This is a genomic window from Acidovorax radicis N35 (genome assembly GCF_000204195.1).
GTDB lineage: Bacteria > Pseudomonadota > Gammaproteobacteria > Burkholderiales > Burkholderiaceae_C > Acidovorax > Acidovorax radicis.
In genome coordinates this window covers 56,796-111,260 of sequence record NZ_AFBG01000025.1, presented here as the reverse complement: position 1 = coordinate 111,260, position 54,465 = coordinate 56,796, and the positions used below count along the sequence as shown (strand labels likewise).

Sequence of the window (54,465 nt, the reverse complement as noted above, 5' to 3'; positions counted from 1 at the left end):
CAGAAATCGAACGAGGCCGACAGGCGCACGGCGCGTGGCGCACCCACGTTCACCCGGCCCGCGCCCCAGATACTTTCAAAGTAAGCGCGGTTGGTGAGGTTGGTCACCGTGGCGCGCAGCACCACGGGTTGTGCGCCAAAACGCGTCGCATAGCGGGCGCCCACATCCAGCGTGGTCCAGGACGGCAGCTTCACGCTGTTGTCGCCCGTGAGCCACTGTGCACCCGTGTGGTTCACCCGGCCGTTCACCGACAGGCCCTGCACACCAGGGATGGCCCAGTCCGCGCCCAGGTTCAGCGTGAGCTTGGGCACGCCAAACTGCGCGCGGCCCTGGTTCACGCCCTTGGCGGTCTGGGTCTGCTCGGCCTCGGTGTAGGCCGCGCCACCCAGCAGCGTGAGGGCCGGGGTCAGCTGGCCGAACACGTTCCACTCCACGCCCCGGTTGCGCTGCTCGCCGTCCAGCACCTGGCGGTTGTTGGCTTCGATCAGGGCAGGCTTGCTGATCTGGAACAGGCTCACTGTCTGCGTCAGGCTGCCCGCAACCCACTTCACGCCCACCTCGGCCTGCTTGCTCTTGTAGGGCTTGAAGCTCTCTCCCTCGTTGGCATAGGGCGCCTTCACGGTGGTGCCGGCGCTCAGACCTTCCACGTAGTTGCCGTACAGCGAAACGTTCTCGCCCCAGGGCTTGGCGACCACGCCCACCAGTGGGGTCACGGCGCTCTCCTTGTACTTGTTGAGCTTCTGGTTGACCTGCTGCGCGCGCACGCCCAGGGTGAGCTGCACCCTGTCGTCGGCGAACGCCAGTGTGTCCACCACGCTCATTGCAGTCATCACGTCGTCGTTGAGGGGGTTGTAGGTGGAAGCCGCCCCGCCCGGCGGCATCGCAATGGGCCGGGGGTTGTAGATGTTGCTGTTGATGGCGGCCGTGCCATTGGCCCGGCTGCCACCCTGGTAGCTCATCACGTTGGCGGCCAGGGTCAGCTTGTGGGCCACGGCGCCGGTGCTGAACTGGCCGCGCACGCCCAACTCGGCCGTGGTGGTGTCGTACTCGCCCCAGGAGTTGTAGGCCGTGCCCGTGGCGTTGCCCGAAGCCGCGTTCGCCGCCGTCCACACCGGGCGCGTGCCGAAAATGAAGCCGTCGTATGCATGCTCGGCCTTGCCCGCCGATGCAAACGCCGTCCAGCCGGTATTGATCCGCGCCTGGCCGCGCACGATGAGGCCCTGCGTCAGCGTATTGCTGTAGACGCCTTCGCCGTAGAAGAAGTTGGTAGAACCATCGGGTGCCTTGGGCACCGTGGTCCAGCCCGTGATGATGGGCTGCATGGGCGAGCCCTTGCGCACCTTGTTCTTCAGCGAATAGGCATCGGCCTCCACGTTCCAGCCTTCGCCCTGGTAGTCCAGCGCCAGGTGGCCGATCTCGCGCGCCTTGGTCTGGTGGTCCAGCCAGGTCTCGCCGCCCGACAGCACGCCGTTGACACGCACGCCCAGGCGCTGGCCTTCGCCGAAGCGGCGCGACACGTCGGCGTGCACGCCCACGTTCGATTTGGACGAATAGGTGGTGGTCACGCGTGTGAGCGGCTCCTTGCCCGCGCGCTTGGGCACGAGGTTGATGGCGCCACCCACATCACCTGACGGCGGCAGCCCCATCATCATGGCGCCGGGGCCCTTGAGCACTTCCACGCGCTCGAAGATCTCGGTGGGCGTGTTCTGCTCGGGCGCGAGGCCGTAGGCACCATTGATGGCCATGGAACTGGCGCCCACGCCGAAGCCCCGGATGATGAAGTTCTCGACGATGTGGCCTTCGTTGGTGGTGGTGCGCACCGAAGGGTCGTTCTTGAGCACGGCGCCCACGGTCTGCGCCTGCTGGTCGGCAATGCCTTCGGCGGTGTAGCCCGTCATGTTGAAGGGCGTGTCCATCACGCCCACATTGCCCAGCACCCCCAGGCGCGTGCCCCGGGCCACCTGGCCACCGGGCGCGGCAGCGGGCAGGCTTTCGGGCGTCTCGGCCGCCGCGTTCACGGTCACTTCCTTGAGCACCACCGGGGCGGCCGGGCTTTGCGCCCAGGCTGCGCCGGCACTGGCGAACAAGGTCCACGCACAGGCCCGGGCGACCTGGCGCAAAGCAAAAGGGTGTGCCGGGGTGGCACCCCGGGATGGGCGGCGAGTCTGCATAGAGAAAGTCCTGAATCAAAAACGGTAGAAAAAGGGAACGCCACCCCGCCAACGGACTGCAAACAAGAATGAGTGCGATTTCATCCAGGACACAGACCCGCTCCAGGACGGAGCGGTAACAACGAAGTGCCCGGGACGTGTTGCAAGGCGTGCCGACTTGTTACATCCGGCATGCAGCGATGGTTCCACGCGGCCCGTGGACCTGTGTTTGCACGGTCAACAAAGATGTTTGCGGCACCCGCGCTGCCCGCAAAGAGCACATGGCCAAGCTACGTTGGAAGCGCCTTCCTGGGGAAGCGCACTGCCATGGAATCCGGGGCTTCGAATCTCCCCACGCGCCTGCAGCGGGCGCGGCCCCGCCAGGGCCGCCGCGCAAGGGCCGCCCCGCCGCGCTGGCGGCGTCCCCCTCTGGGGGAAGGCGCCGCAGGCGACTCAGGGGGGTTTCAGATTCGTGCCCGGGCCAGCTTGGGCGGCATGCCAAAGCGCTTGCGGTATGCCGTGGCGAAGTTGGCGGCGCTGTTGTAGCCCGCGACCAAGGCCGCCTGCCCTACCGTCAGGCCGTCGCATTCCAGCGCGTGGCGCGCCCGCTGCAGACGGTGTTCGCGCACAAAGTCGAACACCGTGGTGCCATACACCGCGCGGAAGTGCCGCTGCAGCGTGTTGGCATTGGTGCCTGCCTGGCGCGCCAGCGCATCGAGCGACATGTCCATCGCACCGTCGGTCTGCAAGAAGGCGTGCAGCGCGCGCATGCGCTTGTGCTCATGGGGCAGCAGGCGCAGTGCCGCCGCGGCCGGTGCCGGGGCGGGCGCGGGCGCTGGGGCTGGCCCCGGGGCGTGCTGCGCCAGGCTGCCCAGGGCTTCGCCCACCAGTTCCAGCGCGCGGCTTTCCAGGTACAGGTGCAGCAGCAGGGGGCTCAGGTCCGGCGCATGGGTGATCTGCTCTGCCAGCGCGGCAATGCGGGGCGACGGCTGCCAGTGGTGCATGGCCAGGTGCTGGCGGCGAAAGGCCTCGATGGCATCGGACGCTGCGGGCCCAGCCACCTGCTCCAGCCACTCGCCCCCCAGGCCCACGCTCACCCGGCGCGCGTAGGCCCCCCGGCGGGCGCGGCGCTCAAAGCGCTCGGGCTGGGCCACTGACACCAGCAGCGCGCGCGGCAGCCCTGGCTCCCGAGGGCGTTGGGCAGTAGCGCTCGACAGCGCCACGCGTCGCGGGCCATAGCTCACGTCCACCGAGCCCTCCAGCAGCACCACGATGCGCAGCCCCGCATCCATGTCACCACTGGCGGTGAAGTCCTGCGCGTCGGCCGCATCGTCGGCGTGCAGGTGCAGCCCGGGGCGCAAGACCCGCACCCGCTGCAGATGGCGCTGCAGCGACGCCTGCATGCCCTCCGACGGCGGCGCCGCTGGCTGGACATTCAAGGGGCTGACAACGGACATGGGCGCAGGTGCGAGGAGATGCAAAAAAGTGTGGATGAAAGCGCGGTGAAAAGGTGCGGGCCCGGGGTGGGCAAGGGATGTACCCGAACCACACCGGCCACGCCTGACGTTTGCGCAAAGGTTTTTCTCCACGGGGCAAACACGGCAGGCACCGCGCCATGGGATGCTAGCAACTTGCGATAATAAATGCAAATGATTCTCAATATTGCTTGTTGCCTGGGAGCTTCTTCAGCGGGCCCCCAGCCCCTCGCAGCCGTCCATGACCTTCACACTCCCCCGTTTTTTCGGCTCCCTGGGCGTTGCGCTCTGCGCCGTGCTCATCACCACAGCCCCGGTACAGGCCCAGGGCACACCCCAGACCGTCACCGACCTGGCAGGCCGCACCGTCACCCTGCCCGCCAAGGTGGACCGCATCCTGCTGGCTGAAGGCCGGCTGTTGCCTGCGCTGGGCGTGTTCGAGCGCGACGACGTGGCACGCCGCCTGGTGGGCATGATGGGCGACTACGAAACGCTGGACCCCGCCGGCTATGCGCAGTGGCGCAGCCGCTTCCCGCAGCTCGACAAGGTGCCCCGCGTGGGCCGCAACAACGCCGGCAGCTTCAGCGACGAGCAGGCGATAGCGCTGCGCCCGCAGGTCGCCATCCTGGGCCTGGCGGGTGGCCATGGGCCGAGCATGAACGACCGCGAGACCCTGGCCCGGCTGGAGGCGGCCGGCATCGCCGTAGTGTTCCTCGACTTCCGCCATGACCCGCTCAGGAACACGCCGCGCAGCATGGAACTGCTGGGCGCCGTGCTGGGCAAGCGCAAGGAGGCCGACGCTTTCAACACCCTGTGGCGGGCCCAGCTCGAACGGGTCGAGTCTCGCCTGCGCACCCTGCCGGCCGGCACCCGCCACCCCAGTGTGTTCCTCGAAAACCGGGTAGGGCTGGCCGACGACTGCTGCGCCACCATGGTGGGCCTGGTGGGCGTGCTGCTCGATGCCGCTGGCGCCGAGAACGTGGCGCGTGGCCGCATTCCGGGCGAGCACGGCACGCTCAACCCCGAGTTCCTGATCGCCACGCAGCCCCGGCTGTACATCGGCACCGGCATCGGCAGCATGGCCACTACCGAGAAGTCGCCTCTGCGCATCGTGCTGGGCGCTGACGCCACGCCCGAGGCGGCCCGCGCATCGCTGGCGCGTGCCACCCAGCGCAGAGGCATCGCCCAGCTGGAGGCCGTGCAGCAGAACGGGCGCGCCCACGCCATCTGGCACCACTACTACAACTCCCCCTTCAACGTGGTGGCGGTGCAGGTGTTTGCCAAATGGCTGCACCCCGCGCTGTTTGCCGACCTGGACCCGCGTGCCACGCTGCAGACCCTGTTCACCCAGTTCCAGCCCATACCGCTGACCGGCGTGTACTGGACCAGCCTCTGATGCCCGTGCCCCTGTCACCACAGGGTACGCGCCGCGCACTGCTTGCCGCAGGCGCCGGTGCGAGCCTGGGCTTGCTGGGTGGGTGCGCCCACGGCAAGGCTACGGCGCCACCGCTGCTGCAGGCAGCACCCGCCCAGCTGCCGGGCACGCACCAGCAGGATCTGCGCGACCCGGCCAGCGGCCGCACCTGGCGCATCTGGGTGCAGCAGCCTGCGGGCCCCGCGCCCGCCACGGGGTACCCGGTGCTGTATCTGCTCGACGGCAACGCCGCCTTTGCACTGGCGGCCCAGCTGGCCCGCAACAGCGCGGGGAGGCCCGGAGACATGGGCACCGACAGCACCATCGTGGTCGGCATCGGCCACCCTGGTGACGCCGTGATCCACCCGGCAGAACGCCAGCGCGACTACACACCTCCCGTGCCCGGCAGCACGGCCACACCCGAAGCAGGCGGCGCTGACATCCTGCTCGACTTCATTGCGCGCGAGTTGCAGCCGCGCGTGGCGCATGCCTTTGCCACTGACCCGCAGCGCCAGACCCTGAGCGGGCATTCGTTCGGCGGCTTGCTGGTGCTGCACGCACTGTTCACGCGCCCCGCGCAATTCACGCGGTACGCAGCCACCAGCCCCTCGGTGTGGTGGAACGGCGCACAGCTTCTGCGCACGGCCGGGCAGTTCGCACAGGTCCACGCGATGGCGCCGCGCCCCTTCCGGGCGCAGTTGCTGCTGCGCGTGGGCAGCCTGGAACAGGCGCAGACGGCACCCACCGCAGCCCGCGCTGCCATACAGGTCGAGCGCCGCATGGTCGAGCGCACCCTGGCGCTGGCCGACCAGCTGGGCGCTCTGCAGTGGCCCGAGCTGCGCGTGGACATGGCCATGCTGCCCGGCCTGGACCATGGCAGCGCCATGGCCCCGGGGCTCATCGACGCCCTGGCATTGGCCCAGCAGCCCCGCTGAAAAACACGGACGCTCTGAAACCCTTTCGCGCACCACACGCCCTATACCGGAATTGCCTCCGTTGAACCCAGCCACTGCCTCTCCCTTGCCCGTAGCCATGGCCTCCACCGATTCGCTCGCGCAGCGCTACGGGCATTTCGTGCGCCGGCGTCTGCTGCTGCTGGCCACCTTGCTGGCCGTGCTGTGCGCCAGCGTCGTGGCCGACATTGCACTCGGGCCCTCCACCTTCGCGTTTGCCGACGTGCTGCGCGGCCTCTTCGCGCCCGACGCCCTGCCGCAGGCGCAGCAGGTCATCCTGTGGGAAGTGCGCCTGCCCTATGCAGTGATGGCCGTGCTGGTGGGCGCCAGCCTGGGCCTGGCCGGGGCCGAGATGCAGACCGCGCTCAACAACCCGCTGGCCAGCCCGTTCACGCTGGGCGTGTCGGCCGCTGCGGCGGTGGGCGCGTCAGCCGCCGTGGTCAGCGGTTTCACGCTGCTGGCCTGGGGCGAGAACCTCGCGGTGCCGCTGTGCGCCTTTGCTGGAGCAGCGTGTGCCACGGCGTTGATCCAGCTGCTGGCCTGGCGCCAGGGCGCCAGCGTGGACACGGTGGTGTTGTTCGGCATCGCGCTGCTGTTCAGCTTCGAGGCGCTGCTGTGGCTGCTGCAGTTCATTGCCGACAGCAACGCGCTGCAGCAGATCGTGTTCTGGACCATGGGCAGCCTGGGCCGCGCCACCTGGACCAAGATCGGCATCGTGGGCACCGTGCTGGCGCTGTGCATGCTTTGGTCGGCGCACCAGGCCTGGGCCCTCACGGCGCTGCGCGCGGGCGAGGACCAGGCGCGCAGCTTCGGCATCGCGGTGGAGCGGCTGCGCCTGGTGACACTGCTGCGCGTAAGCCTGCTGGCGGCCACCGCCCTGTCGTTCGTGGGCACCATCGGCTTCGTGGGCCTGGTGGGACCACACATCGCGCGCATGCTGCTGGGCGAAGACCACCGCTACTACCTGCCGGGCAGCGCGCTGGCCGGGGCGCTGATGCTGTCGCTCGCGTCCATCCTGAGCAAGGCGCTGGTGCCCGGCGTGGTGCTGCCCATCGGCGTCATCACCGCGCTGGTGGGCGTGCCGCTGTTCATGGTGCTGGTGCTGCGCCAAAGAAGGGCTGCATGAAGCACCACCTGAGCCGCTGCGCGTCTTCCCCCTCTCTCACATTGCCGCGCAATGCGGGAGGGGGACGCCCCCAGCGCGGCGGGGCGGCCCTTGCGCGGGGGCGCTGGCCTGGGCCGCGTCAGTTTCATTGGCTGCTGAGGGTGCGTAGCGCCATGGAGGCTTGATATGACAACAGGCCTGACCCTCGAACAACTCACCGCTGGCTACCCCGGCCGGGCCGTGCTGCAGGGCGTGGACCTGCCTTGCGTGCCCGCCGGCACCTTGGTGGCCGTGGTGGGCCCCAATGCCGTGGGCAAGTCCACGCTGCTCAAGGCCGTGGCCGGGCTGCGGCCCGCACAGGGGCGCGTGCTGCTGGAAGGGACCGACCTGGCCATGCTGGCCCCGCGCGAACGCCTGCGCCTCGTGGGCTACCTGCCCCAGGCACTGCCGCAGAGCACCTCGCTCGTGGCCTACGAGACCTGGCAGAGCGCCCTGCGCGCCAGCCGCAGCGAATGGAGCACCGCGCAGCGCGAGGCGGCCATCGAGTCGGTGGTGGCGGCGCTGGGGCTGCAGGCGCTGGCGCTGCGCCGGCTCGACGAACTGTCGGGCGGCCAGCGCCAGATGGTGGGTCTGGCCCAGGTCATCGTGCGCGCGCCGCGCCTGCTGCTGCTGGACGAACCCACCAGCGCCCTCGACCTGCGCTGGCAGCTGCAGGTGCTGCAGGCCGTGCGCGCCATGGTGCAGCAGCAGGGCGCGATCGGCCTGGTGGCCGTGCACGACCTGAACCTGGCCCTGCGCTTTTGCCAGCACGTGCTGGTGCTGGGCGGCGGCACGGTGCTGGCTGCCGGCGAGCCCGCGCAGGTGCTCACCCCTGCCCTGCTGCAGCGTGCCTATGGCGTCGAGGCCCGCGTGGAGCGCTGCTCGAAAGGCAATTTGCTGGTGTTGGCCGATGCAGCGCTGCCACTGTCCGAACCCTTTTCCCCCACAACAACATCCCCGCACCCATGATGCAACGCCAGGGCCACCTGCCCACCACCGAGGCCAGCCGCTACCTGCAGCGCCTGTGTTACCACTTCACCCGCAAGATCCGCGTGACCTACGACGCACACCATGGCGAGGCCCACTTTCCCTGGGGCCTGTGCGTGTTGCGCGCGGATACCGAGGCCTTGCGTTTCGACTGCAGCGCCGAGGACGATGCCAGCCTGGCGCGCGTGCAGTTCGCCATCGACTCGCATGTGGAGCTGTTCTCGCGCAAGAGCCCCATGGCCGTGTGCTGGCAGCCGGCGCAGACCGGCCCAGGCGCTGGCGTCGCGCCAGAAATTTGAACAAAATCAGGCCCTAGCGCCTATTCAGCAAGCGCTGGCAGCTATCAAATTTGATAGATCCAGGCACACAGGGGCGCCCGACAGGTCAGCCGCGTTGGGCGGCTTGGTAGAGGCCCTGCACCTTCGGCACGTTCATTTCCAATTCCTTGATGCGCGCCGGACCCGAGGGGTGGGTGGAGAGGAAGGCCAGCCCGCCCTGCTTGTTGCCGCTGGCGTTGCCCATCTTTTGCCACAGGCTCACGGCCGCCGAAGGCTGGTAGCCCGCGCGGGCGGCCAGCTCCAGCCCCACCAGGTCGGCATCGGTCTCGTCCGACCGGCTGAACTGCAACGTGAGCAGTTGCCCGCCCAGGCTGGCAGCCGCATTGCCCAGGTCTCCCAGGCCGAGCAGCTGCGAGCCCAGGCGCAGCGCCAGGTTGGTGCCCTGCGTCTTGGCGATGCGCTCACGCGCATGCTCGCGCAGCGCGTGGGCCATTTCGTGGCCCATGATCATCGCGGCTTCGTCGTCGGTGAGTTTGAGCTGGTCGAGGATGCCGGTATAGAACGCAATCTTGCCGCCGGGCATGCAGAACGCGTTGATCTGCTGGCTGCCAATGAGGTTGACCTCCCAGCGCCACTGCCTGGCGCGCTCGTTCCAGGGCGTGGCGTGCGGGATCAGCCGCTTGGCAATGGCGTGCAGGCGCTGCAGCTGCGGGTGGTTGTCGGGCGCCAGCGCACGTTTGGCCTTGGCCTGCTGCAGCATCTGCTGGTACTGCTGGGCCGCAGAGTTTTCCAGCGTCTCGGCGGGCACCAGCTTGCGCAGGCTGGACGCGGTACCCACATCCACCTGCGCCAGCACCGGCGCCGCAGCGCTGACACCTGCTGCCAGCAGGAAGGCGCGGCGCGCCGACCATGGGGACGACGGCGCAACAGAGGGAGCGGGGCAGAAAAGACACATACAAGGCAATCCCAAAAGGAATAATGAGCAGCGCTGGCACACAACACACCAGAGTCTGCTGCGCAGATGGAGGCCGACAGACTGGCTACAAGGGTGCGTCGGCGATGATAGACAAAACCCACGCTCGCCCATGTCAGACACCTCCACATCTTCCCGCCCCAGCCTCGCACCCAGCACCGCCCCGGACAAGCCCCCGCGCACGCCCTGGCTGCAGACGCTGCGCGTGTACCTGGAGCCCGCCAGCCTGCGCATGCTCACGCTCGGGTTCTCCGCCGGGCTGCCATTGCTGCTGGTGCTGGGCACGCTGAGCTTTCGCCTGCGCGAAGCGGGCATTGACCGCAGCACCATTGGGTATCTGAGCTGGGTGGGCCTGGCCTACGGCTTCAAGTGGGTGTGGGCGCCGCTGGTGGACCGCATGCCGATCCCGCTGCTCACCCAGGCGCTGGGGCGCCGCCGCAGCTGGCTGCTGCTGTCGCAGGCACTCATCGTAGGCGGGCTCATCGGCATGGCGCTGGCCGACCCGCGCCAGACGCTGGGACCCATCGTGTGGTGCGCGCTCGCGGTGGCGTTTGGCTCAGCCACGCAGGACATTGCGTTGGATGCGTTTCGCATCGAATCTGCCGACGCCAATCACCAGGCCGCGCTGGCAGCCTCGTACCAGACAGGCTACCGCCTGGCCATGATCTGGGCCGGTGCGGGCGTGTTGTGGATTGCGGCGCGCGCCGAGGTCGCGCCCGCCGTGGGCCAGGCCATGTTGCAGGGCGCGGCGGCGTACCAGAACAGCGCATGGCTGAAGGCCTACCTCGTGATGGCCGCCTCCATGGCCGTGGGCGTGGTTACGGTCCTGTTCTCGCGCGAGCCAGCGCCGCGGGCCGCCTCCGAAGAACGACTGGAGCTGAGTCAGGCCATCACGCGGCTGGCGCTCAAGGGCGTGCCGCTTTGGGCCCTATTGGTGGTGCCCATGGTGGCGGTGGCGATCAGGTTTGGAAAGTTGCCAATGCTGCTGGTGTATTCATTGGCGCCGCCCCGGTGGCTTGGGCTAGTCGCGGACGTTGCCAGCACCGGTTTGACCCTGCTTGTGCTCGGATATCTGCTGCGCTCTCTGGCACGCAAGAACGTTCGGGTGCCCGCACCAGCGGCGCTGCGCCCTTCGTTGGCCTGGCTGGAAATCGCGGTGTTTTACCCCTTCAAGGACTTCGTTCAGCGCTATGGCAAACAAGCCATCCTCATCCTCGCGCTCATCGCCGTCTACCGCATCAGCGATGTGGTCATGGGCATCATGGCCAACCCGTTCTATGTGGACATGGGCTTCACCAAGGACGAGGTGGCCGCCGTCACCAAGGTGTACGGCGTGATCATGACGCTGGCCGGTGCTTTCGTGGGCGGCGTGCTGTCGATGCGTTTTGGCGTGATGCGCATCCTGATGCTGGGCGCCATCCTGAGCGCCGCCAGCAACCTGCTGTTCGCCTGGCTGGCGGGCCACGGGCACGATGTGACCGCGCTGATCGCCGTGGTCTCGGCCGACAACCTGGCCAGCGGGATTGCCTCGGCCGCGTTCATCGCCTACCTGTCGAGCCTGACCAACGTCAGCTACTCGGCCACGCAGTACGCACTGTTCAGCTCGATGATGCTGCTGCTGCCCAAATTTGTAGCGGGCTTCTCGGGCGACTATGTGAATGCCTTCGGCTACGCGCACTTCTTCACGGCCACCGCGATGCTGGGGCTGCCGGTGCTGGTGCTGGTATGGCTGGCTGCACGGGTTCGGGCGCCATCGGCAACGCCACCCGCACACAGGTCCCCTGACCCGGCGCAGCCGTGATCTCCAGCTGCGCGCCAATGGCCTGCGCCCTGGCCCGCATGTTGGCCAGCCCCTGCCCTCCAAGCTGGGCCGAACTCTCCATGCCGACTCCGTTGTCGGCAATCTCCAGCACCAGATGCGGCGGCTGGCCCGGCCCATCCTGATGGCGGGCACTCACCCGCACGGTGCTGGCCTGCGCGTGCCGCAGCACGTTGGTGAATGCCTCCAGCAGGAGGCGTTGGATCTGCAGCACCATGTGCGGCGTGAGACTTTCTAGGGCGGGGAGCTCCTCCACCTGCCAATCCACCTGGATGCCTGTGGCCGCCAGGCGCGGTTGCATCCGGTAGCGCAGCGTGGCCAGTACCGTAGCCAGATCACCACCCACCGGCTGGATGGCATCCACGGCCATGCGCAGTTCATCCAGCGCAGCATTCGCGTGCTCGCGCAGCTGGGCGTTGGTGCGGCCTTTGCCAATGAGGCTGAGCAACCCCACCAGTTGCGAACCCACGCCGTCGTGAATGTCGCGCATGATGCGCTGGCGCTCCAGGAGCGCGGCATGCTGGGCGTGCTCCTGCTGCAACAGGGCGTAGCTGACCTGCAGCTCCTGCTCGCGCTGGCGAACCTTCTCGTCCAGCGAATTGCTCAAGCCCTGGTAGGCACGCACCTGCCGGGCGTAGCGGTTCAGGATGAGCCATCCCATGAGCAGCACGAACAGCATGGTGGCCAGTGGCAGATAAGAAGAACGGCCCACACTTTCTGTGGACACCCGAATTTCCAGGAAATCGTAAAGTCCTGCGCCGATGGGAATAAAGCTGGCAAGACACAACGCGATGGCTTCTGGCTGCCGGGCCACCAGCGCCTCTCGTGCCGCAACGGCATACGCCCAGAATGCAGGCACAAACAGCAGTGCCAGGGCGGCAGTCCAGCACCAGGGCTGCCCAAACCCAAAGCCCCCCACGACCAGTGACGCCTCGGCGGCCAGCAGCATCCAAAAGCCCCGCCTGGCCCCCACACCGTCCCGGCCCACCAGCGCCAAGGCGAAGCGCACCAACAACAGCATGTGAACCGTCAACGAGAAAGCCACGATGCCGCCCCATAGCGGCCACCCCAGGGGGGATGTCTCCCACAGCCGATCGCCATACCGCAGCATCCCGAACGGCGCGCAAAGCGCAAAATAGCCATACACAGGCTCGCGATTCAGGTGCCACAGCCCCCCGGCAACCACGCCCGTGAGTGCCAGCGCAAACACCACGGCCACCGCGCCCCACTGCCGCCAGATATAGCGCTCGCGGTATTGCGGCAGCAACGTGGCCTCTGGCCCGAAACGTGGCGCGGCCAACCCTCCCCAACGTACGGGTTGCACCGCCACACGCACCTCCAGCGCCGTGGAAGCGGTGCTGGAAAGGAGGCTTGTAGGTACAGGCACCCACAGCGGCGCCTTGGTTGCATCGTTGCGGCTGTCTCCGAGAACGCCGCGATGCGCTATCAGATCACCCCCCACATATATTTCCACCTGGTTTCCCACACGAGGGAAATAAAGACCCCGCAGCACGCCGTCCGGGGCGACCGGGGGCAGGACGAGCTGGTAGCGGGCGCGCCCTGCCAGCCCTGGATAGGCCTTGTCCCAAAGATGAGGAAGTTTCACCTGTCCTGACCAGGCCGGAGCCCCCTCCGGCTCCAGGTACGCCTGCGCAATGTCAATCGTGTCCGCACCCACCTGCGCCTGCACCGCGCTGCACAGAAGCATCGACAAAGCCACCACCACACGCCATGCCCACGCACGCCCCAAGCACGGGAGCTTGCTACAACAGCCCCAGCTGTCGTGCCTCAAAAATCGCTTCCGTCTTTGAGTGAACGGCCAATTTGTTGTAGATATTCTTGACATGGGATTGGACGGTGGACGGCGCGATGCCAAGGATCTCTGCGGCTTCGGCATAGGTAAATCCGCGTGCGAGTTTGGCCAGAATTTCCCTCTCGCGCACCGTCAAGGTTTCGGCGACTGGCAATGGCCCCTGTGGCAAGGGCACAGGGGACAGCCGGGCCAGCAGCTGACGCGCAATGATGGGCGTCATCGGGGAACCCCCTGCGTTGAGGCTCAGCACATGTTCCGCCAGATCGTCTTCGGTGCCATCCTTGAGCAGGTAGCCGCGTGCGCCCGCCTCGAAAGCGCGCATCATGTTCGCCTCGTCGCCAAACATGGTGATGACCATGATCTCGGTACCTGGAGACAATTTCTGGCACTGGCGGATCACTTCCAGACCCGATCCATCCGGCAGACCGAGATCCACCAGGAGCACATCCACACTGTTCTCGCGCAACCAGGCGACCATCTCGCTCACTGTGGCCGCGGCATAGGCCAGACACAGGCGCTTTGCACGCGCGAGCGCCCGTGCAAAGCGCTCACGGGTGCGCGGGTCGTCTTCCACGATAGCGACGGAGATGCCCAGGTCTTGCACGGCGGAGCGGTGCTCGGAGGATTTCATGCGGGGGCCCGAGCCTTGGTCTCTGGCTGCAAAGCCCCATTCGCCGCCATTTCAGCGCCCTCTTGCCGCACATCCCTGGCCTGCGGCCCACGCATTGAATCCAGGGGGTTCGCCGCGTCCATGTAGGAGGTGAAGACGATTTTCATGCGCTTAAGCGTAGAGGCAAAGCAGGGGACGCACAAGAAGCCGCAGCTCCCATGTTCATGGCATGCGCACATTTCGTGGTTTGGAGAAAGTCAGATCAACGGGTGACCAAGGGCACGCCTGGCGGAGCCTTGTCGCCAACGGCCGTGACCCGCAGTGGTGCTTCATCCATCAAAGGCCGTCCCGGCACATCTGCTCCAGATGCAAAGGCGGCGCGGAGCGGCACGATGGTCATCGGCAAAACCACATGCACAACAACTTCTGCGAGGCACTTGGACGCCAAAGCCTGGAGGCTCATGTGCATCCAGCGGGGCTTGTCACCGGACTGCATCCAACCCGTGCTGCCAAGGGCACGTTTTCACGCTCCCCCAGGGGAGCTTTTTTTATTGCGCTCCACTGACCGTTGGCTCCCGTCCAGGCACGGCACGCCGGGATTTGCTTTACGGAAGCTTTACCTGGCCGATAAAACCGCGTGACGGCCCGTCGCCACCATGAGAGGCACCCCCCACTACACTGCCCCCATGAGCTCCCAACTGCTGATGATCGAAGACGATGCCCGCCTTGCACAGATGGTGGGCGAGTACCTGGGCCAGTCGGGCCTGCAGGTCACGCACCGTGCGGACGGCAAAAGTGGCCTGGCGCAGCTGCAGGGGCCCGATGCCGGGCCACTGCCCGACCTGGTGATCCTCGATCTCATGCTGCCCGACATGGACGGCCTGGAAGTGTGCCGTCGCATCCGCTCGCTGCAAGGCAACGCGGCCCAGGTGCCGGTGCTCATGCTCACCGCCAAGGGCGACCCCATGGACCGCATCATTGGCCTGGAGCTGGGCGCCGACGACTATCTGCCTAAGCCTTTTGAACCCCGCGAGCTGCTGGCCCGCATCCGCGCCATCCTGCGCCGCCGCACCGATGGCGGCAACGCGGCGGCGGCCACGCAGGTGCTGCGCTTCGGCACACTGGAGATCGACCGCGACGCTCGCACCGTGACCGTGGCCGGCGAGCTGGCCGACCTCACCTCCTACCAATTCGATTTGCTCGTGGCGCTCGCCGAGCGCGCGGGCCGCGTGCTCACGCGCGACCAGATCATGGAGGCCGTGCGCGGCCGCGAGCTGGAAGCGTTCGACCGCTCCATCGACGTGCACATGGGCCGCATCCGTGCCGCCATCGAGGCCGACGCCAAGAACCCGCGCCGCATCCTCACCGTGCGCGGCGTGGGCTATGTATTCGCGAAACAACAAGACTGACCGGTGGAGCGCGGCCTTGCCACGGCGCGCACCCCCGCTTTGCTGAATGTCCCTCTCCACCCCCTTTTCCCGCCGCCTGTACCTGCGCATCTGGCTCGCCGTGGTCGGCGGCATCGCGGTGCTCACGCTGACCGTAGGCTGGGCCTGGCGCATGGCCGAGGAGCAGAAGGCACAGACCACGCAGCCGTTTGTGCCGCCCTCGCGCGAGATGGTGCTGCGCGACCCCACGGGCAACCTGGTGCTGAAGGGCCTGGCCACACGCCAGCCCACGGAACCCGGCGAAGGGGCCGAGTTCCATATTGAGTCCGACACGGGCCAGTCCTTCACGCTCCAGATGGCGCCCCGCCAGCCCCGGGGTGACCGAGGCGGCGGCCGGCCGGGAGGCGGGGGCCCCAACCAGGGCGACGCCGCGTTCTGGACCCGCCCGCCGTTTGGCTTCCTGTGGCTCCTAGGCATCGTGGGCCTGGCCGTGGCCGTGGGCGTGTACCCCATCATCCGGCGCCTCACGCTGCGGCTGGAAGCGCTGCAGCGCAGCGTGCAGAAGTTTGGCGAGGGCGACTTGTCGGTGCGTGTGCCCGAGCAGGGGCAGGACGAGGTGGCCGACCTCGCGCGCCAGTTCAACGCCGCCGCGGCGCGCGTGGAAACGCTGGTCAAGTCGCACAAATCCCTGCTGGCCAACGCCTCGCACGAACTGCGCTCGCCGCTCACCCGCATCCGCATGGGCATGGAGCTGATGGGCGGGCAGCAGCCCTCGCCCGCCTTCCGTGAGGAGATCCTGCGCAACATCGCCGAGCTGGACCAGCTGGTGGACGAAATCCTGCTGGCCAGCCGCCTGGATGCGCGCGAGGCCGATGTGGGCACCGTGGAGCTGGTCGACCTGATTGGCCTGGCCGCCGAGGAATGCGCGCGCGTGGATGCCGACCTGGATGTGAGTTCGGATTCAGTGGATGTGCGCGGCGTCTCCAAGCTGCTGCGCCGCGCCATCCGTAACCTGCTGGAGAATGCACGCCGCTACAGCACGGGTGACATCACCGTGGCGGTGCTCCGCCGCCAGGGCCATGCCGAAGTGCGCGTGAGCGACCGGGGGCCGGGCGTGCCTGTGACCCACCGCGAACGCATCTTCGAGCCCTTCTATCGGCTGCCCGGCGCCAGCGAACGTGCCGGTGGCGTGGGCTTGGGGCTGGCACTGGTGCGGTCCATTGCGGGGCGCCACAACGGCACCGTGCACTGCGAAGACCGCGAGGGCGGCGGCGCCTGCTTCGTGCTGCGGTTGCCGGTCAGCACGGCTGGCGCCAGCGCCACGCCATGACGCCGTAAATCACCGCCCCCATCACCAGCATCGAGCCCGCCACGGCGAGCGCCCAATCGAACCCCTGCGCCTGAGAGCCCGCGCGCGCCAGCAGCGCAGCCGCCATGGGCGGCCCCACGATCTGGCCGATGCCATACAGCGCGGTCATCAAGCCCGTGAAACCCGCGCCCGCTTGCGGCCACTGGTAGCGGGCCTCCTGCAGCGCAAAGAACGTGATGGCTGTGAAGGGCAGGCCCAGGAGCAGACTGCCGAGCGCAAAGCCCGCAGGCCCGGGCCACAACACGCCCAGTGCCACACCGCCGGCCTGCAGCACATAGGCCACGGCCAGCAGCAGGCGCCGGTCCCGCGCGGGGCTGATGCGCGTGGAGAGCAGCGCGCCCAGCGCCACGCCCGCACCAAAGATCGGCCAGAACAGATCAGGCCACACCGACCCCGCTGGCAAGGCGGCGCGCGCGATGACCGGCAGGAACGTGGCGGTGACGATGTATCCCAGGCCGGCAAGGCCATACGCGGCGGCCAGCAGCGACCGCTCGGCTGCAGGGCGCGGTGGGGGCATGGACAACCCGGTGGCGGCGGCGCCGGATGTACCGGTGGCTGACGCATCGCCATCGTGAAAGACGCGCCATGCACCCGTGCACAGCACCGCTGCCAGCACCGCAAAGGCCGCCCAGCCCGCGGCAGCGCTCCAGCCCGCCGCCACCATGGCGCTGGTCAGCAAACCGGTGATGACAATACCCAGCCCCGGCCCGCAGAAGATCAACCCACCCCAGGCCGGGCGCCCCAGGTGCGCCAACCGCCCCATGCACCAGTTGGCCGTTCCCAGAAACACCAGCGCGCTGGCCACGCCCGCCAGCAGGCGCAGCAGCGGCCAAGACACCGGCCACGGCAGGGCCAACAGCCCTGTGAGCAGCACCGTGGCAACCAGCCCGCCACGCACCAGGGCCGCATTGCCGGGCACCGCGCCCACGCGCCGGCCCAGCCAGGGCAAGGCCATGTACAGCAGCGCCCCCGCCAGGTAGCCGGCGTAGTTGGCCGTGGCCAGCCAGCTGCCGGCGGCGATGTCCACCACGCCGTCGTGCAGCATCATGGGCAAGAGCGGGGTGAAGGCGAAGCGGCCGATGCCCATGGCCGCGGCCAGTGCGGCCATGCCGGCCAGGGCCACGCGCAGCGCTGCGGCGCCGTCGGTGTGCGGATGATCGGCGGAGGGAGAAAAAGACGCCTGGGTCACGGTGCAGGGTGGTGGAGGGTTGCCACGGCGGTGGAGGGTGTTTATCATCTTAACAAGAGATTGAATTTTTGTGATTCATACTTTTTGAAGATGGACAAAGCCCCGCCCCTTCTGGACCTCGCCACCCTCGACATCTTCCGCACTGTGGCGGCAGAGGGCAGCGTCACGCGCGCGGCCGAGCGGCTGTCGCGTGTGCAGTCCAACGTGACGACGCGGGTGCGCCAGCTGGAGGCCGACCTGGGCACGCCGCTCTTCCTGCGCGAGGGCAAGCGCATGGCGCTCACGCCCGAGGGCCAGGTGCTGCTGGGCTATGCCGACCGGCTGCTCGCGCTGGCCGAGGAGGCGCGGCAGGCGCTGCAACCCGGCCCGCCCGCCGGGCGCCTGCGCCTGGGGTCGATGGAAAGCACGGCCGCCAGCCGCCTGCCCGCGCCGCTGGCGCGGCTGCACAGCCGATGGCCCGGCGTGGCGCTGGAGCTGACGACCGCCGCGACCCGCGTGCTGGTGGAGCGCCTGCGCGCGCACGCGCTCGACGCGGTGCTGGTGGCCTGGCCGCCAGGCCAGCCCGCAGACCCGGCCCTGGAAACCCGGCCGGTGTTCACTGAAGAGCTGCTGCTGGTCCTGCCCGCCGGCCACCCGCATGCCGCCGGCCCCGACCAGGTGCAGCCCGGCACGCTGGCGGTTTTCGAGCCCGGCTGCACCTACCGCCGCATCGCGCAAGAGTGGTTTGTGCCCCGGCGGCAGCCGATGCAGTTGCTGGAGCTGGGCTCGTACCACGCCATCCTGGCCAGTGTGGCGGGCGGCGGCTGCGCGGGCATCGTGCCGCGCTCGGTGCTCAGCATCTCGCCGCATGCGGCCCTGCTGAGCCAGCAGCAGATCACCACCATCACCACCTTGCTGGCCTGGCGCCAGGGCTACCGCTCGGCCGCGCTCGATGCGCTGCAGCAGGTGCTGGTCGACTGACCGCCTTCAGCTCGTTCCCCCCTTTATTTCCCACTTTATTTCCTTCTTTCTTTCACGGAACGTCACCATGCCCGACCGCAGCCTGCGCACCGCCCTCTCCCTTCGCCTGCCCATCGTGCAGGGGCCCATGACTGGCGCCGACACGCCCGCCCTGGCGGCCGCAGTGTCCGCAGCGGGCGGGCTGGGCACGCTGGGTTGCGGCATGCGCTCGCCGTCGGCCATAGCCGAGGCTGCCGCCGAGGTGCGCCGCCGCACGGACCGGCCCTTCGGGCTCAACCTCTTCGTGCAGGACACCCCCACGCCCGATGCCACCACCGTTGACCAGGCACTGGCGCGCGTGGCCCCGCTGTACGCTGAGTTCGGCCTGCAGGCCACCGTGCCCGCGCGCTGGTGCGAAGACTTCCATGCGCAGTTCGATGCCCTGGTCGAGGCCCGGCCCGCGGTGGCCAGCTTCACCTTCGGCATCCTCACGGCCGCGCAGGTCGAGCGCCTGCACAGCGCGGGCTGCTACGTGATCGGCACCGCCACGACGGTGGCCGAGGCCGTGGCCTGGGCCGACGTGGGGGCCGACGCGGTCTGCGCATCGGGCATGGAGGCCGGGGGCCACCGCGGCACCTTTTTGCCCACGGGCCGGCCGCAGGCCGAGGGCCTTGCGCCTGCTGGCTCCACCATGCGCACGGGGGTGCCATCGCAGGCCGACTTCGCGGCCGCGATGGTGGGCGCGCTGGCGCTGGTGCCGCAGTGCGTTGATGCGCTGCGCCCCCGCGGCGTGGCCGTGATCGCGGCCGGCGGCATCATGGACGGCCGCGGCATCGCTGCGGCGCAGGCCCTGGGGGCCGAGGCGGTACAGATGGGCACCGCCTTCCTCGCCTGCGACGAATCGGGCATCGGCCGCGCCTACCGCGACGCCATGGCCCAGGCCATCGCCACCGACACGCGCACCACCCGCGTGTTCTCGGGCCGCCCGGCGCGCGGCATCGTCAACCCCATGCTGCAGAAGCTGCACGCCCACGAGACCGATGTGCCGGCCTACCCCGTGCAGAACGCCCTCACCGGTGCCCTGCGCCGCGCCAGCGCCGAGGCAGGCCGCGCCGACCACCTCTCGCTGTGGGCCGGCCAGGGTGTGGCCGCTGTGCGCCCCATGCCCGCCGCTGCCCTGGTGGCGGTGCTGGAAACGGAGTGGCGGGCGGCGCTGGCCGCGCAGGCGGCGTTGCTGCAGGGGTAATAGCGCTATTTATTCGATAGCTTAAAGCGCTTTCTGGACAAGCGCTAGCAGCCTATTTTTATCAAAAAATCACCGGCACATGGCTGCAGGTGGTCCCGTGAGTGCACTGGCTTAGACAAGCTCAAACCGAACGGGTGGAGGATGACGCGGGCAGCGGCGCGCAGGTCCAGAGCCCGGTCTCTGCAAAGCGCGCGGCCCCGCCTGTGCACCCGTGGAACCGGCTCTGCCGGGCCACCGGGTGCGTCCCCCTCCGGGGGAAGGCGCCGCAGGCGACACAGGGGGAGCCTCAGCCAGTCCAGGGCAGTTCGCGCGCAGGCCCCAGGATGACAGGGGGCTGGGCGTTGATCTTTTCACCCGCCAGCACGCGCTCGTACATCCGCAGGTAATTGCGCGCCATGCGCTCGGCGCCAAAGTGGTCGACCACATGCTGGTGGCAGGCCCGGGCATCGAAGCGGTTGTTGCGCACCGCCTCGGCCAGCACGTTCGCCTCGGCCGACAGTACGCCGCAGTGCAGCGGCACCAGCTCGGGCAGCGCGCCGTACGGCGTGGAGAACACCGGGCACCCGAAGTACAGGCTCTCGATCACCGCCAGGCCGAAGGGCTCGTGCCAGCGCACCGGAAAGATGAGCCCGCGCGATGCATTGAGCAGCCCGGTCTTCTGCGTGCCGCCCACCATGCCGTGGAAATGAATCTTGCGCGACAGCGTCCAGCGAAAGCCCCGCTTGAAGTTGATGCGCGTGCCGCCCAGCACATCGAGCTCCACACCCGCGCGCAGTGCCACCTTGATCGCGCCGCGCACGTTCTTCACACCCCAGGCCGCCTTGCCCAGGAAGTGGTAGCGCGGGCGTGGCACGTTGAAGTCCACCGGGCCGTAGCCGCTCCAGTCGAGGCCGTTGTAGACGAACTCGGTGGAGCCGTACCGCGCCGCGTGGTCGCGCGACAGGAACACGGTGTTCAGCGGCAGCGGCTTGGGCTTGCGCGCGTTGCCGTGCTCGGTCACCAGGTAGGGCTTGGCCAGCTCGGTGCGCGGGTTGAACTGGAAGTGCGTGATATCCACACCCTTCGGAATCTGCCCTTCCCACGGCTCGTCGGGGCGGATGGGCAGCACGTCGCCGAAGTCGCAGGTCGAGCCCTCGGGCACCAGGTAGCTCACCCGGTGGCCTTGCTGGACCAGGGTCTTGCCCAGGTCCCAGATCACGCGCTCGGTACCGCCATAGCCGTAGACCGGGATGGGAGAGTTGTTGACCAGCAGGATGTGCATGAAGAATGCCTCTCGTCTCAGGAATCCATGGCGCTGGGCACCGGCCGCAACGGTTGAAACTGGCGCGGCGCAAGCCAGTGCCACCGTGGCACTGGCTTTGCCAGGCGACCGGTGGCGTCCTCCTCCCGCGCAGCGAGAGAGGGGGAAGGCGCGAAGCAACTCATGGGGTGCTTCATTTCACAGTGGGCGGGGACAGCCCATGCGCGTGCGCCGCTCATGCAGGGCTGCCAGCACCAGGGGGCACATGAAGAGGTAGAACATGTTGCCGCTGTTGTGGGCCAGGAAGACCTGCGTGAGACCGAAGCCGATGTACGACAGGGGAACCATTACACCCACCAGGCACAATGAAAGCGACTCCTTGTCCATCTTTCCAGACCCATCGCGGATGCGCCAGGCCGTGGGCCAGAACATCGCCAGCGGTATGCCGTAGAAAGCCATCAGCAGCAGCACACCGGGCAGCCCCCGCTTGGCAAACAGGTCCAGGATTTCGTTGTGCGCATGGCCAAATTCAAGCACCACCGGGTGCGCCAGCCCGGCCGCCACGCGCCGTGCCTTTTCCTCGGTATACCCTGCCCGGCCCCAGCCAGTGAAGGGCCGGTCCCAGCCCATCTGCCATGCCAGGCGCCAGTGCGCCAGCCGCTGGCCCACCGAGCTGCGGCCATCGCCGTGGTTCTGGTAGGTCTGCACTTCCTGGCGCGCCTCGTCCACCCGCTGCTCCACTGCGGGCACCTGCGACAGCGCAGCCGCGGCCAGCGCCAGCGCACACAGGCCCCAGTACACGCGGCGTTGTCCCGTGGTACGCACCAGCAGCCACGCGCTGACCGGCAGCAGCAACACCAGGGCCAGCCAGCCCCCACGCGACTGGGACAGCACCGACCCTGTGGCGCCCAGCAGGATGGCACTGGCCAGCAGCAGGCGCTGCCACAGCAGCCAGCGCTTCCACTGCACCACCAGCAGCAGGCCACTCATGACGGCCAGCAGCATGCTCAGGTTGCCGTACTGGATCGCATTGGTAAAACCACTCGCGCGGGGCAATGCCATCACGTAGGTCTGGTACAGCGCGACCAACCCACTGCCCACCGCGCCCACCGCCACGCCCATCCACAGCCAGGCGGCGCGGGGCTCGAAGGTCATCAAAAAGAAGATGCAGGGCAAGGCGAGCAGGTATTTGATCGGGCGGTCCATGCTGCCCCAGCCCCAGGTGGCGCCCACATCCAGCATCCACAGCGCGGCCATGCATGAAAAAGCCGCCGTCAGCCACCAGGCGGCACGCGGTGCCGGGCGGCGCAACCACAGCGGCGCACTGGCCAGGGTGGCCAGCAGCAGCAGGACGGCACCGTAGGAATAGCCCGAGGGCAACCACAGCGCCAGCCCCGGAACCATGAACGCACCCACACTGGCGCTGCGAGAAAACCAGCGCCGGGTGTCCTGCTGAGACGTCATCACCGAATCACCCGCCCCGTCAGGCTGTCGCGGTCGTAGTGCAGGGCGGCATAACGAAAGAAACCCTCCAGCGCCACAAACAGGCAGTACAGGAATCCCGCACCACCACACAGAAAGCCCAGGCGAAACACATACAGCCGCAGGAACATCGACAACCCCGACGCCAGGCCGCGCAGCACCCCGCCGCGCTGGCCCTTCTCGGCACGCTTGGCGGCACCCAGCATCACGTACTGGGTGAGCTTTTCCAGGCTGCCGCGCACCGTGGTGCGGGAGTAGTGCAGCAGCCGCGCCTTGATGAGGCGACGCGGCACTTCTGCGCCGCCGGGCAAGGCATGCAGCTGGGCCTGCTCGTGCACCACGCCGGTAAATTCCCGGACGAGCGCGCGCACAAACAGGCGTTCGATCTGAGATTGGGAGCGGAAATACGTGAGCTCGTGCCCATAAGCCACCATGCGCCAGCGAATGGTCCACACCGCCTGCTCGCCCGAGCGGACGATGGCTTGCAGCTCCTGGGCAAACGCAGGCGTCATCACTTCGTCGGCATCCAGGAAGAACACATAGTCGCCACGTGCATGCGCCAGCAACCGGTTGCGCTGCACAGCAAAACCCTGCCAGTCGGGGTGGCTATGGACTTCGGCGCCCAGGCGCGTGGCGATGGCCACCGTGTCGTCCGTGCTGCCACTGTCCACCACCAGCAACTGGTCGGCAAACGCGGCGCTCTTCAGGCAGGCTTCAACGCGGTGTGCCTCGTTGTGGGTCAGCACCGCAACGGTCAACGTGGGCGACACCGGTGCGCCGCCGGTTGCAACTGGCATCAATCAGTGGCCAGCGTGTACGTGTTCGCCCGCCTTCAGGCGGTACACCGTCCCGCAATACGGGCACTTGGCTTCGCCCGTGCGGGCCACATCCAGGTAGACCTTGGGGTGGCTGTTCCACAGCTTCATCTCGGCCTTGGGGCTCGGGCAGAAAACACCACCCTGGGCGTTCAGGTCTTTGGCCAGCAATTCAACGGCAGCTTGCGACATAGGTATCAGTTCTCCATAGTGCATCGCGCGGGGGGCGATGCTGAAATCGGTGCGGCACACGCCCGCAGACGCAGCGCAAGGGCCGCCCTGTAGCGGTTGCGCCGTCCCCCTGCCCGGCAAAGCCGAAAGAAAGAGGATGCGGCGCGGCCGCTCAGGGGGTTGGTCAGACTTTCGCGAGCCAGTGGGCGTATTTCGGATTGCGGCCACCCACGATGTCGAAGAAGGCGCTCTGGATTTTTTCGGTGATCGGGCCGCGCGAGCCCACATAGCCCTCTTTACCCAGCTCGATGCGGTCGAGTTCGCGGATGGGCGTGACTTCAGCCGCCGTGCCGGTGAAGAAGGCCTCATCGGCGATGTACACCTCGTCGCGCGTGATGCGCTTTTGCACAATTTCCAGGCCCAGGTCCTTGGCAATGTGGAACACGGTGTTGCGGGTGATGCCGTTCAGGGCCCCGGCCGAGAGGTCGGGCGTGTAGATCACGCCATTCTTGATGACAAAGATGTTTTCGCCGGCGCCTTCGGACACAAAACCCGAGCTGTCGAGCAGCAGGGCTTCGTCGTAGCCGTCGTCCAGCGCTTCCATGTTGGCCAGGATGGAGTTGGTGTAGTTGCTCACCGCCTTGGCCTGCGTCATGGTGATGTTGACGTGGTGGCGGGTGTAGCTGCTGGTCTTGACGCGGATGCCGCGCTTCATGCCCTCTTCACCCAGATAGGCTCCCCAGGCCCAGGCGGCCACCATCAGGTGGATCTGGTTGCCCTTGGGGGAAACGCCCAGCTTTTGCGAGCCGATCCAGGTCAATGGGCGCAGATAGCACGATTCGAGCTTGTTCTCGCGCACCACGGCCTTTTGGGCCTCGTTCACCTCTTCCTTGGTGAACGGGATCTTCATGCGCAGGATCTTGGCGCTGTTGAACAGGCGTTCGGTGTGTTCTTCAAGGCGGAAGATCGCCGTGCCGTCCGCCGTGTTGTAGGCGCGCACGCCTTCGAAGGCGCCGCAGCCGTAGTGCAGGGTGTGGGTCAGCACATGGATCTTGGCGTCGCGCCAGTCGACCATCTGGCCGTCCATCCAGATCTTGCCGTCACGGTCGGCCATCGAGGGAACTACGGGGCTCATGGGAATCCTTTGGTTGCTGTGGGTCGCAAAACAGGGATTTTACGGGGCCGCCGCATGCACGGAATCCGTGCAAAAGGGTGCAGTGCAGCAAATCGCACCCCGCCGACGGCGATTGTGGCGCCCCACGGCACACAGACATTCCAGGCCCGGCTGCGCCAGTGCCTCCTTCGGCGGCTAGCCCTGCGGTGTGGCGGGTGCACTGGTATCGGGCCGCACCAGCGTCCATTTCACCAATTTGCCGTGACGGAACTCACAGGTCACGTGCGACTGGGTGCCGTCCGTCCAGCGGTACATCTCGGGGTCGGCACCCTCTGGCGACAGCAGCTCGCCCAGCGCCTGCGTCATTGCCACCACATGCATCAGGTTCACGCCCTCGGCCAGTCGCGCATTGAGCATGACCGCGCTGCCCACATAGCCGATGGGGCGCTTGGCGGCCTTCTTCATCACATTCACCAGCCGCGTGAAATGCAGCAGGGCCCACATGACCAGCCCTCCGCCCACGGCGGCCACACCGGCCCAGCCATAGGCGTAGAAACCAAACCCGATCAGGCCCACGGCGCCCAGGGGCACCAAGATATTGCGCAAATTCATGGGTCGATTGTCTTACGGCGTAGCACACACCACGCTGTGGGGATTGCTTACAGCCCCCGCACCACGTTCATGGCCTCTTCCACCCGCTCCACCGCGTGGATCGTCAGCCCCTCAATGGGTTTCTTGGGCGCATTGGCCTTGGGCACCACCGCCACGCTAAAGCCCAGCTTGGCGGCTTCTTTCAGGCGCTCCTGCCCGCGCGGTGCGGGCCGCACCTCGCCAGCCAGGCCCACTTCGCCAAAGGCCAGGAAACCCCGCGGCAGCGCCTTGCCCCGCAGGCTGGAGGTGATGGACAACATCACCGCCAGGTCGGCCGCTGGCTCGCTGATGCGCACGCCCCCCACCGCATTCACAAACACATCCTGGTCCATACACGCCACCCCCGCGTGGCGGTGCAGCACGGCCAGCAGCATGGCCAGGCGGTCCTTGTCCAGGCCCACCGACAGGCGCCGGGGACTGGGGCCACCACTGTCCACCAGGGCCTGGATCTCCACCAGCAGCGGGCGAGTGCCTTCCAGCGTCACCATCACGCAGCTGCCCGGCACGGGCTCGCTGTGCTGGCTCAGAAAAATGGCGCTCGGGTTGCTCACGCCCTTGAGGCCTTTTTCCGTCATCGCAAACACGCCAATTTCATTGACGGCGCCAAAGCGGTTCTTGATGGCCCGCACCAGCCGGAACTGGCTGTGCGTGTCGCCCTCGAAGTACAGCACTGTGTCCACCATGTGCTCCAGCACGCGCGGCCCGGCCAGGGCGCCTTCCTTCGTCACATGCCCCACCAGCACGATGGCCACGCCCGAAGACTTGGCGCAACGTGTGAGGTGCGCCGCACATTCACGCACCTGGGCCACCGAGCCGGGTGCGGACGTGAGCTGGTCGGAATACACCGTCTGGATGGAGTCGATCACGGCCACCGCAGGCTGCATGGACTCGATGGTGGCCAGGATTTTTTCGAGCTGGATCTCGGCCAGCACGTTGACCTGGCTGTGGTCCAGCCCCAGGCGGCGCGAGCGCAACGCCACCTGGGCGCCGCTTTCCTCGCCCGTCACATACAGCGTGGGCAGCCCGGCGCGCTGCAGGGCATCGAGCGCCTGCAGCAGCAGCGTGGATTTGCCGATGCCCGGGTCGCCGCCGATGAGCACCACGCCTCCTTCCACAATGCCGCCGCCCAGCACCCGGTCCAGTTCGTCGATGCCACTCGGTGTGCGCTCCACATCGCTGGCCTCGATGGCCGACAGGGGCATCACCGCCTGCGCCTGGGCCAGGCCCGCAAACTGCGATCCGCTGTAGCGGTTCTTGCCCGGCCCGGCCTCGGCCACCGATTCGATCAGCGTGTTCCAGGCGCCGCAGGCCGGGCATTTGCCCAGCCAGCGCGGGCTGGTGCCGCCGCACTCGGTGCAGGTGAACGTCGTTTTTTCTTTGGCCATGGCAGGTATCGGTAAGGAGCCCCGAGGTGGGGGCAGCCGACTATAGCGGCCGTGCCAACACACGCGGGCCACAGCCCGTACGATGGCGGGCTTGGCACCGCCGCATGGAGCTCACATTGCAGACACCCAACAACCCTTTCAAACAGGCCATGGCCCAGGGCCAGGCGCAAATCGGCCTCTGGCTTGGGCTGGCCGACGCCTACAGCGCAGAAATCCTCGCGGGCACCGGCTACGACTGGCTGCTGGTCGATGGCGAACATGCGCCCAACGATGTGCGCTCCATCCTGCACCAGCTGCAAGCCATTGCCAGCGCCAGCAGCGCCCTGCCCCCGGGCGCGCAGGCGCCCCACCCCATTGCCCGCGTGCCCGTGGGCGATACCGCACTCATCAAACAGTACCTGGACATCGGCGCACAAACCCTGCTCGTGCCCATGGTGGACACCGCTGAGCAGGCGCAGCAGCTTGTGCGCGCCATGCGCTATGCGCCCGAAGGCGTGCGTGGCATGGGCAGCGCCCTGGCCCGCTCGTCGCGCTGGCAGGCCTACCCCCGGTATGTGCACGAGGCCAACCAGCAGGTCTGCCTGCTGGTGCAGGCCGAAACGGTGGAAGCGATGGGGAATCTGGATGCGATTGCCGCCACCCCGGGCGTGGACGGCGTGTTCATCGGCCCGGCCGACCTGTCAGCCTCCATGGGGCACCCCGGCAATGCCGGGCACCCCGACGTGCAGGCCGCCATCCACGATGGCATCGCCCGCATCCTGCGCGCGGGCAAGGCGCCGGGCATTCTGGCCACCACCGAATCGCAGGCGCGCGAGTGGCTGGCGGCGGGTGCCCTGTTTGTGGCTGTGGGGGTGGATACCATGCTGCTGGCCAGCGCCGCCCAGGATTTGCTCGGGCGTTTTCGCGCCGGTGCCGTGGGCACATCAGCGCGCCCGGCAGGCTACTGAAGTCCGCACGAAGCCAAACGCAACCATTCAGAACCACACTCCCTGGAAGACAAAGGCTCTACAACCATGAAAGCATGTATTTACGGCGCGGGCGCCATCGGTGGCTGGATTGCCATGGCTTTGGCCCAGGCGGGCAACCCGGTCAGCATGGTGGCGCGGGGCGACACGCTGCGCGCCCTGCAGGCCGACGGGCTGCGCATGCGGCGCGCCGATGGCACGCTGGCACAGGCGGCGGTCACCGCACACGACGACCCGGCGGCACTGGGCGTGCAGGACCTGGTGGTGGTCGCAGTCAAGGCGCCGGGCCTGCCCGATGTGGCGCGCGCCATGGCACCGCTCATCGGGCCGGGCACCATCGTGCTCACGGCCATGAATGGCGTGCCGTGGTGGTTCCTTGACGGTTTTGGCGGCGCGGCGCAGGGCCATGCCCTGCAGTCGGTGGATGCAGGCGGCGTGATTGCCAAAGCCATCCCGGCGCGCAACGTCGTGGGCAGCGTGGTGCACACCAGCTGCTCGCTGGAATCGCCTGGTTTCGTGCGCCAGCATTTTGGCAACCGCCTCATCGTGGGCGAGCCCGATGGCAGCCGCAGCGAGCGGCTGCAGACCCTGGCCGACACGCTGCAGCGCGGTGGCATCGACGTGGAGGTGACTGACTGCATTCAGAAGGACATCTGGTTCAAGCTCTGGGGCAACCTCACCATGAACCCGATCAGCGCCCTGACGGGCGCCACCACCGACCGCATCCTGGACGACGACCTGGTGCGCGGCTTTGTCAGCGCGGTGATGCTGGAGGCCAAGGCCATTGGCGAAAAGCTGGGCCTGCCGATTGACCAGCAGCCCGAGGACCGCCACGCCGTCACGCGCAAGCTGGGTGCATTCAAGACCTCGATGCTGCAGGACGTGGAGGCCGGCAAACCCATGGAGATCGACGCGCTGGTGGGCGCCGTGCGCGAACTGGGGCAGATCACCCTTACGGCCACACCCCACACCGATGCACTGCTGGGCCTGACCCGCCTGATGGCACGCACACGAGGCCTGTACTGAAATATTTCAAGAAAATTGGCCACTAGCGCTTACCTATCAAGCGCCAATAGCTATTTATTTCATAGCACATCAACCATGACCACTCTCACGCTCTACTACACCCCCAGCACCTGCGCGCAGGCCGTTCGCATTGCTTTGGAAGAGGCCGGCGCCCCGTACCAACTGGTGCGCGTGGACTTTGCAGCGGGCCAGCAGCGCACGCCCGAATACCTCGCCGTCAACCCCAAGGGCCGCGTGCCCGCACTGGCCACGCCCCACGGTACCCTGACCGAAACACCCGCCCTGCTGGCCTACGTGGCGCAGAGCTTCCCCGAGGCGCGCCTGGCGCCCGCCGATGCCCACGGCTTTGCGCGCCTGCAGGAGTTCCACAGCTACCTGGCCTCCACGGTGCACATCGCCCATGCGCACCGCCCCCGCGCCAGCCGCTGGGCCGACGATCCCGAAGCGATTGCCGCCATGCAGCGCAAGGTGCCGCAGAACATGACCGACTGCTTCAACCTGATTGAAACCCACTACCTGCCCCCTGCAGAACACGGCGCCTGGGTCATGGGCGCGCAGTACACCGTGGCCGACGGGTACCTGTTCACCATCGCCAGCTGGCTGGCAAGCGATGGTGTGGACATTGCGCTCTTTCCCAAGGTGCACGCCCACACCCAGCGCATGCTGCAACGCCCCGCCGTGCAGCGCGCCCTGGGCTGAAGCCTGCGGCGAGCGGCAGGGAAAAAAGCCCCGGGCTCTGGCAGCACCGGGGCTTTTTTGCGGGGCGCAGGTGATCAATTCACCTTGAGATAGCGCCAGTCGATGCGGTTGTCGGCACGGTGGATGATGTCCACCCTCTTCGTCGCCGCCCACGGAATCACCTGGTTGTACAGCGGGATGTGCGACACCAGCTCGTGCTCCTTGATCAGCGCCTGCTCGATCAGCTGGTTGCGTGTTGCGGTGTCGGTTTCCTTCTTCACACGCTCGACCAGGGCGTCAATCTGCGGATCAGAGAAGCGGCCCAGGTTGAAGTTGCCATCGCCCCCCGCGCCCGTTGTGCGCACCAGCGACTGCAGGCTGTAGAACGCATCGAACGTGGGCACGCCCCAGCCCAGCAGGTAGATGCTGGCCTCGTTGCGCTGGATCATCGGGAAATACGTGGCAAACGGCAGCGAGCGCAGCTTGGCTTTCACCCCCACCTTGGCCCAGTGCGACGTGATGGCCTGGCACAGCTGCTCGTCGTTGATGTAGCGGCCCGCGCTGCAGGCAAAGTCCACTTCAAAGCCGTTGGGGTAGCCCGCGTCGGCCAGCAGCTTCTGCGCAGCCTTGGGGTCGTAGGGGTAGCGCACGTCGGCTTTCTTGCTCCAGCCATTGACCTGGTTGGCGATCAGCGTGCCGGTGGGCTGCGCCAGGCCACGCAGCACCACACGCTGGATGGACTGGATATCGATCGCCTGGTACAGCGCCTTGCGCACGCGCAGGTCCTTCAGCGGGTTCTTGCCCTTCACGTCCGAGCCAGGCAGCTCGTCGCGGAACTGGTCCAACCCCAGGAAGATGGTGCGGTACTCCGGCCCTTCCAGCACCTGCAGGTTGGGCGTCTGCTTGATGCGCGCCAGATCCTGCAGGCTGGGGTCGATCACGAAATCAATCTCGCCCGACAGCAACGCCGCCGTGCGCGTGGCATCGGCCTTGATGGGGGTGTAGACGATCTCGGTCAGGTTGGTGGGGTACTTGCCCTTGCCCCACCAGTTGGGGTTGGGCTCCAGCACCACGCGCTGGTCAGGCGTCCATTGCTTGAGCTGGTAGGGGCCGGTGCCCAGCGCGTTGCGGTGGGCATAGGTTTCGTCCTTGGTCTTGATGTCCTTGGGCTCGACCGACTTGTTCTTTTCGGCCCAGGCCTTGCTCAGAATGCGCAGCTCGGTGAGCTGGTTCACCAGCACGGGGTTGGGCAGGTCGGAGTGGATGTCGATGGTGTAGGCATCGATTTTCTCGACCCGGTCGATGCCCTGCGTGTACACGGCAAAGTTGGAGCTTTTGGCCTTGGCCCGTTCCAGTGAGAACTTGGCATCGTCGGCCGTGAACTCGCTGCCGTCGCTGAACTTCACACCCTTGCGCAAGGTCAGGCGCAGCTGGGTGGGCTTGATGAGTTTCCACTCGGTGGCGAGCGAGGGCTCGGGCTTGAAGGTCTTGCTGTTGTATTCGACCAGTGTGTCGTACACCGCGCCGTGCATGGTGTTGTTCACGCCCACGTTCTGGGTGTGGATGTCCCAGGTGGAAATGTCCACCGAGCGGGACCAGCGGAAGGTCTTGGCCTGTGCCGCCATCGGCAGGGCGGTGGCCAGGGCGGCCGCCAGCAAAAGGGTCTTGAAACGCATGGGGGAATCACTCCAGATCAGTCAGTCCCCCACTATCGCCCAAGTCACCGCTTTGCGGAACGAACTTGTCCTTCTTAGCTTAGAACCATCACACCCGCCAAAATCATCATGGTGGCTGCGGTCACCCCGTCCAGCACCCGCCATGCGCCGGGCGATGCAAACATGGGCGCCAGCCATCGCGAGCCAAACCCGAGGGTCAGGAACCACAAGGCGCTGGCCAGCGACCCCCCAGCGGCAAAGGTGGCCCGCCCCCAGGTGGGGTACGGGGTGGCCATGGTGCCCAGCAGCAGCACGGTGTCCAGATAGACATGGGGGTTCAGCCAGGTCAGCGCCAGCACCGTGAGCACGGTGTTGCGCATGCTGGCGCCCGGCCCGTTGGCGGACACCAGCAGATGGGCGGGCTTGAAGGCCCGGCTTGCGGCCTGCACGGCATAGGCGGCCAGAAACAGCGCCCCCGCCCAGCGCATGAACTGCGCCCACTCCGGCCGGGCCAGGAGCACGCCGCCCATGCCCCACACCCCCGCCTGCAGCAGCGCCGCATCGGACAGGGCGCACACCAGCACCACCGGCAGCACATGCTCGCGCCGCAGGCCCTGGCGCAGCACAAAGGCGTTTTGCGCGCCAATGGCCATGATCAGAATGGCCGTCGAAGTGAATCCGTGAAGAAAGGCTGGGGTGCTCATGGGCGTGGATTCTGGGCACAGCATCCTGGTCACGCCAGCTATACTTTTTAACGATCCGTCAGAATGGCTAACCACCCATGCGCCTCGACTCTGCCCAGCTCAACGCCTTTGCCACCGTGATCGACGAGGGCAGCTTCGAGCGCGCCGCCGCTGTGCTGCACGTCACGCGTTCTGCGGTGTCGCAGCGCGTCAAGCTGCTCGAAGAACGCGTGGGCCAGGTGCTGGTGCGCCGTGCCACGCCCTGCACGCCCACCGAGGCCGGGCAGGCCTTGTACCGGCACGCCCGCGAAGTGGCCCTGAGCGAGGCCGACGCGCTGGCCACCCTCGGCGGCGGGCAGCACACGTCCACGCGCCTGGCCATCGGCGTCAATGCCGACTCGCTCGCCACCTGGTTTCCCCATGCCATGGCCCAAGCGGCCGAAGGCCAAAGCATCACCTTCGACATCCATGTGGAGGACCAGGACCATTCGGCCAACCTGCTGCGCGAAGGCCGCGTGATGGCCGCCGTGACGGCCGACCCACAACCCGTGCAGGGCTGCAAGGTGCTGCCATTGGGCACGCTGCGTTACCGCGCGCTGGCGAGCCCCGTCTTCATGGAGCGCCACTTTGCCCAGGGGGTGAACGCCGCCACCCTGGCGCAGGCACCCATGCTGGTGTTCAACCGCAAGGACGCCCTGCAGGCGCGCTTTGTGGGGCGCATCACGCGCCGCAAACTCGCGCCGCCCGTGCACTGGCTGCCCGAGGCGAACGCGTTTGTCATGGCCTCCCGGGCTGGCCTGGGCTGGGGCATGACCCCGGACCCGATGGTGCAGCACGACCTGAAGGCCGGAACGCTGGTCGAACTGATTCCGGGCAAGCCGGTGGATGTGCCGTTGTACTGGCAATACTGGCGCCTGAACGTGCAGGCGCTGCACCACATGACCGAAGCGGTGCAGCAAGCGGCGGCGCTTACCCTGCTGCGCTGACCAGGTCTTCGTGGTGGTCTGCAGCGCCGCGCTTCCAGTAGGCGGAGATGCGCATGCGCTTGGCGTCCACGCCCGGCTTGGCCAGCACGGCACGGCGCACGGCAGCCATGTCGCTGTGCTCGCCTGCGGCCCAGATGTAGCCGGCGCCCGGTGGCAGCACCAGGGCATCCACCGCGCCGCGCAAGGAGTCCACCCACATCACATCAAGCTGCGCGGCACTGGCCAACGCACGCTGATCTGCCGGGTTGCGCACGTAGATACGCACCACGGCCATCGTGCTGGCGGGCAGCTCGGCCAGGCGGCGGGCAATGGCCGGCAGGGCCGATTCGTCGCCGATGAGCCAGTGCCAGTCAAAACCGGTGGGTACGACCATGCTGCCGCGCGGCCCGGCAATGCCCACCCACTGGCCCACGGTGGCGCTCGCGGCCCAGTCGGTGGCAGGGCCTGCGTCGTGCAGGGCCACTTCGATGTCCAGCTCGCCCGCAGCGGCGTCATGGCGCGCGGGGGTGTAGTCGCGCAGCACGGGGCGTGGGTCGGGGAAGACGGGGCGGCCGTCCTGCATCGACGGCAGCGACGGGCGCTCCTGGCCTGGCTGGGGCAGGATGAGCTTGAGGTGGTCGTCAAACCCCGCGCTCACAAAACCGGCCAGCTCGGGCCCGGCCAGGGTGAGCCGCACGAAACCGGGGCTGACGGCGGTCCGCCGCACCACCTGGAGGTGGCGGGCTTGCAAGGGGTGGCGAACGCGTTCGACGGCAAGGTGCGCAGCGTCGGCGCGGGGTGTGGCGGTAGGCAGGGGTGCGTTCATGATTTAAAATGTTGATTTAATCAACCAATGATCTGCGCATTGGTTGATTTTGTCAACCACAAATCCCCATGACCACCCACGCGCCCGCCGATGTCTTTGAAGCCATGCACGACCTGCTGCATGTCTACCGGGCGCACATGGTGCGCACCATGGCCGCCATCCACCCCGACCTGACGCACAACGAAGTGCGGGCGCTGATGTTCGTGGGCCGCCACCCTGGCACCACGCAGCGTGAACTGGTGGCGCACAGCGGCGCGGACAAGGCGCAGGTGGCCCGCATGGTGGGCATGCTGCAGGACAAGGGCTGGCTGGAGAGCGCACCGAATGCCGAGGACAAACGCAGCCGCTGCCTGCGCCTGAGCGCCCAGGGTGCGGCCCTGCACCAGGCGCTGCGCGACGCCCGCCGGGGGCTGGCGGCGTCGCTGCTCAAAGGGTGCGACAACGCCACGCAGGCCCAGCTGCTCGCCCTGCTGGCGCAGGTACGCAGCAACCTGGACGCCATCGATACCGGCTGCCAGGGCGGCCGGGACTGCCGCCGCTAGCGACGGGAAGGAGGCGCAGGAGGCCAGCCCCCCCGCTCAAAGAGGAAAAATGGTGAAATTGGGATCTAGCGCTGGATAGTTCTATATTTATAGCTACCAATTTAGTAGCAATTTATCTTTTCCATCACTGCCCCTGGATCACGCGCACGGCCTGGGGCAACGACTGCACGCCGGGCATGAAATGGTCGATGGTGGCACCCAGCACCACGGCGCAGACCAGCGCGCCCAGCAAGGGCTTCCAGGTCAGGCGCACGGCGGCCGTGAGCCAGCCCTCGCGCTCCACGCCCACGGCCGCGCGGGCCGTGGCCACCGAGAAGGCGATCTCTACCGCCACGGTCAGCAGCACGTCCCAGCCAAAAAACAGCATCGCCAGCGAGCCCGCGCCAAAAATGATCGCCGCGCCGATGAGGAAGATCGCCACCACGGGCACGACCACCACGGCGCCTTCGTCGGCGCTGCCCAGGGCGTCGGCGGCGCCACTGGCCAGGTCGCCCAGCGCGCTGGAATCGCTGCTGGAGCCCCCGCTGGACAGGCCTTGCGTCCACCCGCCGCCAAAGTCGCCGGACGCCCCGCCACCGCCAAAATCACCGCCACCCGTGCGCGGCAGCGGCACCTGGCCACTGCCACCGCCGGACGACCCGTTGCCAGGCCAGGACACGTCGGGCACCTCCGGACCACTGCCATCGCCACCCGTGTCGCGGTCCTGCCGCACCAGCCGCGCCGCCCAGGCCCGCAGCACCAGCAGATACCCCAGGTAGCCCACCGAGAGGGTGACGAAATACCGCAGCGCCAGCGACTCCACGCCCACCAGCATCTGCACGTGGGAGGTGCACCACATCAGCAGCAACGTGAAGCTGCCGATCAGCAGCCCATGCCAGCGCAGGCTGTAGCGCTGCTGCAGGGTGCGCGCCACCGTGCCGTGGTGGGGCATGCGCACAGAGCGCCAGGTGGAAGTTTTCTTCTTGCTATTGCTGTTGCGGTCGCTGCGGGAAGTGGCCATGGAGGAAACACCTGCGGTGGAAAGAGGGGGGGGGGCGGCCGGCGGTGTTGCGTGCCGGCGCCGCGCCATTTCACACCACTTTGGCCCGGCAGTGCAGCCCCGCGCCCCGCCTTGCGTGAACTTGTCGACGGATCGGCTCAGCCGATGCCATCCACCGACACAGGCACACGCTGGGCCAACGCCGTCAGCAGCTCCCAGCTGACGGTGCCTGCAGCGCTGGCCACCTCGTCCACGCCCAGCACCGTGCCGTTGCTGGCCTGGCCCCACAGCGTGACTTCCGCGCCAAACCCTGCGGCCACGCCCGCCTGTTGCAGCGGCGTGAGGTCCACCGTCACCATGTCCATGCTCACCCGCCCCACCAGCCGCGTGCGCACGCCGTTGACCAGCACCGGGGTGCCGGTATCGCAGTGGCGAGGGTAGCCGTCGGCATAGCCACAGGCCGCCACGCCGATCAAGAGAGGCCCCTCGGCCGTGAAGCGCGAGCCATAGCCCACGGTGTCGCCCGCCTGCAGTTGCTGCGTGGCGATGAGGCGGGTGGCGAGTGTCATCGTGGGGCGCATGCCCCAGTGGCTGGCGGTGTGCTCCGGGTAGTCGGGGGCGCTGCCATACAGCGCGATGCCGGCGCGCACCCAGTCGGCGCGCACGCGCGCGTCCGCCGCGTGGCGCAGGGTGGCGGCGCTGTTGCTCAGCGTGCGCTCGCCGGGCAGGTCCTGGGCGGCGGTGTTGAACAGGGCCAACTGGTGGGCCACGCCCCGGGGGCCATCGGCGTCGCTGAAGTGGGTCATGAACGAGATCTCGTCCACCTGCGGCAGCGCGTTGAGCCGCGCCCAGGCTGCGCGAAAGCGCTGCGGCGCAAAGCCCAGCCGGTTCATGCCCGAGTTCATCTTGAGGAACACGCGGTGGGGCACCTGCGTCTTGTGGGCGGCCAGCATGTCGATCTGCTCGTCGCAATGCACCGCGTGCCACAGGCCCAGGCGCGAGCACAGTTCCAGATCGCGTGGCTCGAACACGCCTTCGAGCAGCAGGATGGGCCCACGCCAGCCCAGCTGCCTCACGCGCTCGGCCTCGGCCAGGTCCAGCAGCGCAAAGCCGTCGGCGCCGCGCAGGCCTTCGTACGCGCGTTCGATGCCGTGCCCATAGGCATTGGCCTTGACCACGGCCCAGACCTTGGCATCGGGGGCCGCCTGTCGGACACGCTCCAGGTTGTGGTGCAGGGCTGCGGTGTGGATGGTGGCGGCAATGGGACGGGGCATGGGGTTTGACCGGGTGGGAAGCACCGGATTCTGGCACCGTGGCCGTTTATCCGCGTGATATAACCGTCCGTCACTTGCCAGGGTCCCCACATTTAACAGGGCATCAGCCGAACTGATGCAGCCAACAGCCATTCGATGAAGCGCGGTTTTTACACCATCATGTCGGCGCAGTTTTTCAGCTCGCTGGCCGACAACGCACTTTTCGTGGCCGCCGTGGAGCTTCTGCGCACAGAAGGTGCCCCCGAGTGGCAACGCGCGGCCCTGGTGCCCATGTTCGCGCTGTTCTATGTGGTGCTGGCGCCCTTCGTCGGCGCCTTTGCCGACGCCCTGCCCAAGGGCAAGGTCATGTTCGTCAGCAACGCCATCAAGGTGGTGGGCTGCCTGATGATGCTGTTCGGCTCGCACCCGCTCATTGCCTACGCGGTGGTGGGGCTGGGTGCTGCGGCCTACTCGCCCGCCAAATACGGCATCCTCACCGAGCTGTTGCCAGCCTCTCAACTGGTCAAGGCCAATGGCTGGATCGAAGGGCTCACCATCACGTCCATCATCCTCGGCGTGCTGTTTGGTGGCCAGCTGGTGGGGCAGCATCTGTCCGGGATGCTGCTGGGCATCGACATTCCGATGATCGACACGGGTGTGGACACTCCTGCCGAATCGGCCATCGCCGCACTGATCGCCGTGTATGGAGTGGCCGCCTGGTTCAACACCCGCATCCCGCACACCGGGGTGGAGATGCGCCCGCTGCGGGCCGATCCTGCGCGCAGCGTGTTCTCCAACGCGCTGAGCCTGCTGCCCGACTTCTGGGCCTGCAACGGTCGCCTGTGGCGCGACAAGCTCGGCCAGATCTCGCTGGCCACCACCACCCTGTTCTGGGGCGCGGGAGCCAACCTCAAGTTCATCGTGCTGGCCTGGGCCGGTGCCGCACTGGCCTACAACACCACGCAGGCATCGGCCCTCACCGGCGTGGTGGCCATCGGTACGGCCGTGGGGGCGGTAGTGGCTTCGATGCGCATGCGCCTGGACATGGCCACCAAGGTGATTCCGCTGGGCATCGCCATGGGGCTGCTGCTGATCCTGATGGTGTTCATCAACAACATCTGGCTGGCGATCCCCTTCCTCATCCTGCTGGGCGGCCTGGGCGGCTACCTGGTGGTGCCCATGAATGCACTGCTGCAACACCGGGGCCACAACCTCATGGGTGCGGGCCGGTCGATTGCCGTGCAGAACTTCAACGAAAACGCGTGCATCCTGGCGCTGGGCGCGTTCTACAGCCTGTCGCTCAAGCTCGGCCTGTCGGTGTTTGGCGCGATCATCACCTTCGGCCTCGTGGTGGCCGGGATCATGTGGATCATCCGCCGCTGGCACCAGCGCAACTGCATCAACTACCGCGACGAAGTGAACCACCTGCTGCACATTGCGCGGCACGATACGCATCACTGACTCCTGATTGCGAAGCCCCCCTGTGCGGCTGCGCCGCTTCCCCCGGAGGGGGACGCACCCGGTGGCCTGGAATCACGGAAGGCTCCCCCTGAGGCGCTGCGCGCCTTCCCCCTCTCTCGCTGCGCGGGAGGTGGACGCACCCCGTGGCCTGGCAGAGCCAGTTCCACGGGTGCACTGGTAGGGGAGCGTGCCAGTTTTAACGGCTGTGCTGCATGGAACTATTTGCTACATAATTGATAGCTATTAACGCTTATTCATCAAGCGCCAGAGCCTGTTTTTATTCTCAATGCATTCACCCCTGCCCTTTGCCGCCCTGCTGTTCAACGCTTTCGTCTGGGGCCTGGCGTGGTGGCCGTTCCAGCGCATGCACCAGGCGGGGCTGCATCCGCTGTGGGCCACGGCGTCGATGTACGCCGTGGTGCTGGTGGCGCTGCTGGCCTGGCGGCCGGGCATCTTGCGGCAGGTGCGCGACCACCCGCAGCTGTGGCTGCTGGCGCTGGCCTCGGGCCTGAACAACGTGGCCTTCAACTGGGCCGTGACCATTGGCGACGTGGTGCGCGTGATCCTGCTGTTCTACCTGATGCCCGCCTGGGCCGTGCTGCTGGCCTGGCGCATCCTGGGCGAGCGGCCCACGCCCTCGGCACTGCTGCGCCTGGCCCTGGCCTTCGCGGGCGTGGTGCTGGTGCTGTTGCCCGAGGGCGCGCCCGCGGCGCGCCTGCTGCAGAACCTGAGCCTGGCCGACGGCCTGGCCCTGTTGGGCGGCTTCATGTTCGCGCTCACCAATGTCACGCTGCGCCGCCTGCACGCCGTGCCGGGGCCTGCGCGCATGGTCACCATGTTCGGCGGCTGCATGCTCATGGCGCTGGCCGTGGCTGGCATCGGGCTGCAGGTGGGCGTGGTCGAGCCCTTCCCCGCCCCCAACAGCACCTGGGTCGTCACCGGCCTCCTGCTGGCGGGGGTGCTGATGCTGGGCAACTGGGCGCTGCAATTCGGCGCCGCACGCCTGGCGGCGGGCACCACGGCGCTGGTGATGCTGTCGGAGGTGATGTTTGCCAGCGTGTCGTCGGCCCTGCTGGGCGCAGCCACACTGAGCACGCGCACCGTGCTGGGTGGGGCGCTGATCCTGCTGGCGTCCTTGCTCGCGGCGCTGCAGTTTCGCCGCCCCGGCGCCACGGCCCACTGAGCGGGGGGCGCACGCCGAGAGCCAACGGCTACCATGGGGCGTCATCCCAACCCCGGAGGTTCCGCATGCCCACCAGCATCTACGACTTTGAAGCCCAGCAAATGAACGGGAAGACCGTGCCGCTTGCGCAGTACCAGGGCAAGGTGCTGCTCATCGTCAACACAGCCAGCGCCTGTGGCTTCACGCCCCAGTTCGGCGGACTGGAAGAACTGCACAAGGACTATGCCGACAAGGGCTTTGTGGTTCTGGGGTTCCCCTGCAACCAGTTCGGCAGCCAGGACCCCGGCAGCAACGACGAGATCGCCAGCTTCTGCCAGCTCAACTACGGCGTGAGCTTTCCGATGATGGCCAAGATCGACGTGAACGGCGCCGACGCGTCGCCCCTGTACCAGTGGCTTGCCGCCGAAGCCCCCGGGCTGCTGGGCAGCAAGGCGATCAAATGGAATTTCACCAAGTTCCTGGTCGGCAAGGACGGCCGCGTCATCCGCCGCTACGCGCCGCAGGATGCGCCGAAGAAGCTGGCAGGCGACATCGAGGCAGCGCTCGCCGCCTGACGCTCAGAGCGTGTTCAGCCTGCGGCCGCTGCCGCAGGGGGGAGCCACCGGCACAGCACGCGCTCCCGGCCCGTGGCCGGATGGGTATCGACAGCACCCTCCACCAGGCCATGCCGCGCATAAAAGCGCCGCGCACTGTGGTTGGCGGTGGCCACATGCAGGGTCCAGCCGCCTGGGCACAGGTGATGCACCTGTTGCAGCAGAGCAGCCCCCACGCCCTGGCCTTGGCAGTCGGGGTCCACAAACAGCTGGTGCAGATGGGCGTGGGCCATGTTCAGCACCAGAAACGCCGTGACCTCTTGCCCGATCGCACGTACCAGCGTCACACACGGCAGGCCAAACTCCGCACGGACCCGCGCCTCCCAGTGGTCTGGTGGAGCCACCGACGCCACGGATGGGTTGGCGGAACACCAGGCCCTGCGCCATACGCGGGCCAGGCTGGCAAGGTCGGCGTCGGTCGCGGGCCGCACCAAGGGCAGGACGGTGGAATCATGGGAGTTGGACGACACGGATGCATTGTCTCCGGGCACCCCCCGAAAACCCTTCTTCCTCAGTCCCGGCTGGGCAAGTTGCGGCCCTCAACGCACCGGCGGTAGCGGGTCTGCGCGCAAACCCGCTACCGCCCCTTGGGCCATCGGCACCCTGCCTCGGCCCGGCAACCCGAACAGCGGCCGCAGCCATCCCACACGCCGCACCACAGCGGTCAGCCCCCAGCACAGAACCACCGTCCCGGCCACCAGGGCCAGCGGCTCCACCACGGGCCCCAGTTGCACAGGCGCCAGCCAGACCACCAGCACGATGATGGCCGTCTGGTGCAGCATGTACCACGGGTAGACCGACTCGCTGGCCCAGCGCAGCCAGGGCCAGGGCCGGTTGAGGCGGTGGTGGGCCCAGCCCAGGATGGCGATCAGCGCGGCCCACAGGTACACGTCCGCCAGCACGCGCAGGGGCAAGCGCGCGGCCCGAATCCCGTGCTGCTGTGCCAAGCCGAGCAGCCCCAGGTACAGCGCCAACACCCCCAGCGCCAGGGCGAGGGTGCGCCAGCGCAGGCGCACGAGTTCCGTCCACAAGCCGGTATCCAGCCCGATCCAGTAGCCGTAGACAAACACCGTGAAGTACACGGCATGCAGCCATCCGTCATGGATCAGGTCGTGGGTGGGTGGGAAATGCCGCCACAGCAGTACCGAGTACAGCGCCAGCGGCAGCACGGGCATCAGCACCAGCGCCCAGCCCCGCAGGTGGAGGAAGGCACGGCGCACACGCTGGCCGACGACAGACTCGGCCAGGGGCAGCAGCGCGGCCAGCACCACGGTGTAGACCCACAGGTAGGCCAGGTACCAGAGGTGGTTCCAGGTGACGCCCGCCTCCCAGCCATCGAACGCCCCCGCCGGCCAGGTGCTGCCAGCGTAGTAGCGCAGCAAAAAGGCGCCAAAGCCTGGCGCAATGAGGCCGTTGGCCACCCCCTGAGCATAGGGCTGGTAGGGCACGACGACCGCCATGCCGAGGGCCAGCGGGATCAGCAGGCGCAGGCTGCGCAGCCGCACCAGCCCAGGCACCGTCTGCCCCCGGCGCACCAGCCCGAAGGCCAGGCCAGAGACCAGGAACACCAGGTCCATGCGCCAGAGGTTGAGCGCCCGCATGGGGGTCTGCAGCCATTCGGCCGCGTGCGGGCTCTTGAGGTGCCAATGCCAATCGGCCACGTAATACATCGCCACGTGGTAGAGGATGACCAAGCCAAAGGCCAGCGCCCGCAGCGCGTCAATGTCATGGCGGCGGACGGGGGCGGCGGCGCAGGAAGGGGTAGACATGGCACAAGTCAGGCAGGGTGGATCACAGGGCGGGATGCTGGGCCCCCACCCCATCGTGCGGTGTTCCCAGGGGACGGGCCGGGGCGCCGCAGGGACGAGCGGCGGGTGGCAGGGACGAAAAGGAGTCGCTCCGGGGGAAACTCCCGCCCGTCGGCGCACGGCCCTGCCTACACTTGCCATCCATGACCGCCCCCGCGCCCGCCTGGATCGACCGCTACCCCCACGACCGCGCCCTGCGGCGGCGTGCCGAAGTCGGCTTCTGGGCCGTGGTGCTGCTGGTGCAGGCAGCCTTCAACACGGTGGTGACATGGATCGACCTGCGCGGCTCCGGCAGATCCGTGGCGGCGTGGGAGCCACTGCTGTGGGAGCTGTCGAGCGTGGCAGTGGTCGCAGCACTGATCCCGGCCGTGGTGGCGTTCGAGCGGCGCTTTGTGCTGCGCAGGGGCACGCTCCGGCGCCATCTGCCCTGGCATGTACTGGCCAGCGTGGTGTACTGCACCGTGCATCTGGCGGGCATGTGGGCCTTGCGCCATGCGGGCTACGCGGCCCTGGGCGAGCACTACCAGCCGCCCGGCTGGTGGACGCAGTGGGGTTATGAATATTTGAAGGATGTGCGCAGCTACACGCTTACCTTGGGTGCGCTGGTCAGCTACCGCTTCTTGCTGCTGCGCCTGCAGGGCGAGGCCCGCGTGCTGGATGCCCCCGAGCCGCCCGCAGAGCCAGAACCGCCGCTCCACACGCCGGGTGCGCCCGGGGCAGCCACGGCCACGCAAGCCCCGGCATCAACGCCCGAGGCCCCGGCCGCGCCTCCCCCCCAACGCCCCGAACGTTTCCTGGTGCGCAAGCTGCGCCGCGAATTCCTGATCGCGGCGGGCGACATCGCCTGGCTGCAGGCCGAGGCCAACTACGTGGGCCTGCATGTGAACGGCCACGACTACCTGCTGCGCTCCACGCTCACCGACTTTCTAACGCAGCTCGACCCCACACGCTTCGTGCGCGTGCACCGCAGCTACGCCGTCAATCTGGACGCCATCGCCGAGATTGAGCCGCTGGACAGCGGCGATGCGCGTCTGGTGATGAAGGATGGGAGCAGCGTGCCTTGTAGCCGGCGGTACCGGGACGGGCTGGTGACGACGGCACGATAGCGCGTGACGCATGCGAGCCGGTGCGCGCGCCTGCGCGGACCCCTCAGGCATTCAACCCGGGTGTCTGCGCAGCCGGCCACTCTGGCGGACACGAGCCCATCTCCGCCTCCACCTTGCGCAGCATGTCGGCCAGTGTCTTGCCGGGCTCCTGGCGGAACTGTTCGTCGAGCACCACCAGGTCCACGATGCGGTCGATGCGAAAGCCCCGGAAATCGCCGCGCAGCTCGCACCAGGCTGAAAGCGTCCAGACCTTGCCCCAATAAAAGCAGCCCAGCGGGCGCAGGCGGCGCAGGCTGGGACGGCCTTGGACGTCGGCGTAGTCGATCTGCACCACATGCCGGCTGTGCACCGCCTCGCGCAGAGCCTGCAGGGTGGCCTGGACGCGCGGGTCCAGCCCCACGGACGGCGCATACAGCGCCTGCGCCTCGGCCGCCACGCGCGCGGCCGGGGGCAGCACCGAAAGGATCTTGCCCAAGGCGCCTTCCACCTCGCGCGCCAGCCCGGCATCGAGCCAGGCCTGGGCCAGCCGTGCAGCGGCCACCAGCGCATTGGCTTCGCCCTGGCTGAACATGAGTGGCGGCAGCTCGAAGCCCGCGCCCAGGCGGTAGCCCACACCGGCTTCGCCCTCAATGGGCACGCCCTGGTGCTGGAGGTCCGCCACATCGCGGTAGATGGTGCGGGCCGAGACTTCGAGCCGCTCGGCCAGGAAGGCGGCGGTGGACAGGCGCCGCCCCCGGATGAGCTGGACGATCTGGAACAGGCGGTCAGCGCGGCGCATGGGATCTCGATTTTTCAGTGATTTCGGGCAATAGCGCTTGAAAAACAAGCGCTGATCGCTACTAATTTGGAAGCATGACGCCAATATGGATGGCCACCCGGTCCGGGCCTTCATAAGCTTCGAAGTCGGTGCCAAAGCGGCGTTGCACCTGCGTATTCTCGGCAAAGTAATGCCAGATGCGAACCCAGGTGTCGATCACCATCTGCGGCATGTCGCCCTGGCCGGTGAAAACCAGGTAGTCGCCTTCCTGGATATCGATGCGGGCAGCGCCGGGCACGGCCTGAGCCAGATCCGGGTCAGCCACGGCCACACCGGCGGTCACATCGAAAGCGCCATGTTCGTTGGACTCGTAGCCGCTGTACACACCGAAGATACGCCCGTCGTCGCCCCGGCTGGGCAATTTGCGCTCCCAGCTCTGGCTGAAAAATCGGTCCCACAGGCCTCCGAGGCGTGCGATCGCGGGGTTCATCTCTTCGCTGTTGCGCGTGCGCACGGCAATGCCGGCCACGCTGAATGCGGGAATCTGGATGGTTGCGGGGGTGTTTGTCATGGCGGGTCCTCTCTGGTCAGTGAATGGGATCAATCGGCAGATCGATCAGGGTGTGCAGCTGCGAGGGACGAATGGTGCGGGCCTGCTACTGACACCTTGATGTCAGTAGCGTGCAGGCTCTTCAAGCCGCAGGCAGAAGGCTGCTGACACGGGGCGTCAGCAGCTTCCGCGCGGTCCGGGAGGACAGGCTGTCAGCCCTGTGGCTCCACGATCGCGGCCGTGGCCCGGCGCACCAGCGGAAGCACCAGCAGCAGCGTGGGGAACGCCACCAGCCAGGACAACGCCCAGGAGCTCATCCAGAGACGGGGCACGTCCATCGACAAGCCCACCACACGCAGGGTGCTGATCAGGGACACGATGAAGGTCATGAGCAGCGACAGCAACAGCGGCGTGACCCAGGCCGCAGAACGCGCAGGGAGTTTGCGCAGGCCGAAAAAGGTCTTGGAGGACGAGGACTCAGAGGTGCGAGGAGACGAAGGTTGGTTCATTGAAGTTCCAGAAAGCAAACCGGTCAAGCAAGGCGCCGCCCCCAGCACGCCCGCACGACCTGCCGTGCCACTTGCGAACCGGGGACCACCACCCCGGCAGGGCCGGTGTTGGTTGGCGCGTTGATTGACGTAAACGCTTACGGCAACCCATGAACCGGGTCACAACTGGCATTCTAAGCCGCCCGTGCGCTACGCCTTGGGGCGCTGTGCTGCGCCCTGCAGATGGCCTGCAATGTGCGCAGCCACTGCGCCCGCGTGCGCCACGGCCAGGTCGTGGCCACCGCCCGCCAGCACGTGCATCTGGCTGTGGGGCAGCAGCCCGGACAAACGCTGCCCCACGGCAGTGGGGCTGATGGCATCCGCATCCCCCCACAAAAGCAAGCTGGGTGCCTGCACCGAGGGCAGGCGGGCGGACAGGTCCAGGCGCACATCGGCCAACCACTGCGGAAACGCGGGATTGGATTGCAGGAAGCCTGGGCGCCAATCCTCGGGGTGCAGATCGTCGATGGGGACACCGCCCGAAGTCGCCACCAGCACCAGGTGCGTCAGCCACTCGGGCCGCTCCAGTGCGGCCAGCAGAGCCACCACGCCTCCCATCGATTGCGCAATGAGCGCGCAGGGCCGGTCCATGTGCACCGTGGTGGCCGCCACGAGGTCCTGCATATCCCGGGCCCCCGTGGCGGGCAGGTCGGCCGGGGACGCGGCACCAAACCACGGCCAGCCGAGCAACACATGCGCTGCAGGCTGTGGCAGTGCGTCCGCCACAGGCCGCCAGAAGGCGGGGTTGCCCCCCACGCCCGGGAGGAAGATGAGTTTTTCAGGCGCACGCATCATGGTCTTTCCAACGCGCGTGCACACGGCACGACTGTCAACACGCACGTAGGGTGGTCACACCCTGCAGGCCAGCCGCAGCCGGGTCAGTTATGCGCCTTCGGGCGCAGGTGTTGCTGCGGCGGCAGCGCTGGCGGCTGCGGTGGCCGCTGATGCCAGCCGGCGCGCGCGCTCCAGCTGCTGCCCCACCGTGCGGGGCACCATGCCGTACATGTCGGCAAAGGCGTCCAGCGTCTGGCCGCTGGCTTCAAAGGCGCGCAGCAGGGCCTCATCCCTGGCGTTGCGCGCCGACCATTCGGCAAAGGCTTCTTCGAGGATGGCGTTGGCGGCGTCATCGCGGCTCAGCACCAGCTCGGTATACGCCTCGCGCGTGAGGCCCGAGGCCTCGAACGCGGCCATCATGCGGTTGCGCAGCTTGGGCAGCAGGTCTTCAGTGGCGCGCGCCTTCTTGCGGCGATAGACCTCCAGCAGCGCATGGTGCACATGCTCGGGGGCCATGTCTTCCACGGGTTGGCCTTGCAGGTCGTGGCGCTTGTCGCCTGCCGCCACGCTTTGCAGATAGCGTGTGGAGCGGGTGTGGATGCCCAGGGCCACCTTGAGCGCCTCGCGCTCGAACAGCTCGGGGTGCGCGGCCAGCAGGTCCTGGAAGATGCCCCGTTTGAGCGGGCGAAACACCGCACCGAACAGTGGGGGGTACAGCGCGGCCAGTTGCTCCAGCGCAGGGTGAACACGCTGGGGCGCGCGTGGGCCCGCGCCAGGTGCGGCCCCAGCGGGCGCAGCCACGTCCGCCGCGCCCGGGGATGCCTCGCGGCCCTCGGGCTTGCGGCGGTTGCGGCCACCACGGCGCGAGCCGCCTGTGCGTGGCTGGTTCGCCCCGGCTTCGGTTGACGCGATGGGCGCAGTGGCTGCCACGGCAGCGGCGGCCTCGGCCGCAACAGGCGCTGCCAGCGGTGCGGCAGGGGCTGTGTGGGGTTGTTCTTGTGCGGACACGGAGTCGGTCATGGCGTTGCAGTTCGGGGCAAAAATGGGGGCGACAAAACCCTCGATCATGCCAGCGTTGGGGATATGGGTGCCAAACGGCCTTGGCGAACGGACTACTTTGCCAGCGGATGGGTGCACCACTGCTGTTCGCAAGGAACACCATCGCCGTTCCCGTCCATCTTGGTGTCGGGGCAGTTCTGCAGGAAGAACTTGGCTTCCGAACATGAAGTCATCTGCGAGCAGTGCTGGCGACCATCACAGCGGTACAGAGAGGCCAACGGTTGCGCCGGGGCAGCGAGGGCGCGTTGCTGAGGCGCCTTCAGAGACTGCGCTACCGCCTCTGCCCGAGCAGCAGCGGCCCGCTGTGTCCTCCGGTCGAAGTGCCAGTAGGCGGCAACCAAAAGCGCGCAGGCAATCACGAACACAACGATGCGGGTGGGCAGCCCCTTGGGCTCCGAGCGCGCCGGGCCCGTGCGATGGCGTGTATGCGCAGGCGCGGAGGAAGGCGCCGCTATAGCGGAAAGGTCGCGGCGCACCATGACCGCCTGTTTCTTTCCGTCCCTGTTCAGGGTGATCTCGAAACTCAGCGCCTCGTTCAACTGCGGCCGCAGGCCGTCACGCGCAAACGCCGAGATGTGTACGAAGACAGCCTGGCCTGCGGGGACGGGCGTGATGAAACCAAAACCGCGTTCGTCATTCCACTGAGTGAGTGTCCCCTCGAATCGCATGGCCTGCCCTTTCTAACAATATTGGAGCCGTCGTAGCGGCTGGGCAGAACAGTTACTGCCCGCGCATCGCCTCGTCCAGCACCTCCACCCAGTGCCGCACCGGCGTGCCTGTGCCACTTTGCAGGTGGGTGATGCAGCCGATGTTGGCCGACAGGATCATGTCGGGCGGCTGATCGCCAAAAGCCTCGCCGAGCACGCCGAGCTTGCGGTCGCGCAGCTGGTAAGACAGGTCGGGGTTGAGCACCGAATACGTGCCTGCCGAGCCGCAGCACAGGTGGGCGTCGTTGCGCGCGGTGCGCAGCTTGAAGCCGAGCTGGTTGAGGTGCGTCTCTACCCCGCCACGCAGCTTCTGGCCGTGCTGCAGCGTGCAGGGAGGGTGGTAGGCAAACAGCGTGTCGGGCCGCTGCACGCGCCCGGCAAGCTTGTCGGCCAGCTCGGGCAGCAGGGCGGGCAGCAGCTCCGAGAGGTCGCGCGTGAGGGTGCTGATGCGCTCGGCCTTGGCCGCGTACTGCGGGTCGTCCTTCAGGATGTGGCCGTATTCCTTGACGGTGACACCGCAGCCTGAAGCGTTCATGACGATGGCCTCCACCACGCCCCGCCCCTGCTCCACCAGCGGCCACCAGGCGTCGATGTTGGCGCGCATCTCGGCCTTGCCGCCCTCCTGGTCGTTGAGGTGGAACTTGACGGCACCACAACACCCGGCCTTGGGCGCAATCACGGTCTGGATGCCCACGGCGTCGAGCACACGCGCGGTGGCGGTGTTGATGTTGGGCATCATGGCCGGTTGCACGCAGCCGGCCAGCAAAAGCACCTTGCGCGCATGCTCGCGCGTGGGCCAGGCCCCGGCATTTTGGGGCGCAGGCACCTTGGCCTTGAGGGATGCAGGCAGCAGGCCGCGCACCAGTTGCCCGGCCTTCATGGCGGGGGCAAACAGGGGCGAGGGCAGGCCCTCCTTCAGCGCCCAGCGCAGGGCTTTTTCGCCCACGGGGCGGGGCACTTTTTCATCGACGATCTTGCGGCCGATGTCGACCAGGTGGCCGTATTGCACGCCGCTGGGGCAGGTGCTTTCGCAGTTGCGGCAGGTCAGGCACCGGTCCAGGTGCATCTGGGTCTTGCGCGTGGGGGTCTCGCCTTCAAGCACCTGCTTGATGAGGTAGATGCGGCCGCGCGGGCCGTCCAGTTCGTCGCCCAGCAGCTGGTAGGTGGGGCAGGTGGCGGTGCAAAAGCCACAGTGCACACATTTGCGCAGGATGGATTCGGCCTCCAGGCCATCGGCCCGGGCGCGGTATTCAGGGGAAAGCTGGGTTTGCATGGTGCATGCCTGGGCGAAGAAACAGAAAATTTCAGGACGGATTCAGCGCGTGGCCGGTGGGTCAGCAGGTGGGCCCAGGGGTGGGTCGAGCGGAACATTGAGCGCGAGCGACTTTCGCAACGGGTGGCGCAGCCGGGCACGGTCGGCCCACAGCGGGGGCAGCGACAGCGCCAGCAGCACCAGCGCCAGGGGCACCACAAACACAAAACCCACATGCTTGAAGCCCGCCGCGCCCGCAATGCCGCCCACCAGGAACATGCCCACCAGCCCAGCAAACAGCCGCAGCCGGGCCTGGTTGGCGCGCACCTGGGATTCGGGCGCCGTGCCGGTGCGGTTCCAGTACAGCATCTTGCCCATCTCGATGCCCAGGTCGGTCACCACCCCCGTCATGTGGGTGGTGCGGATCTGCGACGAGGACATCTTGGTCACCGTGGCGTTCTGCAGGCCCATGATGAAGGACAGCAGCAGCACCGTCATCGGCACGGCAAACGGCGTGGGCCAGCTGAGCGTGATGGCGCCCACCAGACCGAACAGCAGCATGAGCACGGACTCCAGCACCAGCGGCAGCGCGAAGGTGCTGCGCAGCCTGCGCTGGCGCGCCCAGTTGATCATGATGGCGGTGGTGCCCGCGCCCGACATGAAGGCCCACAGCGCGCCGATGGCACCCAGCACGATTTTCATCTGGCCCAGCACCAGGTTGTCCGCCAGCGACGACAAAAAGCCGGTCATGTGCGAGGTGTACAGGTGCACCACCAGAAAACCTCCGGCGTTGACCGCCCCGGCATTGAAGGCGAGCAACAGGCCCAGCACCCGGTTGCTGGCCACCGTGCGGTGGTGTCCTGTGAGGTGGCGAAGGCGTCGCATGGCGGAGGACGCAGTGATGGCGCGCCTACCAGGCCCGCGCCATGCGGCCGGGGTTGAAGATGCCGGCCGGGTCAAAGCTGTGCTTGAGCCGGGCGTGAATGTGCTCCAGCGCCTTGGATTGAAGGTCAAATGTGCCCCTGGCGCTTGATCCACCTGCGCTAGCAGCTACAAAAACAGAAGCGTTCCCACCCACAGCCCGAGCGGCTTCGCGCAGGGCGTCGCCTGCGGATTCGGGCGCTTGCACCCAGCGCAGCGCGCCATGCCACTCGACCAGCGGCTGCGCGCCGCCCGGCAAGCTCAGCACCGGGGCCGTGGCGGGCACGGACAGGCGCCACAGGGCGTGGCCGGGCTGTGCAGCACGTGCGGTGAACCAGGGCAGGGTCTGCTCGCGGCAGGCCGTCCAGTCGGCGGCCACCGTGGCGTTGTCCATGCGCGTGCCACCCATCGTTTTGCAGGCGGCCTCGACCGCCGCCACGGCGCCGCGCAGGCGCACATAGACCGTGCCCACGCCACCGTCTTGCACCCAGCAGCTGGCGTTCAGGGGCAGCGGCTGGCCGCCCCAGGCGTGCAGCTTGCGCAATGCGTCGGCCTGGTTGATGTCGTCAAACCGCAGCGTGGCCTCGCCGGGCGCCACGGGCAGCACCTTGAGGCTGACCTCGGTCAGCAAACCCAGCGTGCCCCAGGCACCGGCCATGAGGCGGGACACGTCATACCCCGCCACGTTTTTCATGACCTGGCCCCCAAAGGTCAGCAGCTCGGCTTTGCCATTGAGCAAGGTCACGCCCAGCAGGTAGTCGCGCACCGCCCCGACACTGGCACGTGCCGGGCCCGACAGGCCAGCAGCCACCATGCCGCCCACGGTGGCAGCGTCTGAAGGGGTTTTTGCGAAGTGCGGGGGCTCAAAGGGCAGGCATTGGCCTTGTTCGGCCAGTGCGGCCTCCAGCTCGGCCAGCGGGGTGCCCGCCCGCACGGTGACGACCAGCTCGCTGGGCTCGTAGCTCACGATGCCGCGCAGCACACGGGTGTCGAGCACTTCGCCATGCAGCGCCAGGCCATGGAAGTCCTTGGTGCCCCCGCCGCGGATGCGCAAAGGGGTCTGGTCGGCGGCGGCGGCGCGCACACGTTCTGCGATCTGGGCAAGGGCGAAGTCCATGCCTTGCATCGTAGCGGCAGCCATGTCCGGCGCTACACAAGGAGCGCGTGAATTTTTTGAACAGCGCCTGTGCAAATGACTGGGGGGCTGCCGGGAGACGGGTCTGGGGATAGGTGTTCTGGCATGCATGCCAAAACAGGCTGCGAGCCCTCCATCGGTACGAAAAAAACCCGCCGTTGCCGGCGGGCTTAACAACCAAAGGAGTGACTCGCTTGTTCTTGTTGCGACGCTGCGGTGCCACCAGACACCGCAGCGCGTGGGGCGCAGGCGGATCAGCGGTTGTACGCTGTTTCGCCGTGCGAAGTGATGTCCAGGCCTTCGCGCTCGTCTTCTTCCGTGACACGCAGGCCGATCGTCAGGTCAACGATCTTGTACGCCACGAAGGAGACCACACCCGACCACACGATGGTCAGCAACACGGCCTTGGTCTGCGTCCAGACTTGCGCGGCGATGGAATAGTCGGCAGAGGTCACCATGGTGGCGGTCACCCAGTCGGCCACATAGCCAGGGCCACCCAGGCCAGGGGCGTTGAACACGCCGGTCAGCAGGGCACCCACGATACCGCCAATGCCATGCACGCCGAACACGTCGAGCGAATCATCCGCACCCAGCAGCTTCTTGAGGCCGTTCACACCCCACAGGCAGGCAAAGCCGCCCACGAGGCCGATCACCAACGCACCGCCGATGCCAACGTTGCCGGCAGCAGGCGTGATGGCCACGAGGCCGGCCACGGCACCCGACGCTGCACCCAGCATCGAAGCCTTGCCACGCATCAGCGCTTCACCGATAGACCATGCCAGCACGGCCGCAGCCGTGGCCACCAGCGTGTTGATGAAGGCCAGGGCGGCGAAGCCGTTGGCTTCCAGCGCAGAGCCGGCGTTGAAACCGAACCAGCCCACCCACAGCAGCGAGGCACCGACCATGGTCAGCGTCAGGCTGTGAGGCGCCATGGCTTCCTTGCCGTAGCCGATGCGCTTGCCCACCATGAACGCGCCCACCAGGCCCGCCACAGCGGCGTTGATGTGCACCACGGTACCGCCAGCGAAGTCCAGAGCACCCCACTGCCAGATCTGGCCGGCCTTGCCGGTCATGGCGTCGGCCACTTCCTTGGAGGCGTAGGCGTCAGGACCCATCCAGAACCATACCATGTGGGCGATCGGCAGGTAGCTGAAAGTGAACCACAGCACCATGAACATCATGACGGCGCTGAACTTGATGCGCTCTGCGAACGCACCGACGATCAGGGCACAGGTGATGCCGGCGAAGGTTGCCTGGAAGGCGGCGAACACCACTTCCGGAATCACGACACCCTTGCTGAACGTGGCTGCATTGGCGAAGGTGCCGGCAGCGTTGTCCCAGATGCCTTTCATGAACAGCCTGTCAAAGCCACCGATGAAGGCGCCGCCTTCGGTGAAGGCCAGGCTGTAGCCGTAGATGAACCACAGCACCACGATCAGCGAGAACGTGACCATGACCTGCATCAGCACGGACAACATGTTCTTGCTGCGCACCAGGCCGCCGTAGAACAGCGCCAGGCCGGGCAGGACCATCAGGATCACGAGGATGGTGGAGGTCATCATCCAGGCGGTATCACCCTTGTTGGGCACGGGCGCAGGCGCCTCGGCAGCGGCCGGAGCGGCAGCCGCTGCCGCAGCGGGCGCCGGGGCAGCTGCCGCAGCAGGGGCTTCAGCGGCCGGAGCGGCTGCAGCAGCGGGCGCGGCGGCGGCCGGCTCGGAGGCGGCGGGCGCCTGTGCCAGGGACAGGTTGCCCATGGTCAGCAGACCCAACCCCAGAATGAAAGAAGCAAGCAGTTTTTTCATGGCGTTTCTCTTCTTGGATGTAGTACGGCCGCGCCCTTACAGCGCTTCCTTGCCGGTTTCGCCAGTGCGGATGCGCACCACCTGCTCCAGGTGGGTCACGAAGATCTTGCCGTCGCCGATCTTGCCGGTGCGGGCGGCGCTTTCGATGGACTCGATCACACGGTCCACGAGGTCATCCGCCACGGCGGCCTCGATCTTGACCTTGGGCAGGAAGTCGACCACGTATTCCGCGCCGCGATACAGCTCGGTGTGGCCTTTTTGGCGACCGAAGCCCTTGACCTCAGTGACCGTGATGCCTTGCACGCCGATGTCCGACAGTGCTTCACGCACCTCGTCCAGCTTGAAGGGCTTGATGATGGCTGTCACCATTTTCATTTTGGTTCCTCCGACAATGGACGCACCGTGCGCCCATTGAGACTTGCTTACAGGGTTTTGGTGAGCGTGACGATCACGCGCGACTTGTTGACATGGCCGAAGAAGGCCTTCTTGTTGGCGCCCACCACGGCAGCGCCCAGCGACAGGCCGCTGCCGAAGTCATAGGCACCGCCCACGCTGTAGTCCATGTAGTTCGGCACGCCCAGGTCCTTGATGTCGCTGGCAAAACGCGTGAAGCCCACCGAGGCCTTCACAGTGACGCTGGGAGCCACTTCTTGAGCGAAGGCGAAGTTCAGGTAGCCGGTGTTGCGGCCCTTGAGGCCCGAGCCGGATTTGGCGCCAGCCCAGCCGAAGTAGTCGTTAGAGATGGTGTGCGAATACTTGGCAGTGAAGGGGCCCATGGTGGCCGCACCGTACAGCTCGGTGGTGTTGCCATTGGCGTTGCCAGGGTAGATGTAGGTCAGCGCGCCCAGGTCGAGGTCTGCGCCACCGGCCTTGAACTTGTAGCCACCGTACAGGTCGGATTCAATGGAGTTGTTGGCCAGCCAGTCCACGCTGGAGTTCCAGTTGCCCACGTACCAGCCGGAGTCACCGAAGGCGTAGTCAAAACCACCCTGGATGGCGGGCTTGACGGCTTTGGACTTGGAAACGTCCTGGTCCTGGCCACGGAACTTGTAGTTGGTGGTCAGGCTGACGTTGCCAGTGAGCTGGGCATTGGCCAGCAGGGGAAGGGTTGCAACTAGGGCAACGCCCAGGGTCTTGATGATGGCGCGGGTCATGTTTCCTCCGGTTGGACAAAGTAGGGACGAGCGCTTTAAGCACGGACCGTGCCACACGCCGGTGCATCCACCCCATCGCCGTTGCGTTGCGTTACACCGATCCCCAAGTACAGTGGCGGTGTGCGCGCAGACGATGCTGCACCTTGTTGGTGCGCGATGCAACCCGGCCGCGCTAAAAAACCATAAAACGCACCCATCTGGGGAGAAATCGCTTCATGAGTCTTGCTTTGGTGCAAAGCCGCGCCCTTCTGGGGCTGCAGGCACCTTCTGTCACCGTCGAAGTGCATCTGGCCAACGGTTTGCCCAGTTTCACCCTGGTGGGACTGGCCGAGGTGGAGGTCAAGGAAGCCCGCGAACGGGTGCGCTCGGCGTTGCAGAACGCGGGACTGGAGTTCCCCCACAACAAGCGCATCACTGTGAACCTGGCACCCGCCGATTTGCCCAAGGATTCAGGCCGTTTCGACCTGCCTATCGCGCTGGGCATCCTCGCCGCCAGCGGGCAGGTGGACGGCAGCCGCCTGGCGGGCTATGAGTTTGCGGGTGAGCTGTCGCTGTCGGGGGAGCTGCGCCCGGTGCGCGGCGCCCTGGCCACCAGCCTGGCGCTGCAGACGCAGCAGATCGACGCGCAGCTGGTGCTGCCCCCTGGCAGCGCCGAAGAGGCCGCCCTGGTGCCCGACGCACAGGTGGTGCGCGCACGCCACCTGTTGGATGTGGTGCGGGCCTTCCTGCCGCCCGGCAGCACAGCCGTGGGCGATGCGGCCGTGGACAACGACGGTTGGACGCGGCTGCAGCCCACGCCCCTGACCGCCACCACCACCGGCGCCGACATGGCCGATGTCAAAGGCCAGGCCACGGCCAAGCGCGCGCTGGAGATCGCGGCCGCCGGGGGCCACAGTGCCCTGATGGCAGGCCCGCCCGGTTCGGGCAAATCGATGCTGGCACTGCGTTTTGCCGGACTGCTGCCCGCCATGACGGTGCAGGAAGCCCTGGAGAGCGCCGCGATTGCGAGCCTGGCCGGGCGCTTTCGGCCCGAACTCTGGGGCCACAGGCCCACGGGGTCGCCCCACCACACAGCCAGCGCCGTGGCGCTGGTGGGTGGGGGCTCGCCCCCACGCCCTGGCGAAATCTCGCTCGCGCACCACGGGGTGCTATTCCTCGACGAGCTGCCTGAATTCCCCCGCGCCGCGCTGGAGGCGTTGCGCGAGCCGCTGGAGACAGGCCACATCACGATCTCGCGTGCAGCGCAGCGTGCGGAGTTTCCAGCGCGTTTTCAGATGATCGCGGCCATGAACCCCTGCCCCTGCGGATTCCTGGGCTCCACGCAGCGCGCGTGCCGCTGCACGCCGGACCAGGTGAACCGCTACCAGGCCAAGCTCAGTGGTCCGCTGCTGGACCGCATTGACCTGCATGTCGAGGTGCCCGCCCTGCCCGCCGAACAGCTGGTGCAGGCGCCCGCCGGCGAATCCACGGCCGCGATC

The 54,465-nt window shown here is 67.4% G+C and carries 52 protein-coding genes (2 of these 52 running past the window's edge); 20 read left to right on the top strand and 32 right to left on the bottom strand.

What is annotated here, in order from left to right:
- Together ARADN35_RS0124785 and ARADN35_RS0124780 are read right to left on the bottom strand one after the other, a co-directional pair.
- Positions 1–2,171, bottom strand: the 5' portion of a protein-coding gene (locus ARADN35_RS0124785) for a TonB-dependent receptor (protein ID WP_010467034.1). It extends 1 nt beyond the left edge of the window; the window shows 2,171 of its 2,172 coding nt (coding positions 1–2,171); it begins with the start codon at positions 2,169–2,171; its stop codon straddles the left edge of the window (only 2 of its three bases are visible, at positions 1–2).
- A gap of 443 nt (positions 2,172–2,614) precedes the next feature.
- Positions 2,615–3,607: a helix-turn-helix transcriptional regulator gene (locus ARADN35_RS0124780; RefSeq protein WP_029414392.1), complete on the bottom strand. Its 993-nt coding sequence runs from the start codon at positions 3,605–3,607 to the stop codon at positions 2,615–2,617.
- Positions 3,608–3,866: 259 nt separating this feature from the next.
- Between ARADN35_RS0124780 and ARADN35_RS0124775 the strand changes: the two genes are divergently transcribed.
- The 5 genes from ARADN35_RS0124775 to ARADN35_RS0124755 all read left to right on the top strand — a co-directional run bounded on the left by ARADN35_RS0124775 (position 3,867) and on the right by ARADN35_RS0124755 (position 8,422).
- Positions 3,867–5,021, top strand: coding sequence for an ABC transporter substrate-binding protein (locus tag ARADN35_RS0124775; protein ID WP_010467031.1), 1,155 nt, complete (start codon positions 3,867–3,869; stop codon positions 5,019–5,021).
- Entirely contained in the window at positions 5,021–5,974 is a 954-nt protein-coding gene (locus ARADN35_RS0124770; RefSeq protein WP_010467028.1) for an alpha/beta hydrolase, read from the top strand. The genes ARADN35_RS0124775 and ARADN35_RS0124770 overlap by 1 nt, the downstream gene beginning before the upstream one ends.
- Before the next feature lie 97 nt (positions 5,975–6,071).
- On the top strand, positions 6,072–7,118 hold the full coding sequence (locus ARADN35_RS0124765; RefSeq protein ID WP_010467021.1) for a FecCD family ABC transporter permease: 1,047 nt from the start codon (positions 6,072–6,074) through the stop codon (positions 7,116–7,118).
- A gap of 165 nt (positions 7,119–7,283) precedes the next feature.
- The gene (locus ARADN35_RS0124760) at positions 7,284–8,105 is read left to right on the top strand and encodes an ABC transporter ATP-binding protein (RefSeq protein WP_010467020.1); all 822 of its coding nucleotides are present in this window, start codon (positions 7,284–7,286) and stop codon (positions 8,103–8,105) included.
- Positions 8,102–8,422, top strand: a complete 321-nt coding sequence (locus tag ARADN35_RS0124755) for a DUF2218 domain-containing protein (RefSeq protein WP_010467019.1) — start codon at positions 8,102–8,104, stop codon at positions 8,420–8,422. Before ARADN35_RS0124760 ends, ARADN35_RS0124755 begins: the two co-directional genes overlap by 4 nt.
- Positions 8,423–8,507: 85 nt before the next feature.
- On the opposite strand, the gene ARADN35_RS0124750 is transcribed toward ARADN35_RS0124755, so the two are convergent.
- Complete coding sequence (locus ARADN35_RS0124750; protein WP_050812579.1) at positions 8,508–9,356, bottom strand: M48 family metallopeptidase; 849 nt, start codon at positions 9,354–9,356, stop codon at positions 8,508–8,510.
- A gap of 130 nt (positions 9,357–9,486) precedes the next feature.
- On the opposite strand from ARADN35_RS0124750, the gene ARADN35_RS28130 reads away from it, so the two are divergent.
- A complete protein-coding gene (locus ARADN35_RS28130; protein WP_010467017.1) occupies positions 9,487–11,175 on the top strand; it encodes an AmpG family muropeptide MFS transporter in 1,689 nt (562 codons plus the stop codon).
- Here ARADN35_RS28130 and ARADN35_RS27595 read toward each other — a convergent pair.
- On the bottom strand, positions 11,057–12,901 hold the full coding sequence (locus ARADN35_RS27595; protein WP_244265947.1) for a sensor histidine kinase: 1,845 nt from the start codon (positions 12,899–12,901) through the stop codon (positions 11,057–11,059). The genes ARADN35_RS28130 and ARADN35_RS27595 overlap by 119 nt on opposite strands.
- A gap of 55 nt (positions 12,902–12,956) precedes the next feature.
- Complete coding sequence (locus tag ARADN35_RS0124730) at positions 12,957–13,610, bottom strand: response regulator transcription factor (protein WP_029414389.1); 654 nt, start codon at positions 13,608–13,610, stop codon at positions 12,957–12,959.
- A gap of 692 nt (positions 13,611–14,302) precedes the next feature.
- On the opposite strand from ARADN35_RS0124730, the gene ARADN35_RS0124720 reads away from it, so the two are divergent.
- Entirely contained in the window at positions 14,303–15,025 is a 723-nt protein-coding gene (locus ARADN35_RS0124720) for a response regulator (RefSeq protein ID WP_010467012.1), read from the top strand.
- 46 nt (positions 15,026–15,071) lie between these two features.
- Positions 15,072–16,334, top strand: coding sequence for a HAMP domain-containing sensor histidine kinase (locus ARADN35_RS0124715; RefSeq protein WP_010467011.1), 1,263 nt, complete (start codon positions 15,072–15,074; stop codon positions 16,332–16,334).
- Here the strand turns inward: ARADN35_RS0124715 and ARADN35_RS0124710 are convergent.
- Positions 16,303–17,610 carry a YbfB/YjiJ family MFS transporter gene (locus ARADN35_RS0124710; RefSeq protein ID WP_081474710.1) on the bottom strand — a complete coding sequence of 436 codons (1,308 nt, stop codon included), beginning with the start codon at positions 17,608–17,610 and terminating at the stop codon, positions 16,303–16,305. The genes ARADN35_RS0124715 and ARADN35_RS0124710 overlap by 32 nt on opposite strands.
- A gap of 42 nt (positions 17,611–17,652) precedes the next feature.
- Here ARADN35_RS0124710 and ARADN35_RS0124705 point away from each other — a divergent pair, with 42 nt between their 5' ends.
- Both ARADN35_RS0124705 and ARADN35_RS0124700 read left to right on the top strand, forming a co-directional pair.
- Positions 17,653–18,522: a LysR family transcriptional regulator gene (locus ARADN35_RS0124705; RefSeq protein WP_279626877.1), complete on the top strand. Its 870-nt coding sequence runs from the start codon at positions 17,653–17,655 to the stop codon at positions 18,520–18,522.
- 67 nt (positions 18,523–18,589) lie between these two features.
- A complete protein-coding gene (locus ARADN35_RS0124700; RefSeq protein ID WP_010467004.1) occupies positions 18,590–19,747 on the top strand; it encodes an NAD(P)H-dependent flavin oxidoreductase in 1,158 nt (385 codons plus the stop codon).
- Between the two features lie 286 nt (positions 19,748–20,033).
- Here ARADN35_RS0124700 and ARADN35_RS0124695 read toward each other — a convergent pair whose 3' ends face one another.
- The 7 genes from ARADN35_RS0124695 to radA form a co-directional block, all read right to left on the bottom strand.
- Positions 20,034–21,008, bottom strand: a complete 975-nt coding sequence (locus ARADN35_RS0124695) for a glycosyltransferase (protein ID WP_010466997.1) — start codon at positions 21,006–21,008, stop codon at positions 20,034–20,036.
- A gap of 177 nt (positions 21,009–21,185) precedes the next feature.
- Positions 21,186–22,451: an O-antigen ligase family protein gene (locus ARADN35_RS0124690; protein WP_010466995.1), complete on the bottom strand. Its 1,266-nt coding sequence runs from the start codon at positions 22,449–22,451 to the stop codon at positions 21,186–21,188.
- Positions 22,451–23,266 carry a glycosyltransferase family 2 protein gene (locus ARADN35_RS0124685; RefSeq protein ID WP_010466993.1) on the bottom strand — a complete coding sequence of 272 codons (816 nt, stop codon included), beginning with the start codon at positions 23,264–23,266 and terminating at the stop codon, positions 22,451–22,453. Before ARADN35_RS0124685 ends, ARADN35_RS0124690 begins: the two co-directional genes overlap by 1 nt.
- Positions 23,267–23,269: 3 nt before the next feature.
- Complete coding sequence (locus tag ARADN35_RS0124680; RefSeq protein ID WP_010466991.1) at positions 23,270–23,476, bottom strand: zinc-finger domain-containing protein; 207 nt, start codon at positions 23,474–23,476, stop codon at positions 23,270–23,272.
- Positions 23,477–23,639: 163 nt separating this feature from the next.
- Positions 23,640–24,590: a branched-chain amino acid transaminase gene (locus ARADN35_RS0124675; RefSeq protein WP_010466988.1), complete on the bottom strand. Its 951-nt coding sequence runs from the start codon at positions 24,588–24,590 to the stop codon at positions 23,640–23,642.
- 174 nt (positions 24,591–24,764) lie between these two features.
- Positions 24,765–25,181 carry a hypothetical protein gene (locus ARADN35_RS0124670; protein WP_010466976.1) on the bottom strand — a complete coding sequence of 139 codons (417 nt, stop codon included), beginning with the start codon at positions 25,179–25,181 and terminating at the stop codon, positions 24,765–24,767.
- A gap of 47 nt (positions 25,182–25,228) precedes the next feature.
- A complete protein-coding gene (radA, locus tag ARADN35_RS0124665) occupies positions 25,229–26,605 on the bottom strand; it encodes a DNA repair protein RadA (protein WP_010466975.1) in 1,377 nt (458 codons plus the stop codon).
- Between the two features lie 116 nt (positions 26,606–26,721).
- Between radA and ARADN35_RS0124660 the strand changes: the two genes are divergently transcribed.
- The 3 genes from ARADN35_RS0124660 (at position 26,722) to ARADN35_RS0124650 (ending at position 29,295) form a co-directional block, all read left to right on the top strand.
- Positions 26,722–27,552 carry an aldolase/citrate lyase family protein gene (locus ARADN35_RS0124660; protein WP_029414386.1) on the top strand — a complete coding sequence of 277 codons (831 nt, stop codon included), beginning with the start codon at positions 26,722–26,724 and terminating at the stop codon, positions 27,550–27,552.
- Positions 27,553–27,618: 66 nt separating this feature from the next.
- A complete protein-coding gene (locus tag ARADN35_RS0124655; RefSeq protein ID WP_010466972.1) occupies positions 27,619–28,596 on the top strand; it encodes a 2-dehydropantoate 2-reductase in 978 nt (325 codons plus the stop codon).
- Positions 28,597–28,671: 75 nt separating this feature from the next.
- Positions 28,672–29,295 carry a glutathione S-transferase family protein gene (locus ARADN35_RS0124650; protein ID WP_010466970.1) on the top strand — a complete coding sequence of 208 codons (624 nt, stop codon included), beginning with the start codon at positions 28,672–28,674 and terminating at the stop codon, positions 29,293–29,295.
- Positions 29,296–29,369: 74 nt separating this feature from the next.
- Here the strand turns inward: ARADN35_RS0124650 and ARADN35_RS0124645 are convergent, their stop codons facing one another.
- Positions 29,370–30,950, bottom strand: coding sequence for an ABC transporter substrate-binding protein (locus tag ARADN35_RS0124645; RefSeq protein WP_010466968.1), 1,581 nt, complete (start codon positions 30,948–30,950; stop codon positions 29,370–29,372).
- Between the two features lie 74 nt (positions 30,951–31,024).
- Positions 31,025–31,633: a LysE/ArgO family amino acid transporter gene (locus ARADN35_RS0124640; RefSeq protein ID WP_010466967.1), complete on the bottom strand. Its 609-nt coding sequence runs from the start codon at positions 31,631–31,633 to the stop codon at positions 31,025–31,027.
- A 77-nt stretch (positions 31,634–31,710) separates the two neighbouring features.
- Between ARADN35_RS0124640 and ARADN35_RS0124635 the strand changes: the two genes are divergently transcribed.
- Positions 31,711–32,598, top strand: coding sequence for a LysR family transcriptional regulator ArgP (locus tag ARADN35_RS0124635; protein WP_010466966.1), 888 nt, complete (start codon positions 31,711–31,713; stop codon positions 32,596–32,598).
- Here the strand turns inward: ARADN35_RS0124635 and ARADN35_RS0124630 are convergent.
- Entirely contained in the window at positions 32,582–33,403 is an 822-nt protein-coding gene (locus tag ARADN35_RS0124630) for a siderophore-interacting protein (protein WP_010466965.1), read from the bottom strand. The genes ARADN35_RS0124635 and ARADN35_RS0124630 overlap by 17 nt on opposite strands.
- Positions 33,404–33,471: 68 nt before the next feature.
- Between ARADN35_RS0124630 and ARADN35_RS0124625 the strand changes: the two genes are divergently transcribed.
- The gene (locus tag ARADN35_RS0124625; protein ID WP_010466963.1) at positions 33,472–33,945 is read left to right on the top strand and encodes a MarR family winged helix-turn-helix transcriptional regulator; all 474 of its coding nucleotides are present in this window, start codon (positions 33,472–33,474) and stop codon (positions 33,943–33,945) included.
- 124 nt (positions 33,946–34,069) lie between these two features.
- Here ARADN35_RS0124625 and ARADN35_RS0124620 read toward each other — a convergent pair whose 3' ends face one another.
- A complete protein-coding gene (locus ARADN35_RS0124620) occupies positions 34,070–34,945 on the bottom strand; it encodes a hypothetical protein (protein WP_010466962.1) in 876 nt (291 codons plus the stop codon).
- A gap of 137 nt (positions 34,946–35,082) precedes the next feature.
- Positions 35,083–36,198, bottom strand: coding sequence for an alanine racemase (alr, locus tag ARADN35_RS0124615; RefSeq protein WP_010466961.1), 1,116 nt, complete (start codon positions 36,196–36,198; stop codon positions 35,083–35,085).
- 135 nt (positions 36,199–36,333) lie between these two features.
- On the opposite strand from alr, the gene lplT reads away from it, so the two are divergent.
- From lplT to ARADN35_RS0124600, 3 genes are all read left to right on the top strand, one after another.
- The gene (lplT, locus tag ARADN35_RS0124610; protein ID WP_010466960.1) at positions 36,334–37,638 is read left to right on the top strand and encodes a lysophospholipid transporter LplT; all 1,305 of its coding nucleotides are present in this window, start codon (positions 36,334–36,336) and stop codon (positions 37,636–37,638) included.
- Between the two features lie 286 nt (positions 37,639–37,924).
- Entirely contained in the window at positions 37,925–38,821 is an 897-nt protein-coding gene (locus tag ARADN35_RS0124605; RefSeq protein ID WP_010466959.1) for a DMT family transporter, read from the top strand.
- A gap of 65 nt (positions 38,822–38,886) precedes the next feature.
- The gene (locus tag ARADN35_RS0124600) at positions 38,887–39,375 is read left to right on the top strand and encodes a glutathione peroxidase (RefSeq protein ID WP_010466958.1); all 489 of its coding nucleotides are present in this window, start codon (positions 38,887–38,889) and stop codon (positions 39,373–39,375) included.
- Positions 39,376–39,389: 14 nt separating this feature from the next.
- Here the strand turns inward: ARADN35_RS0124600 and ARADN35_RS0124595 are convergent, their stop codons facing one another.
- Both ARADN35_RS0124595 and ARADN35_RS0124590 read right to left on the bottom strand, forming a co-directional pair.
- Entirely contained in the window at positions 39,390–39,884 is a 495-nt protein-coding gene (locus ARADN35_RS0124595; protein WP_100199528.1) for a GNAT family N-acetyltransferase, read from the bottom strand.
- Between the two features lie 69 nt (positions 39,885–39,953).
- A complete protein-coding gene (locus ARADN35_RS0124590; protein ID WP_010466955.1) occupies positions 39,954–41,183 on the bottom strand; it encodes an acyltransferase family protein in 1,230 nt (409 codons plus the stop codon).
- 182 nt (positions 41,184–41,365) lie between these two features.
- Between ARADN35_RS0124590 and ARADN35_RS0124585 the strand changes: the two genes are divergently transcribed.
- On the top strand, positions 41,366–42,328 hold the full coding sequence (locus tag ARADN35_RS0124585; protein WP_010466954.1) for a LytTR family DNA-binding domain-containing protein: 963 nt from the start codon (positions 41,366–41,368) through the stop codon (positions 42,326–42,328).
- A gap of 43 nt (positions 42,329–42,371) precedes the next feature.
- On the opposite strand, the gene ARADN35_RS0124580 is transcribed toward ARADN35_RS0124585, so the two are convergent.
- From ARADN35_RS0124580 to ARADN35_RS0124525, 12 genes are all read right to left on the bottom strand, one after another.
- The gene (locus ARADN35_RS0124580; protein ID WP_010466953.1) at positions 42,372–43,106 is read right to left on the bottom strand and encodes a helix-turn-helix transcriptional regulator; all 735 of its coding nucleotides are present in this window, start codon (positions 43,104–43,106) and stop codon (positions 42,372–42,374) included.
- Between the two features lie 61 nt (positions 43,107–43,167).
- On the bottom strand, positions 43,168–43,656 hold the full coding sequence (locus tag ARADN35_RS0124575) for a GyrI-like domain-containing protein (RefSeq protein ID WP_010466952.1): 489 nt from the start codon (positions 43,654–43,656) through the stop codon (positions 43,168–43,170).
- Positions 43,657–43,847: 191 nt separating this feature from the next.
- Positions 43,848–44,144 (bottom strand): DUF2798 domain-containing protein, encoded by a 297-nt coding sequence (locus ARADN35_RS0124570; protein WP_010466951.1) that lies wholly within the window; start codon positions 44,142–44,144, stop codon positions 43,848–43,850.
- Between the two features lie 189 nt (positions 44,145–44,333).
- The gene (locus ARADN35_RS0124565) at positions 44,334–44,978 is read right to left on the bottom strand and encodes an alpha/beta fold hydrolase (RefSeq protein WP_029414383.1); all 645 of its coding nucleotides are present in this window, start codon (positions 44,976–44,978) and stop codon (positions 44,334–44,336) included.
- Between the two features lie 87 nt (positions 44,979–45,065).
- Positions 45,066–45,977, bottom strand: coding sequence for a ProQ/FINO family protein (locus tag ARADN35_RS0124560; protein WP_035198741.1), 912 nt, complete (start codon positions 45,975–45,977; stop codon positions 45,066–45,068).
- 92 nt (positions 45,978–46,069) lie between these two features.
- A complete protein-coding gene (locus tag ARADN35_RS0124555; RefSeq protein WP_010466942.1) occupies positions 46,070–46,684 on the bottom strand; it encodes a cold shock domain-containing protein in 615 nt (204 codons plus the stop codon).
- 52 nt (positions 46,685–46,736) lie between these two features.
- Positions 46,737–47,996 carry a glycolate oxidase subunit GlcF gene (gene glcF / locus ARADN35_RS0124550; protein WP_010466941.1) on the bottom strand — a complete coding sequence of 420 codons (1,260 nt, stop codon included), beginning with the start codon at positions 47,994–47,996 and terminating at the stop codon, positions 46,737–46,739.
- 42 nt (positions 47,997–48,038) lie between these two features.
- Complete coding sequence (locus ARADN35_RS0124545) at positions 48,039–48,860, bottom strand: YoaK family protein (RefSeq protein WP_035198711.1); 822 nt, start codon at positions 48,858–48,860, stop codon at positions 48,039–48,041.
- 25 nt (positions 48,861–48,885) lie between these two features.
- A complete protein-coding gene (gene glcE, locus ARADN35_RS0124540) occupies positions 48,886–50,022 on the bottom strand; it encodes a glycolate oxidase subunit GlcE (protein WP_010466939.1) in 1,137 nt (378 codons plus the stop codon).
- 263 nt (positions 50,023–50,285) lie between these two features.
- Positions 50,286–51,833, bottom strand: coding sequence for an ammonium transporter (amt, locus tag ARADN35_RS0124535; RefSeq protein WP_010466933.1), 1,548 nt, complete (start codon positions 51,831–51,833; stop codon positions 50,286–50,288).
- Between the two features lie 36 nt (positions 51,834–51,869).
- On the bottom strand, positions 51,870–52,208 hold the full coding sequence (glnK, locus tag ARADN35_RS0124530; protein ID WP_010466918.1) for a P-II family nitrogen regulator: 339 nt from the start codon (positions 52,206–52,208) through the stop codon (positions 51,870–51,872).
- 47 nt (positions 52,209–52,255) lie between these two features.
- Positions 52,256–52,987: a TorF family putative porin gene (locus tag ARADN35_RS0124525; protein WP_010466916.1), complete on the bottom strand. Its 732-nt coding sequence runs from the start codon at positions 52,985–52,987 to the stop codon at positions 52,256–52,258.
- 215 nt (positions 52,988–53,202) lie between these two features.
- Here ARADN35_RS0124525 and ARADN35_RS0124520 point away from each other — a divergent pair, with 215 nt between their 5' ends.
- Positions 53,203–54,465: the 5' portion of a YifB family Mg chelatase-like AAA ATPase gene (locus tag ARADN35_RS0124520; protein WP_010466913.1), read on the top strand. Its footprint extends 282 nt past the window's final position; only the first 1,263 of its 1,545 coding nucleotides appear in the window; it begins with the start codon at positions 53,203–53,205; its stop codon lies beyond the right edge, outside the window.

Excerpts from the sequence above, each read along its gene's own strand:
- ARADN35_RS28130 (WP_010467017.1), top strand. The coding sequence starts at position 9,487 with ATGTCAGACACCTCCACATCTTCCCGCCCCAGCCTCGCACCCAGCACC.
- ARADN35_RS0124645 (WP_010466968.1), bottom strand. The coding sequence starts at position 30,950 with ATGCGTTTCAAGACCCTTTTGCTGGCGGCCGCCCTGGCCACCGCCCTG.
- ARADN35_RS0124765 (WP_010467021.1), top strand. The coding sequence starts at position 6,072 with ATGGCCTCCACCGATTCGCTCGCGCAGCGCTACGGGCATTTCGTGCGC.
- ARADN35_RS0124600 (WP_010466958.1), top strand. The coding sequence starts at position 38,887 with ATGCCCACCAGCATCTACGACTTTGAAGCCCAGCAAATGAACGGGAAG.
- ARADN35_RS0124655 (WP_010466972.1), top strand. The coding sequence starts at position 27,619 with ATGAAAGCATGTATTTACGGCGCGGGCGCCATCGGTGGCTGGATTGCC.
- ARADN35_RS0124680 (WP_010466991.1), bottom strand. The coding sequence starts at position 23,476 with ATGTCGCAAGCTGCCGTTGAATTGCTGGCCAAAGACCTGAACGCCCAG.
- ARADN35_RS0124640 (WP_010466967.1), bottom strand. The coding sequence starts at position 31,633 with ATGAGCACCCCAGCCTTTCTTCACGGATTCACTTCGACGGCCATTCTG.
- ARADN35_RS0124630 (WP_010466965.1), bottom strand. The coding sequence starts at position 33,403 with ATGAACGCACCCCTGCCTACCGCCACACCCCGCGCCGACGCTGCGCAC.
- ARADN35_RS0124715 (WP_010467011.1), top strand. The coding sequence starts at position 15,072 with ATGTCCCTCTCCACCCCCTTTTCCCGCCGCCTGTACCTGCGCATCTGG.
- ARADN35_RS0124625 (WP_010466963.1), top strand. The coding sequence starts at position 33,472 with ATGACCACCCACGCGCCCGCCGATGTCTTTGAAGCCATGCACGACCTG.
- ARADN35_RS0124755 (WP_010467019.1), top strand. The coding sequence starts at position 8,102 with ATGATGCAACGCCAGGGCCACCTGCCCACCACCGAGGCCAGCCGCTAC.
- ARADN35_RS0124710 (WP_081474710.1), bottom strand. The coding sequence starts at position 17,610 with ATGATAAACACCCTCCACCGCCGTGGCAACCCTCCACCACCCTGCACC.
- ARADN35_RS0124750 (WP_050812579.1), bottom strand. The coding sequence starts at position 9,356 with ATGTGTCTTTTCTGCCCCGCTCCCTCTGTTGCGCCGTCGTCCCCATGG.
- ARADN35_RS0124565 (WP_029414383.1), bottom strand. The coding sequence starts at position 44,978 with ATGATGCGTGCGCCTGAAAAACTCATCTTCCTCCCGGGCGTGGGGGGC.
- ARADN35_RS0124705 (WP_279626877.1), top strand. The coding sequence starts at position 17,653 with ATGGACAAAGCCCCGCCCCTTCTGGACCTCGCCACCCTCGACATCTTC.
- amt (WP_010466933.1), bottom strand. The coding sequence starts at position 51,833 with ATGAAAAAACTGCTTGCTTCTTTCATTCTGGGGTTGGGTCTGCTGACC.
- lplT (WP_010466960.1), top strand. The coding sequence starts at position 36,334 with ATGAAGCGCGGTTTTTACACCATCATGTCGGCGCAGTTTTTCAGCTCG.
- ARADN35_RS0124720 (WP_010467012.1), top strand. The coding sequence starts at position 14,303 with ATGAGCTCCCAACTGCTGATGATCGAAGACGATGCCCGCCTTGCACAG.
- glnK (WP_010466918.1), bottom strand. The coding sequence starts at position 52,208 with ATGAAAATGGTGACAGCCATCATCAAGCCCTTCAAGCTGGACGAGGTG.
- ARADN35_RS0124675 (WP_010466988.1), bottom strand. The coding sequence starts at position 24,590 with ATGAGCCCCGTAGTTCCCTCGATGGCCGACCGTGACGGCAAGATCTGG.
- ARADN35_RS0124695 (WP_010466997.1), bottom strand. The coding sequence starts at position 21,008 with ATGCACATCCTGCTGGTCAACAACTCTCCCATCCCGGTCTACGGCTAT.
- ARADN35_RS0124585 (WP_010466954.1), top strand. The coding sequence starts at position 41,366 with ATGACCGCCCCCGCGCCCGCCTGGATCGACCGCTACCCCCACGACCGC.
- ARADN35_RS0124545 (WP_035198711.1), bottom strand. The coding sequence starts at position 48,860 with ATGCGACGCCTTCGCCACCTCACAGGACACCACCGCACGGTGGCCAGC.
- ARADN35_RS0124780 (WP_029414392.1), bottom strand. The coding sequence starts at position 3,607 with ATGTCCGTTGTCAGCCCCTTGAATGTCCAGCCAGCGGCGCCGCCGTCG.
- ARADN35_RS0124570 (WP_010466951.1), bottom strand. The coding sequence starts at position 44,144 with ATGAACCAACCTTCGTCTCCTCGCACCTCTGAGTCCTCGTCCTCCAAG.
- radA (WP_010466975.1), bottom strand. The coding sequence starts at position 26,605 with ATGGCCAAAGAAAAAACGACGTTCACCTGCACCGAGTGCGGCGGCACC.
- ARADN35_RS0124575 (WP_010466952.1), bottom strand. The coding sequence starts at position 43,656 with ATGACAAACACCCCCGCAACCATCCAGATTCCCGCATTCAGCGTGGCC.
- ARADN35_RS0124775 (WP_010467031.1), top strand. The coding sequence starts at position 3,867 with ATGACCTTCACACTCCCCCGTTTTTTCGGCTCCCTGGGCGTTGCGCTC.
- ARADN35_RS27595 (WP_244265947.1), bottom strand. The coding sequence starts at position 12,901 with ATGCTTCTGTGCAGCGCGGTGCAGGCGCAGGTGGGTGCGGACACGATT.
- ARADN35_RS0124590 (WP_010466955.1), bottom strand. The coding sequence starts at position 41,183 with ATGTCTACCCCTTCCTGCGCCGCCGCCCCCGTCCGCCGCCATGACATT.
- ARADN35_RS0124620 (WP_010466962.1), bottom strand. The coding sequence starts at position 34,945 with ATGGCCACTTCCCGCAGCGACCGCAACAGCAATAGCAAGAAGAAAACT.
- ARADN35_RS0124560 (WP_035198741.1), bottom strand. The coding sequence starts at position 45,977 with ATGACCGACTCCGTGTCCGCACAAGAACAACCCCACACAGCCCCTGCC.
- alr (WP_010466961.1), bottom strand. The coding sequence starts at position 36,198 with ATGCCCCGTCCCATTGCCGCCACCATCCACACCGCAGCCCTGCACCAC.
- ARADN35_RS0124635 (WP_010466966.1), top strand. The coding sequence starts at position 31,711 with ATGCGCCTCGACTCTGCCCAGCTCAACGCCTTTGCCACCGTGATCGAC.
- ARADN35_RS0124770 (WP_010467028.1), top strand. The coding sequence starts at position 5,021 with ATGCCCGTGCCCCTGTCACCACAGGGTACGCGCCGCGCACTGCTTGCC.
- glcE (WP_010466939.1), bottom strand. The coding sequence starts at position 50,022 with ATGCAAGGCATGGACTTCGCCCTTGCCCAGATCGCAGAACGTGTGCGC.
- ARADN35_RS0124685 (WP_010466993.1), bottom strand. The coding sequence starts at position 23,266 with ATGCCAGTTGCAACCGGCGGCGCACCGGTGTCGCCCACGTTGACCGTT.
- ARADN35_RS0124760 (WP_010467020.1), top strand. The coding sequence starts at position 7,284 with ATGACAACAGGCCTGACCCTCGAACAACTCACCGCTGGCTACCCCGGC.
- ARADN35_RS0124555 (WP_010466942.1), bottom strand. The coding sequence starts at position 46,684 with ATGCGATTCGAGGGGACACTCACTCAGTGGAATGACGAACGCGGTTTT.
- ARADN35_RS0124525 (WP_010466916.1), bottom strand. The coding sequence starts at position 52,987 with ATGACCCGCGCCATCATCAAGACCCTGGGCGTTGCCCTAGTTGCAACC.
- ARADN35_RS0124650 (WP_010466970.1), top strand. The coding sequence starts at position 28,672 with ATGACCACTCTCACGCTCTACTACACCCCCAGCACCTGCGCGCAGGCC.
- ARADN35_RS0124700 (WP_010467004.1), top strand. The coding sequence starts at position 18,590 with ATGCCCGACCGCAGCCTGCGCACCGCCCTCTCCCTTCGCCTGCCCATC.
- ARADN35_RS0124605 (WP_010466959.1), top strand. The coding sequence starts at position 37,925 with ATGCATTCACCCCTGCCCTTTGCCGCCCTGCTGTTCAACGCTTTCGTC.
- ARADN35_RS0124580 (WP_010466953.1), bottom strand. The coding sequence starts at position 43,106 with ATGCGCCGCGCTGACCGCCTGTTCCAGATCGTCCAGCTCATCCGGGGG.
- ARADN35_RS0124670 (WP_010466976.1), bottom strand. The coding sequence starts at position 25,181 with ATGAATTTGCGCAATATCTTGGTGCCCCTGGGCGCCGTGGGCCTGATC.
- ARADN35_RS0124690 (WP_010466995.1), bottom strand. The coding sequence starts at position 22,451 with ATGACGTCTCAGCAGGACACCCGGCGCTGGTTTTCTCGCAGCGCCAGT.
- glcF (WP_010466941.1), bottom strand. The coding sequence starts at position 47,996 with ATGCAAACCCAGCTTTCCCCTGAATACCGCGCCCGGGCCGATGGCCTG.